Annotated in this window: 56 protein-coding genes (2 of these 56 only partly in view); 33 read left to right on the forward strand and 23 right to left on the reverse strand. The window is 61.5% G+C overall.

Annotated elements, in window-relative coordinates; genetic code table 11:
• Positions 1-537 carry the 5' portion of a ribulose-phosphate 3-epimerase gene (rpe, locus tag Q1A06_RS15925; RefSeq protein ID WP_299565850.1) on the reverse strand. It extends 153 nt beyond the left edge of the window, so only the first 537 of its 690 coding nucleotides appear in the window; the start codon lies at positions 535-537; its stop codon lies off the left edge, out of view.
• A 144-nt stretch (positions 538-681) separates the two neighbouring features.
• On the opposite strand from rpe, the gene Q1A06_RS15930 reads away from it, so the two are divergent.
• The 8 genes from Q1A06_RS15930 to Q1A06_RS15965 all read left to right on the forward strand — a co-directional run bounded on the left by Q1A06_RS15930 (position 682) and on the right by Q1A06_RS15965 (position 7,424).
• The gene (locus Q1A06_RS15930; protein ID WP_299565853.1) at positions 682-1,704 is read left to right on the forward strand and encodes an ABC transporter substrate-binding protein; all 1,023 of its coding nucleotides are present in this window, start codon (positions 682-684) and stop codon (positions 1,702-1,704) included.
• Positions 1,705-1,765: 61 nt separating this feature from the next.
• Positions 1,766-2,530: an ABC transporter ATP-binding protein gene (locus Q1A06_RS15935; protein ID WP_299565856.1), complete on the forward strand. Its 765-nt coding sequence runs from the start codon at positions 1,766-1,768 to the stop codon at positions 2,528-2,530.
• Positions 2,508-3,308 carry an ABC transporter permease gene (locus Q1A06_RS15940; protein ID WP_299565859.1) on the forward strand — a complete coding sequence of 267 codons (801 nt, stop codon included), beginning with the start codon at positions 2,508-2,510 and terminating at the stop codon, positions 3,306-3,308. Before Q1A06_RS15935 ends, Q1A06_RS15940 begins: the two co-directional genes overlap by 23 nt.
• A gap of 54 nt (positions 3,309-3,362) precedes the next feature.
• Positions 3,363-3,575, forward strand: coding sequence for a DUF2945 domain-containing protein (locus Q1A06_RS15945; protein ID WP_299565862.1), 213 nt, complete (start codon positions 3,363-3,365; stop codon positions 3,573-3,575).
• Positions 3,572-4,531 carry a DNA topoisomerase IB gene (locus Q1A06_RS15950; RefSeq protein WP_299565865.1) on the forward strand — a complete coding sequence of 320 codons (960 nt, stop codon included), beginning with the start codon at positions 3,572-3,574 and terminating at the stop codon, positions 4,529-4,531. Before Q1A06_RS15945 ends, Q1A06_RS15950 begins: the two co-directional genes overlap by 4 nt.
• Before the next feature lie 109 nt (positions 4,532-4,640).
• Positions 4,641-5,852: a PLP-dependent aminotransferase family protein gene (locus tag Q1A06_RS15955; RefSeq protein ID WP_299565868.1), complete on the forward strand. Its 1,212-nt coding sequence runs from the start codon at positions 4,641-4,643 to the stop codon at positions 5,850-5,852.
• Positions 5,853-5,892: 40 nt separating this feature from the next.
• On the forward strand, positions 5,893-6,540 hold the full coding sequence (locus Q1A06_RS15960) for a DUF1007 family protein (protein ID WP_299565871.1): 648 nt from the start codon (positions 5,893-5,895) through the stop codon (positions 6,538-6,540).
• Positions 6,525-7,424, forward strand: a complete 900-nt coding sequence (locus Q1A06_RS15965) for a hypothetical protein (RefSeq protein ID WP_299565874.1) — start codon at positions 6,525-6,527, stop codon at positions 7,422-7,424. The genes Q1A06_RS15960 and Q1A06_RS15965 overlap by 16 nt, the downstream gene beginning before the upstream one ends.
• Before the next feature lie 12 nt (positions 7,425-7,436).
• On the opposite strand, the gene Q1A06_RS15970 is transcribed toward Q1A06_RS15965, so the two are convergent.
• The 8 genes from Q1A06_RS15970 to Q1A06_RS16005 all read right to left on the reverse strand — a co-directional run bounded on the left by Q1A06_RS15970 (position 7,437) and on the right by Q1A06_RS16005 (position 15,068).
• The gene (locus Q1A06_RS15970) at positions 7,437-8,417 is read right to left on the reverse strand and encodes a type II secretion system F family protein (RefSeq protein WP_299565877.1); all 981 of its coding nucleotides are present in this window, start codon (positions 8,415-8,417) and stop codon (positions 7,437-7,439) included.
• A gap of 10 nt (positions 8,418-8,427) precedes the next feature.
• Positions 8,428-9,384 carry a type II secretion system F family protein gene (locus tag Q1A06_RS15975; protein ID WP_299565880.1) on the reverse strand — a complete coding sequence of 319 codons (957 nt, stop codon included), beginning with the start codon at positions 9,382-9,384 and terminating at the stop codon, positions 8,428-8,430.
• Complete coding sequence (locus tag Q1A06_RS15980; RefSeq protein ID WP_299565883.1) at positions 9,385-10,809, reverse strand: ATPase, T2SS/T4P/T4SS family; 1,425 nt, start codon at positions 10,807-10,809, stop codon at positions 9,385-9,387.
• A gap of 37 nt (positions 10,810-10,846) precedes the next feature.
• On the reverse strand, positions 10,847-12,175 hold the full coding sequence (locus tag Q1A06_RS15985) for an AAA family ATPase (protein ID WP_299565886.1): 1,329 nt from the start codon (positions 12,173-12,175) through the stop codon (positions 10,847-10,849).
• A 10-nt stretch (positions 12,176-12,185) separates the two neighbouring features.
• The gene (locus tag Q1A06_RS15990) at positions 12,186-12,809 is read right to left on the reverse strand and encodes a TadE/TadG family type IV pilus assembly protein (protein WP_299565889.1); all 624 of its coding nucleotides are present in this window, start codon (positions 12,807-12,809) and stop codon (positions 12,186-12,188) included.
• Entirely contained in the window at positions 12,806-13,294 is a 489-nt protein-coding gene (locus Q1A06_RS15995; protein ID WP_299565892.1) for a TadE/TadG family type IV pilus assembly protein, read from the reverse strand. Before Q1A06_RS15995 ends, Q1A06_RS15990 begins: the two co-directional genes overlap by 4 nt.
• Positions 13,291-14,763, reverse strand: coding sequence for a pilus assembly protein TadG-related protein (locus Q1A06_RS16000; protein WP_299565895.1), 1,473 nt, complete (start codon positions 14,761-14,763; stop codon positions 13,291-13,293). The genes Q1A06_RS15995 and Q1A06_RS16000 overlap by 4 nt, the downstream gene beginning before the upstream one ends.
• Positions 14,764-14,855: 92 nt before the next feature.
• Positions 14,856-15,068: a hypothetical protein gene (locus tag Q1A06_RS16005; RefSeq protein WP_299565898.1), complete on the reverse strand. Its 213-nt coding sequence runs from the start codon at positions 15,066-15,068 to the stop codon at positions 14,856-14,858.
• A 344-nt stretch (positions 15,069-15,412) separates the two neighbouring features.
• Here Q1A06_RS16005 and Q1A06_RS16010 point away from each other — a divergent pair, with 344 nt between their 5' ends.
• The 4 genes from Q1A06_RS16010 (at position 15,413) to Q1A06_RS16025 (ending at position 20,642) form a co-directional block, all read left to right on the forward strand.
• Complete coding sequence (locus Q1A06_RS16010; protein ID WP_299565901.1) at positions 15,413-16,264, forward strand: helix-turn-helix transcriptional regulator; 852 nt, start codon at positions 15,413-15,415, stop codon at positions 16,262-16,264.
• Positions 16,261-16,746 (forward strand): prepilin peptidase, encoded by a 486-nt coding sequence (locus tag Q1A06_RS16015; protein ID WP_299565903.1) that lies wholly within the window; start codon positions 16,261-16,263, stop codon positions 16,744-16,746. The genes Q1A06_RS16010 and Q1A06_RS16015 overlap by 4 nt, the downstream gene beginning before the upstream one ends.
• A gap of 237 nt (positions 16,747-16,983) precedes the next feature.
• Positions 16,984-20,166, forward strand: coding sequence for a CHASE domain-containing protein (locus tag Q1A06_RS16020; RefSeq protein ID WP_299565906.1), 3,183 nt, complete (start codon positions 16,984-16,986; stop codon positions 20,164-20,166).
• Positions 20,167-20,276: 110 nt separating this feature from the next.
• Positions 20,277-20,642, forward strand: a complete 366-nt coding sequence (locus tag Q1A06_RS16025; RefSeq protein WP_299565910.1) for a response regulator — start codon at positions 20,277-20,279, stop codon at positions 20,640-20,642.
• A gap of 194 nt (positions 20,643-20,836) precedes the next feature.
• Here Q1A06_RS16025 and Q1A06_RS16030 read toward each other — a convergent pair whose 3' ends face one another.
• A complete protein-coding gene (locus Q1A06_RS16030) occupies positions 20,837-21,190 on the reverse strand; it encodes an Hpt domain-containing protein (RefSeq protein WP_299565913.1) in 354 nt (117 codons plus the stop codon).
• A complete protein-coding gene (locus Q1A06_RS16035) occupies positions 21,187-22,170 on the reverse strand; it encodes a response regulator (protein ID WP_299565916.1) in 984 nt (327 codons plus the stop codon). Before Q1A06_RS16035 ends, Q1A06_RS16030 begins: the two co-directional genes overlap by 4 nt.
• A gap of 215 nt (positions 22,171-22,385) precedes the next feature.
• Between Q1A06_RS16035 and Q1A06_RS16040 the strand changes: the two genes are divergently transcribed.
• Complete coding sequence (locus Q1A06_RS16040) at positions 22,386-23,324, forward strand: LysR family transcriptional regulator (protein WP_299565919.1); 939 nt, start codon at positions 22,386-22,388, stop codon at positions 23,322-23,324.
• A gap of 354 nt (positions 23,325-23,678) precedes the next feature.
• Here Q1A06_RS16040 and Q1A06_RS16045 read toward each other — a convergent pair whose 3' ends face one another.
• A complete protein-coding gene (locus Q1A06_RS16045; RefSeq protein WP_299565922.1) occupies positions 23,679-25,109 on the reverse strand; it encodes a HAMP domain-containing sensor histidine kinase in 1,431 nt (476 codons plus the stop codon).
• A gap of 201 nt (positions 25,110-25,310) precedes the next feature.
• The gene (locus Q1A06_RS16050) at positions 25,311-26,171 is read right to left on the reverse strand and encodes a VOC family protein (RefSeq protein ID WP_299565925.1); all 861 of its coding nucleotides are present in this window, start codon (positions 26,169-26,171) and stop codon (positions 25,311-25,313) included.
• A 222-nt stretch (positions 26,172-26,393) separates the two neighbouring features.
• Here Q1A06_RS16050 and Q1A06_RS16055 point away from each other — a divergent pair, with 222 nt between their 5' ends.
• The 8 genes from Q1A06_RS16055 to Q1A06_RS16090 all read left to right on the forward strand — a co-directional run bounded on the left by Q1A06_RS16055 (position 26,394) and on the right by Q1A06_RS16090 (position 35,240).
• Positions 26,394-27,983 carry an ABC transporter substrate-binding protein gene (locus Q1A06_RS16055; protein ID WP_299565929.1) on the forward strand — a complete coding sequence of 530 codons (1,590 nt, stop codon included), beginning with the start codon at positions 26,394-26,396 and terminating at the stop codon, positions 27,981-27,983.
• Between the two features lie 111 nt (positions 27,984-28,094).
• Positions 28,095-29,084 carry an ABC transporter permease gene (locus Q1A06_RS16060; protein WP_299565932.1) on the forward strand — a complete coding sequence of 330 codons (990 nt, stop codon included), beginning with the start codon at positions 28,095-28,097 and terminating at the stop codon, positions 29,082-29,084.
• Positions 29,081-29,956, forward strand: a complete 876-nt coding sequence (locus Q1A06_RS16065) for an ABC transporter permease (protein ID WP_299565935.1) — start codon at positions 29,081-29,083, stop codon at positions 29,954-29,956. Before Q1A06_RS16060 ends, Q1A06_RS16065 begins: the two co-directional genes overlap by 4 nt.
• Positions 29,953-31,590, forward strand: coding sequence for an ABC transporter ATP-binding protein (locus tag Q1A06_RS16070; RefSeq protein WP_299565937.1), 1,638 nt, complete (start codon positions 29,953-29,955; stop codon positions 31,588-31,590). The genes Q1A06_RS16065 and Q1A06_RS16070 overlap by 4 nt, the downstream gene beginning before the upstream one ends.
• Positions 31,587-32,888 (forward strand): FAD-binding oxidoreductase, encoded by a 1,302-nt coding sequence (locus Q1A06_RS16075; RefSeq protein WP_299565940.1) that lies wholly within the window; start codon positions 31,587-31,589, stop codon positions 32,886-32,888. Before Q1A06_RS16070 ends, Q1A06_RS16075 begins: the two co-directional genes overlap by 4 nt.
• 11 nt (positions 32,889-32,899) lie before the next feature.
• A complete protein-coding gene (locus Q1A06_RS16080) occupies positions 32,900-33,418 on the forward strand; it encodes an L-2-amino-thiazoline-4-carboxylic acid hydrolase (RefSeq protein ID WP_299565943.1) in 519 nt (172 codons plus the stop codon).
• Between the two features lie 2 nt (positions 33,419-33,420).
• Positions 33,421-34,590, forward strand: a complete 1,170-nt coding sequence (locus Q1A06_RS16085; protein WP_299565946.1) for a M20 aminoacylase family protein — start codon at positions 33,421-33,423, stop codon at positions 34,588-34,590.
• On the forward strand, positions 34,536-35,240 hold the full coding sequence (locus tag Q1A06_RS16090) for an HAD-IA family hydrolase (protein WP_366523537.1): 705 nt from the start codon (positions 34,536-34,538) through the stop codon (positions 35,238-35,240). The genes Q1A06_RS16085 and Q1A06_RS16090 overlap by 55 nt, the downstream gene beginning before the upstream one ends.
• Here Q1A06_RS16090 and Q1A06_RS16095 read toward each other — a convergent pair.
• The 5 genes from Q1A06_RS16095 to Q1A06_RS16115 all read right to left on the reverse strand — a co-directional run bounded on the left by Q1A06_RS16095 (position 35,237) and on the right by Q1A06_RS16115 (position 40,014).
• Positions 35,237-35,548 carry an antibiotic biosynthesis monooxygenase gene (locus tag Q1A06_RS16095; RefSeq protein ID WP_299565949.1) on the reverse strand — a complete coding sequence of 104 codons (312 nt, stop codon included), beginning with the start codon at positions 35,546-35,548 and terminating at the stop codon, positions 35,237-35,239. The two genes, Q1A06_RS16090 and Q1A06_RS16095, sit on opposite strands and share 4 nt — an antisense overlap.
• A gap of 127 nt (positions 35,549-35,675) precedes the next feature.
• Positions 35,676-36,704 (reverse strand): Fe(3+) ABC transporter substrate-binding protein, encoded by a 1,029-nt coding sequence (locus Q1A06_RS16100; protein WP_299565952.1) that lies wholly within the window; start codon positions 36,702-36,704, stop codon positions 35,676-35,678.
• Positions 36,705-37,010: 306 nt separating this feature from the next.
• Entirely contained in the window at positions 37,011-37,859 is an 849-nt protein-coding gene (locus tag Q1A06_RS16105) for a MaoC family dehydratase N-terminal domain-containing protein (RefSeq protein ID WP_299565955.1), read from the reverse strand.
• 621 nt (positions 37,860-38,480) lie between these two features.
• On the reverse strand, positions 38,481-39,245 hold the full coding sequence (locus Q1A06_RS16110) for an amino acid ABC transporter permease (RefSeq protein ID WP_299565958.1): 765 nt from the start codon (positions 39,243-39,245) through the stop codon (positions 38,481-38,483).
• Between the two features lie 10 nt (positions 39,246-39,255).
• Positions 39,256-40,014, reverse strand: a complete 759-nt coding sequence (locus Q1A06_RS16115; RefSeq protein ID WP_299565961.1) for an amino acid ABC transporter ATP-binding protein — start codon at positions 40,012-40,014, stop codon at positions 39,256-39,258.
• A 190-nt stretch (positions 40,015-40,204) separates the two neighbouring features.
• Here Q1A06_RS16115 and Q1A06_RS16120 point away from each other — a divergent pair, with 190 nt between their 5' ends.
• Both Q1A06_RS16120 and Q1A06_RS16125 read left to right on the forward strand, forming a co-directional pair.
• On the forward strand, positions 40,205-40,915 hold the full coding sequence (locus Q1A06_RS16120; protein WP_299566087.1) for a transporter substrate-binding domain-containing protein: 711 nt from the start codon (positions 40,205-40,207) through the stop codon (positions 40,913-40,915).
• An 86-nt stretch (positions 40,916-41,001) separates the two neighbouring features.
• A complete protein-coding gene (locus Q1A06_RS16125) occupies positions 41,002-42,378 on the forward strand; it encodes an MATE family efflux transporter (RefSeq protein WP_299565964.1) in 1,377 nt (458 codons plus the stop codon).
• Between the two features lie 50 nt (positions 42,379-42,428).
• Here Q1A06_RS16125 and Q1A06_RS16130 read toward each other — a convergent pair whose 3' ends face one another.
• The 3 genes from Q1A06_RS16130 to Q1A06_RS16140 form a co-directional block, all read right to left on the reverse strand.
• Positions 42,429-43,736, reverse strand: a complete 1,308-nt coding sequence (locus Q1A06_RS16130) for a TRAP transporter large permease (protein ID WP_299565968.1) — start codon at positions 43,734-43,736, stop codon at positions 42,429-42,431.
• On the reverse strand, positions 43,733-44,281 hold the full coding sequence (locus Q1A06_RS16135; RefSeq protein ID WP_299565971.1) for a TRAP transporter small permease: 549 nt from the start codon (positions 44,279-44,281) through the stop codon (positions 43,733-43,735). The genes Q1A06_RS16130 and Q1A06_RS16135 overlap by 4 nt, the downstream gene beginning before the upstream one ends.
• Before the next feature lie 74 nt (positions 44,282-44,355).
• Complete coding sequence (locus Q1A06_RS16140) at positions 44,356-45,510, reverse strand: C4-dicarboxylate TRAP transporter substrate-binding protein (RefSeq protein ID WP_299565974.1); 1,155 nt, start codon at positions 45,508-45,510, stop codon at positions 44,356-44,358.
• A gap of 346 nt (positions 45,511-45,856) precedes the next feature.
• Between Q1A06_RS16140 and Q1A06_RS16145 the strand changes: the two genes are divergently transcribed.
• The gene (locus Q1A06_RS16145; RefSeq protein WP_299565977.1) at positions 45,857-46,486 is read left to right on the forward strand and encodes a TetR/AcrR family transcriptional regulator; all 630 of its coding nucleotides are present in this window, start codon (positions 45,857-45,859) and stop codon (positions 46,484-46,486) included.
• 8 nt (positions 46,487-46,494) lie between these two features.
• On the opposite strand, the gene Q1A06_RS16150 is transcribed toward Q1A06_RS16145, so the two are convergent.
• On the reverse strand, positions 46,495-46,743 hold the full coding sequence (locus Q1A06_RS16150) for a peptidase (RefSeq protein ID WP_299565980.1): 249 nt from the start codon (positions 46,741-46,743) through the stop codon (positions 46,495-46,497).
• A 467-nt stretch (positions 46,744-47,210) separates the two neighbouring features.
• Between Q1A06_RS16150 and Q1A06_RS16155 the strand changes: the two genes are divergently transcribed.
• On the forward strand, positions 47,211-48,215 hold the full coding sequence (locus tag Q1A06_RS16155) for a Hint domain-containing protein (RefSeq protein ID WP_299565982.1): 1,005 nt from the start codon (positions 47,211-47,213) through the stop codon (positions 48,213-48,215).
• A gap of 375 nt (positions 48,216-48,590) precedes the next feature.
• On the opposite strand, the gene Q1A06_RS16160 is transcribed toward Q1A06_RS16155, so the two are convergent.
• Positions 48,591-50,192 carry a class I adenylate-forming enzyme family protein gene (locus Q1A06_RS16160; protein ID WP_299565985.1) on the reverse strand — a complete coding sequence of 534 codons (1,602 nt, stop codon included), beginning with the start codon at positions 50,190-50,192 and terminating at the stop codon, positions 48,591-48,593.
• Between the two features lie 218 nt (positions 50,193-50,410).
• Between Q1A06_RS16160 and Q1A06_RS16165 the strand changes: the two genes are divergently transcribed.
• The 8 genes from Q1A06_RS16165 to Q1A06_RS16200 all read left to right on the forward strand — a co-directional run.
• Positions 50,411-50,641 carry a hypothetical protein gene (locus tag Q1A06_RS16165; RefSeq protein ID WP_299565988.1) on the forward strand — a complete coding sequence of 77 codons (231 nt, stop codon included), beginning with the start codon at positions 50,411-50,413 and terminating at the stop codon, positions 50,639-50,641.
• 9 nt (positions 50,642-50,650) lie between these two features.
• Positions 50,651-51,064, forward strand: a complete 414-nt coding sequence (locus Q1A06_RS16170; protein ID WP_299565991.1) for a HAMP domain-containing sensor histidine kinase — start codon at positions 50,651-50,653, stop codon at positions 51,062-51,064.
• Complete coding sequence (locus tag Q1A06_RS16175) at positions 51,042-51,485, forward strand: TRAP transporter large permease subunit (RefSeq protein WP_366523538.1); 444 nt, start codon at positions 51,042-51,044, stop codon at positions 51,483-51,485. Before Q1A06_RS16170 ends, Q1A06_RS16175 begins: the two co-directional genes overlap by 23 nt.
• Positions 51,482-52,216 carry a carboxyltransferase domain-containing protein gene (locus tag Q1A06_RS16180; RefSeq protein WP_299565994.1) on the forward strand — a complete coding sequence of 245 codons (735 nt, stop codon included), beginning with the start codon at positions 51,482-51,484 and terminating at the stop codon, positions 52,214-52,216. Before Q1A06_RS16175 ends, Q1A06_RS16180 begins: the two co-directional genes overlap by 4 nt.
• Positions 52,213-53,232 (forward strand): biotin-dependent carboxyltransferase family protein, encoded by a 1,020-nt coding sequence (locus tag Q1A06_RS16185; RefSeq protein ID WP_299565997.1) that lies wholly within the window; start codon positions 52,213-52,215, stop codon positions 53,230-53,232. Before Q1A06_RS16180 ends, Q1A06_RS16185 begins: the two co-directional genes overlap by 4 nt.
• 157 nt (positions 53,233-53,389) lie before the next feature.
• Positions 53,390-54,205: a crotonase/enoyl-CoA hydratase family protein gene (locus tag Q1A06_RS16190; RefSeq protein ID WP_299566000.1), complete on the forward strand. Its 816-nt coding sequence runs from the start codon at positions 53,390-53,392 to the stop codon at positions 54,203-54,205.
• A gap of 409 nt (positions 54,206-54,614) precedes the next feature.
• Positions 54,615-55,394, forward strand: coding sequence for a transglutaminase family protein (locus Q1A06_RS16195; protein WP_299566003.1), 780 nt, complete (start codon positions 54,615-54,617; stop codon positions 55,392-55,394).
• Positions 55,395-55,452: 58 nt separating this feature from the next.
• A protein-coding gene (locus Q1A06_RS16200) for a circularly permuted type 2 ATP-grasp protein (RefSeq protein WP_299566005.1) crosses the window boundary here: on the forward strand, positions 55,453-55,756 show its 5' end (the start). The gene runs 1,124 nt beyond the window's last position; only the first 304 of its 1,428 coding nucleotides appear in the window; the start codon lies at positions 55,453-55,455; its stop codon lies off the right edge, out of view.

The following is a 55,756-nucleotide window of genomic DNA, read 5'->3' on the forward strand; positions in this document are numbered from 1 at the left end:
GACGCCGCCGTCGATTTCGATGTGGACGGGCCTGTCGCCGATCATGCTGCGCAATTCTTGGATCTTGGCGCTCATGTCGATGAATTTCTGGCCGCCGAAGCCGGGGTTGACCGTCATGACGCAGATCAGATCCGTCAGATCCAAGAGATGCGCGACAGCGGACGCCGGGGTGCCGGGGTTGAGCGCGACGCCCGCTTTGCACCCGCTCGCGCGGATCGCCTGCAGGGTGCGGTGGATGTGCGGGCCGGCCTCCACATGGGCGGTCAGGATGTCGGCACCGGCACCGGCGAAAGCGTCGATATAGCTGTCGACGGGCGAGATCATCAGATGCACGTCCATCACACCCTTGATGTGGGGTCGGATCGCGGCGCAGGTTGCGGGGCCGAAGGTGATGTTGGGGACAAAATGACCGTCCATCACATCGACATGGATCCAGTCGGCGCCCTGCGCCTCGACCGCGGCGCATTCCGCGCCGAAGTTGGCAAAGTCGGACGCAAGGATGGACGGGGCGATCTTGATCGAACGGTCGAAACTCATGGGGGCCACCTTTGGCAAAAGCACTGTTGGGGCGGGTCATAGCGGCTGTGCGGGCGGCGTGCAATCGCGGGCCGGCACGGGCGCTTGACTCCGCGCACCCGGAGGGGCCAAGTTTGCGCCAGATATTTCCCGGGAGGAACCACCATGAGCCATTTGACACGTCGCCAGACCCTTGGCGGTCTTGCCGCATCCGCCGCCGCCCTCGGGTTGGCCGCGCCCGCCATAGCGCAGGGGCGCAAGATCACGCTGGGCGCGCTGCCGTTCACCAGTCACGCGGGCACCTTCGTCGCCGCCGAGCGGGGGTATTTCAAAGACGCGGGCCTAGATGTTGATCTGCGGTTTTTCCAGGCGGCGCAGCCGATGGCGGTGGCCATCGCGTCGGGGGATGTGGATTATGCCGTGACGGCGATTTCAGGTGGCCTGGTATCGCTGGCCGACAAGGGCGCGATCAAGGTGATCGGCGGCGCGTTGCAGGAAGAGCCGGGCATTGACGGTCAAAAGTTCCTCGTCTCGGACGCGGCGTTTCAAGCGGGGATCACGGAACCCGGCATGCTGGACGGGAAGTCCTTTGGCGTGACGCAGGCGGGGTCGTCGTTTCATTACATGGGGTCCAAGATGGCGGCGGCGGAAGGCATCAGCCTGTCGTTCAAGCCGCTGCAAAAGGTCGGCGCGATCATCGGTGCACTGAAGTCGGGGCAGATAGACGCGTGGTCCATCGTGCCGCATATCGCCAAACCGCTGTCCGGATCGGGGGCCGTTCACATGATCGGCAACGTGTCGGATTACCTGCCAGATTATCAGGTAACGACGGTGTTCACCTCGACCGTCAACGCGGGCGAGGAAAAACAGATGACGCAGGATTATCTGGCGGCCTATTCCAAGGGGGTGGCCGATTACAACGCCGCGATGATCGCGCGCAGCGGCGGCGAGGAAGGCGTGAACGAGATGGTCGCGCTGCTGCACAAATATGTCTACACCGACCGGCCTCTGGAAAAGGCGGCACCGTCGATCATCAACGGCACCATGCGGATAAACGAGGGGGCGGCGATGAATGTAGCGTCCGTGCGCGACCAGCTTGAGTGGTTCCAGTCCGAGGGGTTGGTGGATGCGGATATCCCGCTCGACGCGCTGATCGACACCTCGTATGTGGAGACAGCAGGCGCGTAAACCGCGCGACAGGCGGGCAGGGGCCGGGCCGCGTGTCCGGCCTTTTTCATGGGAGAGAGCGATGGATCTGAAGCTGCAAGAGGTCACGCACCGCTATGGTGACCGCGACGTTCTGCGCGATGTGACGCTGGATATTCCGACAGGCCGGATCACTTGTATCGTTGGACCATCAGGCTGTGGCAAATCCACGCTGTTGCGGCTGCTTGGCGGGTTGGAGCGGCCCACGCACGGCGACGTCGTGCAGGTTGGAAGCCCGCCCGAAGGGTGCCTGAATGCGCTCACCTACATATTCCAGGACTTCGCACTGCTGCCGTGGCGCACTGTGGCGGGCAATGTGGCGCTGGTGCTGGAGGATCATCGCCTTGGCGCGCGGCAGGCGCAGATCATCGCCGATGTGCTGGAGCGGACGCGGCTGACGGATTTCGCGAGCGCGCTGCCCAAGCAGTTGTCGGGCGGCATGAAACAGCGGGTCGCCATCGCGCGGGCGCTGGCGGTCAATCCGGCGGTAATGCTGATGGACGAGCCGCTGAGCGCGCTCGACAGTCAGACGCGCGAGTTGCTGATGGACGATTTGGTGGGGCTGTGGACGCGGACACCTTTCACCGCTGTCTATGTGACGCACAATCTGGCGGAGGCGGTGCGCCTGGGCCACCGGATCGTGGTGCTGTCGCGCCGGCCGGGGCAGATATCGGAGATCGTCGAGATTGACGCGCCGCTGCCCGAGCGCCGCCACGGCGACGCCGCGCTGGACGCGCAACAGGCGTATCTGTGGGGGTTGATGCGCGACGAGGCGGCGGCGGCAGATGCGGAGCTGGTCCATGTCTGAGCGGGTTCCTTTTCGCGGCGGGGGGTTCGCACCGGTCCGGGTGCGGGGTCTGGGAATCGCGGTGTTCGTCGTGCTGATCGTGTTGGCCGAATGGGGCACGCGCGCGGGCTGGATCTCGTCGCTGACGCTGCCGCGCCCATCGGACGTGCTGGCGACCTTTGGCGAGCTTTGGGACTCGGGGTTGTTGTTCAGGCATCTGCTGCCGTCGCTGTCGCGGCTGGCGGTCGGCGCAATTCTGGGGGCGGCTCTGGGCATCTCCGTGGGGGTGATGATCGGACTGTTCGCCTATGTGCGGGCGGGGCTGGTGCCGTTGGTGGCGGCGCTGTTCCCGATCCCCAAGATCGCGCTGCTGCCGCTCTTTGTGATCTGGTTCGGCATTGACGAAGCGAGCAAATACGCCCTGATCGCGTTTGGCACCTTCACGCCGACGGTGGTGGCGACCTATGCGGCGGTGGACAACGTTGACCGGACGCTGATCCGGATGGGGCAAAGTTTCGGCCTGTCGTGGTGGTCGATCGTGCGCAAGATCGTGCTGCCCGGCGCGATGCCGGGCATCCTGTCTGGTTTGCGCATTTCGCTGACCATCGCCATCATCCTGCTGGTCGCCGCCGAAATGCTGGGCGCGGAATACGGGGTGGGGGCCTACATCCTCGAAGCGGGGAGCCTTTATGATCTGGAGCGGCTGTTCGCCGGTGTGGTGATCCTGTCGGTGATGGGCGTGCTGGTAAGCGGCATCATCGGTGTGCTGGAACGCCGCATCCTGCGCTGGCGGGTTTAAGGGAACCAACCGCTGCACGATTTGGTTTGTCCGCGCACAGGAGGAGAAATCAGTATGGCACATTCCGAAGGCGACAAAGTCGAATGGGACTGGGGCGACGGCACCGCGACAGGCACCGTGCAAAAGACCTATACCCAGAAAATCACGCGCAAGATCAAGGGAACCGAAGTGACCCGCGATGGATCGGGTGACGATCCGGCCCTGTTCATCGAACAGGAAGACGGCGACGAGGTGCTCAAGCTCAGCTCGGAGGTGCGCGCCGCGTGAGCGGGGATCTGATATATTATTCAGACGACCAGCCCGGCATCCGGCGCAAGCGGCACGGGCGCGGGTTCACCTATCTTGGCGTCGACGGGACCACCATCGCGCGCGGTGCCGAGCGGACACGGTTGGAGACTTTGGCCGTACCGCCCGCCTACGAGAACGTGTGGATGTGTCCAGTACCGAACGGTCACCTGCAAGCGACGGGACGTGATGCACGGGCGCGCAAGCAGTACCGGTATCACGATGAATGGGCGGCAGAGCAGGCGCGTACCAAGTTTGACGGGCTTGTCCCTTTTGCACATCTGTTGCCCCGTCTGCGCGCGCGCGTCAGCCGCGATCTGGAAGAGGAGGCGGGCGCGCGGATCTTCGCGTTGGCCGCCGCAGTCACCCTGATCGACCGGACGTCGATGCGGGTGGGCAGCAACGACTACACCCGTGAAAACGGCAGCTACGGCGCGGTCACTTTGCGGCGAAACCATATCACGCTCGACAACGAGGGGATCATGCTGCGCTATACCGCGAAGGGCGGCAAGAAAGTACGCCGCCGTCTGCGCGACCGCACGTTGGGCCGGGTGCTGCACAAGATCGGTGATCTGCCCGGTGCGCAGGTGCTGGCGTGGGTTGACGAGAACGGGGAGCCGCAGTCTCTGGGATCATCCGCGCTTAACACCTATATCGCAGATGCGGTGGGCGAGAGCGGCATCACCGCGAAGACCTTTCGAACCTGGGCCGGGACGGTCGCGGCGTTTGAGGTCGCCGAGAAGGGCGGTGCCACGATCAAGGCTATGGCGGACGCGGCGTCGGCGCGGCTGTCCAACACGGCGACAGTGGCCCGAAACAGCTATATCCATCCGGCCGTGATCGACCTTGCGGGATCCGACCGGTTGGAAGGTCCGGATGCCGGTAAATCGGGTTTGCGGGCATCGGAAAACCGATTGCTGGCCTATCTGGAAACCTGAGAGTCGATGGTTTTCGACAGGTCCGGTTTAGATGTATAGGTAAAAGGCATTGACCTAATTCGCAAATCCATGTTCAGGTTCCGGCGACACGGTGTTCGGGGAGGGACAGATGGATTGGCACGGTATTTTCGCGTCACGCAACGACCGCATGAAGGCGAGCGAAATTCGCGAACTTCTCAAGCTGCTGGACCAGCCCGACATCATTTCGTTCGCCGGTGGTATTCCCGACCCCGATCTGTTCCCGGTGCAGGCGTTTCAGGAGGCCTTTGCGCAGGCGCTGTCGCCAGAGAAACAGGCGACGGCGCTTCAGTATTCGGTGTCCGAAGGATACGGCCCGCTGCGTGACTGGATCGTTACGGAAATGGCGCGGCTGGAAATCCCGTGTACGCGCGACAACGTCCTGATCACCTCCGGGTCGCAACAGGCGCTCGATTACCTGGGCAAGCTGTTGCTGAGCCCCGGCGACACGGCGTTGGTCGGCTGGCCCACCTATCTGGGCGCGTTGGGTGCGTTCAACGCCTACGAGCCGCGCTATGATCGGCTGGACCCCGAAACCAACCGCTCGGCGCAGGATTACGCCGAAGCAGCGGGCGCGGGCCGGGTGAAATTCGCCTATATGTCCGTGGACTTTGCGAACCCGACCGGCAAGACGCTGGGCGCGGGAATGCGCGAGCGGGTCATTGACCTTGCCGATGCGCTGGACATGGCGGTGATCGAGGACGCCGCCTATCAATCGCTGCGCTACGAGGGGGAGCCGCTGGCACCGGTGCTTGCACGCGAAATTGCGCGCAAGGGGGATATCGACGCCTGTCGTACGCTCTATTGCGGGAGCTTTTCCAAAACGCTGGCACCGGGCCTGCGGGTCGGCTGGGTGTGTGGCGCCCGCGAGGTGATCAGCCAGCTTGTGCTGCTCAAACAGGCGGCGGATCTGCACAGCTCAACAATCAACCAGATGGCGATCGCCACGGTGGCGGAGGCGCAGTTCGACGTACATGTGGACAAGATCAAGACCGCCTACCGTGCGCGGCGTGACCGGATGCTGGCCGCCCTTGAGGCGCAAATGCCCGAAGGTGTCAGCTGGACCCGGCCCGAGGGCGGGATGTTCGTGTGGCTCACGCTGCCGGACGGGATACGCGGTGACGATCTTCTGGCGCGCTCTCTCCGGACAGAGCGGGTGGCGTTCGTGCCGGGACATGCGTTTTTCGCGGATGGATCGGGGGCCAACACCATTCGCCTGAGTTTCAGCAGCACCGACGAGGCGACGATCGACGCGGGCATCGCGCGGTTGGGTGCGCTGATTTCTGCCGTAGCGGCTGAGTGAGCGATTGAACGCATGCGCACACGCGCATAAAGTGCGCGCCATGAGATTTCCGCTGGCCCTTGCCTTGATCACCCTTGCGGCCCCGCTGGCTGCGCATCCGCACATTTTCATCAACACCGGACTGAAGGTTCTGATCGACGAACAGAACCGTCTGACCCATGTCGAGGTGACATGGGAATACGACGATCTGTATTCGCTGCTGGTGACCGAGGATCTGGGGATAGATGCGGATTACAACGGTGTTCTGACCGCGGAAGACAAGGCCAGGCTGACCGGTTTCGACATGCAGTGGATCGAGGGATACAACGGGGATCTGGTGGCCGCGCTGAACGGCGCGCGACTGGATCTGTCCGGTCCGTCCGCCCCGACGGCGACGCTGGACGATGGGCGGGTGATCACGACCCATGTCCGCGCGGTCAACGGCGCGCCGGTAATGGATGGCACGCTGAGCCTGCGGCCCTACGACGGCAGCTACTACACCGCCTACGACGTCGAACGCCCTGTAACCGTCGAGGGGCGAACAGGCTGTGATATCCTGCAGGAGATGCCGGACATGGACGGCGCGCTGGCGATGACCAAGGCGGAGCTGAGCCAGATCCCCGAAGATATCGACCTTGCCGATGAAGGCTATGGCGATATCGGTGCGCGGTTTGCCACGGACGTACGGATCACATGCGCCGCGCTCTGAGCATTGCGGTGCTGCTCGCCGTTGTGGCGTTGGGTTGGCTGTGGCTTGGCGGCGGGTTCGATGCGCTGGCGGTCTGGGCTGCCGAGTGGCAACGCGCGTTTCAGAACGGCATCGCGCGGACCCTGCGGGCCCTGCGCGGGGGCGAGCCGGGGGCTTATGCCGCGTTGATGACAAGCTGTTTCGCCTACGGGTTTTTCCACGCCATCGGGCCGGGGCATGGCAAGCTTTTGGTGGGCGGCTACGGCGTGGCGCGGGCGGTGCCGATGCTGCGGCTGTCGCTGATCGCGCTGCTGTCAAGCCTAGGACAGGCGGTCACGGCGGTCGTGCTGGCCTATGCGGGCATCTGGCTGCTGGGGCTGACCCGCGATGCGATGATCGGTGCGGCGGAACGGACACTGGCCCCGCTGAGCTATGCGTTGATCGCGGGTATCGGCGGGTGGCTTTTGCTGCGCGGCGCGCGGCATCTGTGGCAGGCGCGCGCGCCCCATGACCATGCGCATACCGGTGATGGTGCTGCGTGCAGCAGCTGCGGGCACAGCCACGGCCCCTCGCTGGAGGAAGCAGGGGCCGCCACCAGCCTGCGCGAAGCGTTGCTGCTGATCGGGGGCATCGCCGTGCGCCCCTGCACCGGGGCGCTGTTCGTGTTGTTGATCACGTGGCAGATGGGCATTGCGGCGGCGGGCATCGCGGGTGCCTTCGCGATGGCGCTGGGCACCGCGTCTGTCACGGTCGCAGTCGGTATCGCGGCCAGCGGTTTTCGCGGCGGGGTCTTGCGCAGTGTTGCGGGGGCGCGGTCGCTGGTGTGGATCGTGCCGGTGATCGAAATCGCGGCGGGCGCTTTCGTGATCGTGCTGTCCGTGGGATTGCTCGTTCGGGCGTTGTGAAGGCCCGCCCGATCAATAGATCGACATGTAGCGGATGATGATTGGCGTCAGCGTGATCAGGAACAGGGCGGGCAGCATGAGCACCGACATCACACCCGACATCTGCACCGGCAGCTTGTTCGCCTTCTCCTGCGCGTTCAGCTCGCGCAACTGGCGCATTTCAGTGGCGTAGGTCCTGAGCGCACTCGTCAGGCTGGTGCCGAATTGCAGCGACTGCACGATCACGAGGGCAAAGGATTTAGCCTCGTCGATGCCCATCCGGTCTGCCATGTCGAAAAGTGCGGCCTCGCGGTCGCGGCCGGCGCCGATCTCGATCTGTAACAGCACGAATTCATAGGCGATTTCCGGGGCGACCCGACCCAGTTCCTTGCCGACCCGCGTGATCGCCGCATCAAAGCCCAAGCCAGCCTCGACCGAGATCTGTACCAGATCGAGTGCGTTCGGGAACGCTTCGCGGATCTTCTGTTGCCGGGCCTTGATCCGGCTTTTGAGCCAATAGCCCGGCCCGTAGAACCCCACACCCGCGCCGATTGCCGCGATTTGCAGCAGCCGCAAAGGTGCGGTCGTGAGGATCGCGTCCGCCATCCCCGCTGGCAGCAACTGCGCGCGCGCCAAGGCGACACCGGCGAACACGAGCACTGGCGTGGCAAAGGCGAGCAACAGACGGATGAGAAAGAACAGCTCGACCACGTCCGGGCGTTCGAACCCCAGTTTGCCAAGCTGGAACCGGATCTGCATCCGCTCCGAGGGATCTTCGGGGATTAATGCTTTCTTCCAGCCGGTGGGCGCGCGCTCGTCGCCCTTGGTCAGGGTCGGCTGATCGGCGTCGCGGTTGTTCATGGAGGCGGACACCCGGCGGATCCGGGCGGCCGTCGTGTCGCGCATTGCGTAGAGACCGGCGGCACCCATCAACAAGAGCACCGTGGCGATCGCCGCGAAGGAAAGCATCAGCATCTCGGAGGAGGCAACGCGGGAAAGTGGGATATCGAACATCTGCGCGCTCCTAGATCCTGAAACTGACGAGCTTGCGCAGCGCAAGGAAGTTGCCGATGACGAGCGCCACGATGATCCACGCGATGGGCGCGTAGAGCGGATCGTCGCTGACGTCGCCGTAGTATTCGGGCGAGGTGAGCGATGTGGCGAGGTAGATCAGAACCGGGAGTCCCGACAGCACATAGGCCGACATGCGCCCCTCGGACGAGATTGCCCTGACCTTGCGGCGCATGATGATGCGGTCGCGCACGACTCTCGACAGGGTGCCCAGCATATCGGCAAGATTGCCGCCGGTGCCGTGCTGGATCGAGATCGAGACGAACAGGTATTCGACGTCCTCCTGCCCGGTCCGTTCAGCGAAATCGCGAAACGCGTCCGCGAGGTAGTCTCCGTGGCTGATCTGATCGGACAGAAGGCGAAACTCGGAGCCGACGGGATCAGCCATCGTGCGCCCGACGTTGGCGATGGTGGCATTGACCGGATGGCCCACGCGCAGGCCGCGCATCATCAGGTCCAGCGCATCGGGAAGCTGCGCGGTCAGCAGCTCCATCCGTTTGGCGTGCCGGCGTTTGATGATCCACAGCACAATCGCAGCGGAGGTCACGAGGCCAGCGGGCAGGGCAAGAGGGAGGGGCAGGATCAGCGTTGCACCGGCGGCGAGAACCACGCCGCCAACCCCTGCCGCGAGCGCAAGCACCATTCCGCGTCCCTCCAGATTGGCGCGGCGCAGCAATAGCGGCAGATCCCCGACGATGGGCAGGATTCTTCCGCTTGACGTACGCGCGCTGGATTTGACGATTGCAGCGGCCTCGGCACCGGCCCCTTCGGGGCGCAGCGCGCGTAATCGTGCCGCACGCTTGCGGTCCTGTACCGTTTCGGGCGCAAAGATCAGCCGCGCGGCAACAACCGCCAGAAGCAGACATCCCAGCAGGCCGAACAGCACCATCAACATGAGCGTCGCGTCCATCTATGCCGCCTTTTCACCGGGAGCGAAGGCATCGGCGGCCAGCGGTACGCCGGACGCCATTAGCGCCTCGAAGCATTTCGGCCGCACGCCGGTGGCCATCATGCGCCCCCGCACGCGGCCTTCGTCGTCCACGCCCATTTTCTTGAAAACAAAGATATCCTGCATCATGATCACATCGCCTTCGATCCCGACGATCTCGGAAATGCTCATCACCCGGCGGCTGCCGTCGGACAGGCGGTTGAGTTGCAGTACGATCTGGAGACCGGCGGCGATCTGGTAACGGACCGCCTGCATCGGGAAATCATTGCCGACCATGGTGACCATCTGCTCAAGGCGGCTGACCGCGTCGCGGGCGGTGTTGGCGTGAATCGTGGTCATCGAGCCGTCGTGGCCAGTGTTCATCGCCTGCAACATGTCGAAGGCCTCGGCGCCGCGCACCTCTCCGACCATGATCCGGTCGGGTCGCATCCGCAGCGCGTTTACCAGAAGATCGCGCTGGGTGATCGCGCCCTTTCCTTCGGCGTTGGAGGGGCGCGTTTCCAATCGCACGACATGGTCTTGCTGCAACTGCAACTCGGCGGCGTCTTCGATGGTGACCATGCGCTGGCGCGGGTCGATGAAGGCCGACATCGCGTTGAGCATCGTCGTCTTGCCCGATCCTGTGCCGCCAGAAATCAGACAGTTCATCCGCCCCTTCACGGCGGCCTCGAGAAACAGCGCCGCCGGACGGCTGAGCGCGCCGTGCTCTAGCAGTTTGTCCATGCGCAGCGGTGTTTTCGAGAATTTGCGGATCGACAGGCTGGGCCCGTCGATGGCGCAGGGGCGGATGATCGCGTTCACACGGCTGCCGTCCTCAAGCCGTGCGTCGACCCAGGGTTGGCTTTCGTCGATCCGCCGACCGACGGAGGATACGATCTTGTCGATGATCCGCAACAGGTGGCGTTCGTCGCGGAACGAGATATCGGCGCGTTCCAGCAGACCCGCGCGTTCAACAAAGACGGTATCGGTACCGTTGACCAGAATGTCGCTGACCGAAGGGTCGGCGAGCAGCGGTTCCAGCGGGCCTAGGCCCAGAACCTCGTGGAGCAGCTCGTCGATCAATTGCTTGAAAGCCGGTCCGGGCATCAGCTGGTTTTGGGATTTGAGGTGGTCCGCCGCGAGGTTCGCAATTTCGCGGCGCAGGTCATCGCGGCTGACCTTGTCGAGCACGGTTAGGTTGAGCTTGTCGAGCACCAGTTCATGCAGTGCGCTTTTCAGCGCGGTCTGCGATCCGGCGGGACGCGCGAGCGGGTTGTGCGGGGGTGCGGGTGTTGGCGCGACCGGTTTCCGCGCAGGTTCCGCCGTTGTCGGCGGCGGAACGGATGGCGCAGCAGGCCGGGCTTGCGTGGGCGCATCGGGGCGGGATTGATTGAACGCTTTGAACATCTCGGGTCTCCTTTGGCCGGGTGCGCGCACGGGGCTGTCAGCTGGCCCGCGGTGCGGAAAAGATCGTTTCGCTCAACCGTGCAATGGCACGCGCCATGCCAGAGCGTTTCGCGCATTGTTGCAACGGGACGCCTAGATCGGAGGCGCGGCGGGCGGTTTTTGCGTCCATGGGGATCCAGTGCGTGAAAGGTCGCCCGATCAGCGTTTCGCATTCGCGCAGGGCAGCACTCATGAACATCGGCTTTTTCTGCTGATTGACGGCAACATCCACGGGCAGAGTCATGTGTTCTTCGGCGATCAGATCCATCAGGCGGCGCGTGCGTTTGACTGCCGGAAGGCTGGTGTCGGTAACGATCAGAACGCGGTCTGCTTTGTCGAGGACGGGGGTGATCCACGCGTCTATCGCCTGTGGCATGTCGAGGACGATATGGTCGTATCGGGCTTTGAGCGCGTCGATGAGTGCCGCAAGAGATATCGCATTCAAAGCGCCGAGCGGGGCGAAGATGTCGGGGGCGGTCAATACGTCGACGCCGCTTTGGTGTGGAACCATCGCCGTGTCGAGAAAGTCGCGCGACGCGGTTTTGGCGCCTTTGAGAAACGCGCTGGCCTCGGCGCTGTCGGGCAGATCCATGCACATCGCCACGGCACCGCTTTGAATGTCGAGATCGACAAGGGCGGTGGTTCCTTCGGGCGCGCGGCCTGCCTGCGCCACGGCAAGGTTGACCGCAAGAGTGGTCGCCCCGGCGCCCCCGCGCGCGCGCATTACAACCGTGATCTGACCCTGCGCAGCTGTCGTGCGGCCGCGTGCGGTGCGCGCATCTGTCGGGACCGGTGCGCCGTTGGACGGCGCGTCCGCGTGTGACGGGGCGGGCAGATCGGAGGCTTGCGTTTCGGGGGGATCGGCGAACATGTTTTCGGCATCGGCATCGGCATCGGCATCGGCATCGGCATCGGCATCGGCATCGGCATCGGCATCGGGTACGGTAAGGATGTCGGCGACGCCCGCTTCTCTAAACCGGTCCGCCCATGCGTCGGAAAGCTGTTTGGACGACACTGCCACGCAGTGCAGCGTCGCGTCCTGGCGCGCGAGAAGTTCGGTGACTGCGTCCAGATCGGTTGTGGGGCTTTCGCTGATCTCGAACACGACAAAATCAAGCGTGGACCAGTCGTAGCGATTGCGCACAAGCGCCTCCGCGAGGGTAGCGTTTTCCGATAGGCCGCAGACGCCAGTGTCCTGCGCCATCTCCTGTGTCATCGCGCGCGCGATGGCCGGGTTGGTCGCGACGACAAGCACGCGGGCCATCTGCCCGCAGCCGGGCACGGCATCGGCAACCTGGCGCTCGATATCATGGTGGGCAAGTGTCATAGCGGATCTCCTAGTGGATAGTCTCGGACGGGAGCGAAGCGCTCATCGAGGCGAAAGCAAAGCTGTTTCCGAGGCGGCCGCCCGCGCCACCGGCAGCGCGGGCAAGGCCGCCGAGCGGCGAGACGAAATCAAAGCGGACGTTGGTCAGCTCGACCGTGACGATAGGTGCGTAGGGCGCCCCGACCCGGTTGAGCGCGGGATCGTAGCTGTACGAGAACCGCAGATTTTCCGGCCCTGTCCCGTGCGGCATGATTGGCGCCACCCGTGCCCAGATCGCGGCGGACGTCGGGTGATCAAGAGAGCCTGTGCAGCTGACGGTATCTGGCGCATGGCACAGGCCGCTGCGGTCGGTACAGCGGGTGCCGTTGGGGATGTCGATTGACAGCGTTCCGATCAGACCGCGCCTGTTCACGCGCGGCACATCCGGACAAACGGCAGGGCGTACCGTCGCCATGCGCACGGCCTGTTCGGTCGCCTTCTCCGCCCAGACGGCTGAGAAACCGAGGCGCGCGAAATCAATGACACCGAACAGCAGCAGGAAGAACAGCGCCGCCACGATGGCAAATTCCACCAGTGCCGCGCCCGCTTCGTTGCGGACGAAAGGGGACAACCAGGGGCCTAGGGCGCGCATCATCCGATGATCCGCGTGCTGTCTGAGACCGTCGTGGTCACCGTGTCGACGTCGATCCCGCCCAGCCGCATCAGACCGCTGAACGGGTAGCGGATGCGCAGGGTCGCCGTCACCGTCGCCACGGGGGCCGCGCCGCCACGGTATGCGCCGCCGATGCAATCGAGAGAGGAGGTAACGCTGTCGATGTCGACAGCGGCGGGCAGCAGCGTGTCGCCGTCGAGATCGGTGCGCACGATCTGCGCAAGCCTGGTATCCCAACGGGTCGTGGAAGCGCCAGTGGTACAGGCGTCGCTTTCGACGACCCGGCCCAGATAACGTGTGGCGTCGCGCACGCCGGTGATTGTGGTCTGGTATGCCCAAAAGGTGCGTCCGCCCTCGACCGCGAGGCCGATGAACAACATGAAGATCGGCAGCAACAGCGCGAATTCGACCAGCGCCGCGCCATCTTCGGCGCGGTGAAAGCGAGAGAGGCGGGGCGCGGTTCTCATTCGACCAGCCGCACGACATCGCGCACCACGGTATCGAGGGCGCCGCGCCCGTCGCCGGTGCGACAGCCACTGCCGAGACAGGCGGTCACTTCGACATTCAGCTTGCCATCGGCGGCGGGGCCGAGGGCGAAGGCCTCGAAATACTGGATGACGGGGGCGCTGACACCAGCCTGTACGTCGACGTTCAGACAATCAATGGCGGCGATCACCATCAGCCGGCGTTCCGGGTCGAGTGCCGCGCCCGCGCCCAAACCGGATAGAGGTGCGCACAGGCGTCCTGTAAGCTGGTTCACCGTGTCCGTTACGGTGCCCAGAAGCCCACCGATCAAGCCGTCGCCGCCACCGCTGCCGGTGCTGATCTCGCCGCTGGCGGCCAGCTCGGCGCGATAGAAGTCAAAACGTGTCCGTGCTTCGGGGAAAGGATCAGTGCCGTCGAAATGGGCGTTGATGTAGGCAAGTCGTCCGGTTTCCCAGTCGCCGTTTCCCTGCACCGTGCAACCGCCGCCGTCAAAGCAATCGTCGGAGGGCAGGGCTACGGGACCGCCTGCGTCTGGTTGGCACAGGCCCGCGCCGTCAAGGCGCCCGGCAAAGATCGAGGGGGCCGCGGCGAAGGCGTCGCCGACAAGGCCAGAAGCAGCACCGACAGCTTCGCCAAAGCGGGTGTTGACCGCCTGCATCACGCCGTCACCGTCGAGCCCAACGGAAATTTCAAGACCCCCGCGCCCGGTACAGGCGGTTTCGGGGGTGCGCGACGCGATCAGGCAGGCATTGAGTGCATCGCCCAGAAGCCCGGCGCAGATGCTGAGCCCGTCGAGCGCATCCGTCAGATTGTTCACGACGCTAATGTTGCCGGGCAGCAGGTTGTTCACATTGACCGAGGCATCGAGTTGCAGCGTACTGCCGATGGCGGCATCCGCATCGAGGCCAATGGTCGGCGCACACATTGCGACCGGCGCGACGTTGCAGGCTTCAAGCTCGAACGTCCCGGTGGCGCGGGCCGAGGCGCGCGTGTTGATGTCCGCGTCGCGGAAGATCGCGCCGAAGCCCAAAGGTACGTGGCTGTCCACAACGGCCACATCGACGAAACGCGCCGCGCGCGGCTGGGTGGTTCGGAGGGCGGGGGTGCGAAGAAATCGGCCTTCGGCATTCGGGCGGTAGAACGTCAGGGTCACGTCGGCCCCGGTCAGCGTCTTTGACCTGGTTGTAAAAGTCTGGCTGTCGGTGATGAGAAGGCGTGCGGCGTTTTGTGCGCGGTCGATGGCATCGGTGCGGCCGTCCAGTTCCGCAGCGGATGCGAGGGCCACGCTGTCGGCGAAGGATTGCAGCTCCGATTGCGTAGTGCCGAGCCGTCCGACATCGAAAATTAGGGCCATCAGGCCCAGAAACGCCACCAGCGAGAATGCCCAGAACACCAGCATGCTGCCGCGCTCGTCGCGGGTGTAGCCGTTGAGATGTTCGGAAGGCGTCATTCTGAGGCGAACCTTTACAAGTAGGAACCAAGAACCCCGCCGCACCGTAGCGATGCGCGGCGGGGTTCATTCGTGCGGTAGTGATTTGGAGCTCAGGTGCCGGAATCCTCGGTGTCGTTGCCTTCGCCGATCGAGTCGAATACCGCGTTCGCATCGCCCATCGTGCTGTTGACGTTTCCGCCCATGGTCAGCAACGCGCCTGCGCCGACGGTAACCGCTATGCCGAGCGCGATGCCGTATTCCACAAGGGTCGCGCCTTCTTCGCTGCTGCACAGGCGGGCGAATGTTCTTTTGATCAGTGTCATTTCAGGTGTTCCTTGAACTGCGTATTGGAAGCGCGTACCGCGCCATTTGATTACATGGCGCCCGTTCGAAGAGCCGCCGATACGTTCAATTTATTATTCATTCGACCAATCCACATCGTTCAGTTGAATGAGCCAATGGGACCATTTCGGGGCATCGTGCGGGCGGAATCGCCACAAACAGGGGGATCGGCGGCTGGTTTGGGGTTGCACCCTGTTGATAGATCAACGTATTTTTGTCGCAGCCATCACCCGAATTGCACCGCTCTCAACCTGCGGCGCGACACCGCATAACGGTCTGCTAATAATTTTGCCTCACAAGATGTTACTTAGGAGTACTTGCTCAAATGCGTTCACACGCTTTGGATCGTTCACAGGTTCTGCCCTTTTCGGGTGCCAGCGACCTTCAGCACCGGATCGCGCGCAGTTTCGCGTTGATCACGGATTGGAACGCGGCCCTGCACGGGCGTTTTGCGTTGGACGATGTCGTAAAGGTGTTGATGCGTCAGACCCAGGCCGCGTACGTCGGAGTGTCGCGGCTCAGCCAGGACCGTGTCCAAACCGTTGCGAGTGCTACGCATCCTCTGGCCCACAGCACCGATATGAGGATCAGCGGTGCCACACTGCGCTATTTGCGCGATACACGTGATCTATCCGAATTACTGCCAGGATCAATTTGGCGGTTCTCCGAATTAAAGCATGACGTCGGTTTTGATCGCTCGCAGGTGGCAGAACAGATGCGGCGCGAACCTGCAGTAATTACGGTTGTTACCGTCATTCTCGAAGCCGGTGAGGATCGGATCGACGGGTTCGACATGCTTTTCGAGATTGCTCCGAAGGTCCATCCGGAATTACCGGTCAATATCATTACACAGGCGCTCGCGGATGCATGGGGGGTACGAAGCCCCGGGCTTGTATCGGGTCTGATTGGCGCGCAGTCGCGCTCTCGCGCGCGCCGGATCGACGGGCCGCGCACCGGTATTCTGGGCGAACAGAACCCGTGCCGATTGAGCCGTGCGGAGCAGCGCCTTTGTCATTTGCTGCTGGCGGGCGAGAAGGCCAAGAGCATCGCGGAGATCCTTGGGATCTCGATGGCCACGGTCCGCAGTCATCTGAGCAACATCTATTCCAAGACGCAAACGAGCGGGCAGGTCGAATTGATCGCCACAATCAACGCGGAAAGGGGAGCCGCCGCGTGAACATACCGCCCCTGCTGGCGCTGTTGCCTGCGGCGGTGCTGCTCTACATCGTTTACAGTGATCTGCGAGATCTGCGCATTCCTGACTGGAGTGTCGGACTGCTGTTTCTTTTGTTTGCGGTCGGGCAGGCGCCGGATCTGTGGGCCGTACCGCTAGCGTGGCGGGTGGTGGTTGCATTGGCGGTTTTCGGTATTTGCTTTGTACTGTTCGCGGCGCATCTGCTGGGCGGCGGCGACGTCAAGCTTTTGCCGGTGGTGCTGCTTTATGTTCCCGCAGAACGGTTGTCGTGGTACTTTCTGACATTGTCGGTCTGCGTGATCGTCACATTTTCGGTGATCCGGCTCGTCCGCCGGGCGGACCTGAACTGGCGATGGCGGGGTCTGTCGGATGACGCCCGATATCCGCTGGGACCGGCGATTGCGCTTGCGGCGCTGGTGTATACGTTCCTTGGTCAGACTGTAGAGACAATTTTAGCCGGATGAATCGACGGTATTTATTGTTTGTTATCAAGCTGGGTTTAATCGGATCGCAGTATCTGTGCTTTGCATGCAATAGTTTTGTTTCTGGCAGTAATTCAACTTAGACGTCACAGACCGGAGGGTATACAAGGTAAAGGTGTTAGGCGACATATTCTGGGTTATTGGTTTCCCGCATTGCGTGGCCCGATGCGCGGTGAACGGGTACATAAAAGGCTGAATTGAGTGTCTCGGAAAATCGGAATGTTACTTGTTCTGACAAGCCTGCTCATGAGTATGGCGCTGTTTCACTACGTCCGCAAATTTCAGAACCTGAATGCGCAATCCGAATTCAACGAGATCACCGCCGACGGCATCGACAATATCGAAGCCCGAATTAACAGCTATTCGCAGGTCCTGACCGGGATCGCGGCGCATATCGCGGTAACGGGAGCCATCTCGCGTTCGCAGTATGTCGAGTATATGGCAAGCCTTGATCTGGCGCGGGAATTTCCCGGTTTGCTGGCGGTGAATTTCATCAGCTCCGTCCTGCCGGATGAGGTGCCCGCGGTCGAGGCGGCGCTGTCGCGTGAATACGGACGCGCGGTTACGACAAAGCCTGCGACGGAAACAGCCGAGAAGATGATCGTAACACGTATTGCCCCCGAACAGGGCAACGAGGGTGTTATCGGTCTCGATACGTCGTTCGAGCCCGGACGCCGCACCGCGTTGAACCGTGCCCGCGATACGCGCGATTTTGCGCTGTCCCCGCGGATCTTTCTGGTTCAGGATGATACCCGCCAACCCGGTTTCCTGCTGTCGCGGGCGGTTTACGCCGATGCAGGCAACGGTGCGTTTATGGGCTGGGTCGTAGCACCATTCATCGGCGCGGCGGTACTGAAAGATGCCAGCGCCCAACTTGGGCAAAGCTATGATCTCATGGTATTCGATGCAGAATTCGCGGATCCGCAAGCGGTGGTCTACGCCAGCGCGACCGAAGCCGGCGGACGCATAGAGCGTAACTATAACCTGGCGCTGAACGGGCAGCTTTGGCATCTGAAATTTGTCAGCACGCCAGCGTTCGACGCGCGGTTCAACGCCTTTCTCCCGCTGGCGGCGATGGCCATCGGTCTCATGTTGACCGCACTGCTCGCTATGGCGCTCAAGTACAGTGATCTGCGCAGCCGCGCGTTGGCGCAGGTGGCCGAGCAGCGCGCGCGCCAGTTGGGGGCGCGCGAGGAAGAGAACCGAACTCTGCTCGACAGCACGGTTTCGGTGGTCATGGGGCTTGATGCCAGCGGACGGATCACCTTTGCGAACGCGGCGGCGGCGCGCTTGTTCCAGCGCGATGCCTGCGATTTCGAAGGCCGCGATTTCGATGATTTCGTTGTTCTCAAACCGGGGCGCAGCGCGGACGGATACAATGCCGAAGGATTTGCGAATAACGGCCAGACGTTGCTGCTGGATGTCGAAACGAACGGCTGGACCTCTGCGGACGGCGCGGAACAGACCACTGCGATCCTGCGCGATGTGACTGGGCAGATCACGGCGCGGCGCGAGGTTGAAACCGTGCGCAGCCGCTTTGACGTGGCGCTTGCGGGTGCCGAAATCGGCATTTTCGAGCTTGATCTCGAAACCGGCAAATCCATCGTGTCGGACACGTGGCACAAGATCATGGGCACGACCGACCTCGCTGCGGATTTCGACACGCAGGAGCATTTTCTGAATCGGGTACACCCGGATGATCTGCCGACGCTGATGGAGGCGGACCGCCGTTGCATCGACGGACACAGCAACCGCACGATCGCCCAGTACCGCGTGCGTTTCGATACGGAATGGCGGTGGATGTGTTCGGACGCGGTTGCGGTGGAACGAAACGGTGCCGGACAGGCGACCCGCCTTGTCGGAACGCAGTCGGATGTCACGGCGCTGCACCACGCGCGCAATGCGCTTGAAACGAGCGAAGCCCGGTTCCGGATGGTGGTGGAGGAAGCGCCGGTGGGCATGGCGCTGATGAACGGGCAGGGCCGTTTCAGCGGCGTCAACGTCGCGTTGGAAAAGTTCAGCGGGTATTCGGCGACCATGTTGACGGACCGCATGGGTATGTCGGACTTGTTGAGCCGCGAAGATTTCATCTGCATGTCGTCGGATGTGCGCGATATTCTTGCGACCGGATCTGGCACGACCACCTATCAGAACCAATTCCGCATTCAGACCCGCGACGAAGAAGAGCGGTGGGGCCTGTTCAACGTAAGCTGGACCTACGACAAGAACGCCGACGAGAACGTCTATATCGCACAGATCGTCGATATTACCGACCAGAAAAAAGTAGAGCAGATCAAAAGCGAATTCGTCGCGACGGTCAGTCACGAATTGCGCACGCCACTCACCTCGATCAAGGGGGCGCTGGGGCTGTTGGGGGCCACGGACGCAAAGACGATGACGGCGGGTGCGCAGCGATTGCTAGAAATTGCGCGCGTCAACGCCGACAGGCTGACCGCAATCGTGAACGATATCCTCGATCTGGAGAAGATCTCTTCGGGCGAGGTGGTTTTCGAAAGCGAAAACGTCTGCCTGAACGATCTTGTCACGGCATCTGTCAACGAGATGGGGCCCTTCGCCCAGCAGCACAACAACACGCTTGAAACCGTGGACGCCGGGAATGACATGGTCGTGCGTATCGATGCCGGCCGAACGCGGCAGGTTCTGGCGAACCTGATTTCCAATGCATGCAAATATTCAGACCCCGACACCCCGGTTACTGTCCGCTACGAGCGTTTGGGGGAGCAGGCGATCATCTTTGTTCAGAACTTTGGACCGGGGGTGCCTGAAAGTTTCCGGTCGCAGATCTTCGATGCGTTTACGCAAGCCGACGGGTCCGACACGCGGTCGAAGGGGGGAACCGGGCTTGGCCTGAACATTACGCGGCAGATCGTGGCGCGGCAGGGCGGGCGCGTAGGGTTCGAAAGCAAGAAAGACGCGGTGACCGTATTCTGGTTCACCTGCCCCCTGGTGAAGGTCGATGCCCTGGTGCCGCGCCGGCAGAAAGCGAAAGTACAAAGACCCTATACGGAAAGGTTGCGTATTCTGCACGTCGAGGACGATCACGACTTTGCCGATGTGATCAAGGCGGGTTTTGGGCCGACGATCGATTTTGTGCATGCTGAGAGCATTTCGCAGGCCCGCCCCCTGATAGAGTTGAGCCATTGGGATGTGGTGCTGGTCGACTGGACGTTGCCCGATGGCAATGCTTGCGAACTTCTCGCCGCAGTGGCTGAGCATCAGCCGCAGGCGAAGGTCGTGGGACTGTCGGCGCACACTGCGCCGTTCGAGGATGCGCGTGTGGTGTTGAACATGACGAAATCTCAAGTCGAAATTGACGTGATCGTGAAGCAGGTGAGAGACCTTGTGACAAACAGCACTGGGCCGGCGGAAAAAAAGCGATAGATAGAAGATCGGTGCCTCAGAATAGACGTTTTGATAGCCGATACGGTGGCGAGCACCGCGCGCCACCCGTTCTGCGCGCGCCTTGGAATTGACGGTAAAGGGAGGCCGGCATGTTGAAATTGCTGCACGTTGAGGATGATCCGGATATTCGTGAGATCGCAAAGCTCTCGCTTGAGTTGTCTGGCGAGTTTGAGGTGATCCAGTGCGAATCCGGTCCCGATGCGCTTCGGACCGTTGAAGGATACACTCCAGATGTTTTGCTTCTGGATATGATGATGCCGGGAATGACCGGTCAGGAAACGCTGGAACGTATGCGCGCGGTACCGCATCTTGCTAACATTCCCGCGATATTCATGACGGCGCGCGCGCAGGAAGTCGAGCACGAGGCGCTGCGTGCCATCGGGGCCGCGGAGGTGATCAGCAAGCCGTTTGATCCGATGTCATTGCCTGACCAGATCAAGGCGGCGCTGAAATAACCCACGTGCGCAGGGGCAGTCAGTTTGCACCTTGCGCCAGAGGCCCGGTGCAGGAGGAATCTCGTATCGCGCCGCGCGGTTGAACGCATAAAGGCTTCCGAAACCACGTCCGGAAGCCTTTATGAGTCTGAGTTTGCGCGGATCCGTTCGGTGCGCTTTTGATCTAATTAACTTCGGTTCGTCTCCGTCCGTCTTCAGGACGAGATTTCATTGCAACTGGCTACGAACGTATCGATTCGCCAGATTATCTCTCCGGGGCAGACGGCCAGGTCGGCGTATGGCCCTTCGAGGTGATTAATGATTTCCTGTTCGCACTGTTGTGCATTGTGCCCGAGTTCTGAAAACCCGACGGTGCCCGCCGTGCCCGCGATCAGATGCAGTGTCGCCTTTGCAGCCGTAAGATTATCGGTGATCTCCTGCGCCGTTTCTCCGTCCCACGCCGCAAGCGCGTGACGGGCGATGTCCGTCTTGCGGGCATCCAGCATATCGACAAAGCGGTCGCGGATCTTTTCCAGCCCCGGAAGCTCCAGTTTTGCCATGGCGTTCATGCGGTTCTCCCGAATTGAAAGAAGTCTGTCTTGAGGCGCTCATGCTCTTGCGCGGCTTCCTCGGCTGAGGATTGCGCCTGTCCCAGCGCATTGAGGATCTGGTCGCCGGATTTCCAGACCAGCCGGATCGCCGCGCCGGTGCTGACGCGCGGGTGCAATTCCTGACCGGTATTCGACATGATATGCGCACGGTTGAGGTACAGGTTGACCTGATCGGTAAGCCGCTCCATTTCCGGACGCCAGCCGCTTTCGGTGATGCAGACATAGGTACCGTTGCCGGCATAAGTCATGAGGAACTGGCGACCGGTCAGCGTGTCCGAGATGATCTCGGCCACGTCCTCGATCAGGAATTTGAACTCCGCGGCACTGAGCGTGCTGTGGAAGCCTTCGATCTTGCGGATCGAAAACGCGAAGACGGTCGAACCGAACAGCGAGCTGCGCGACAACTGCGCGACGTAGTTCTCCATCGCTCTGCATTCGATGACGTTATCGACGTCATGCAGGCTGATCGGGGCGTGCAATTCGACGTTTTCCATGTCCCGGTCCGGCTGTGCGCGCAGCGTCTCGGCGACGAACACTTTGGTGCCTTTCGGTTTGCGGTTGCGCACCAGGCGGTCGATCACCTCTATCCGGGTCTGCAATTCCGGCACGTCGAATGGTTTCGTCACGTAATCGGTCGCCCCGGCACCGAATGCACCGTCGATATAGCGTTTCTCCGACATCGCGGTCAGCATGACAATTGGCGTTTCCACATGGTCGGGCATCGCGCGGATCTGGCGCGCAAGCTCCATACCGTCCATCCCGGGCATCTGGATATCGAGCATGAAACAGTCGAACCCTGCCTTTGTATCCGATGCCAGCAGATCGAGCGCCTCGTTGCCCGAGCCAGCCGTCACCAGCGCGTGCTTGCCAAAGCTGGCTACAAACTGAGTCAACAACTCCAAAATGATGGGATCGTCGTCTACTGCGAGAATTTTCATGGGTATCTCCAAATTCGGCAAACTTGTTGCGCTTTGAGTGCAACCTGCTGGGGAATCGTGGCGAAAGTAGGACGTATTCCGCGCCAATAAGAGGCGATACGAAGGATTGTCTTCGGATTGGAATCGAATTTTCGGGAACCGCGTATCGGTGTGCGGTCAGGTACAGCGGTGGATGGTGTCTGGCGCTTGCCGCTGCCATGGCGCAGGATAGCGGCATGGATATCACATTGATCAAGACGTTTCTGGAAGTTTCTGCATCTGGATCCTTCGTTGCTGCGTCAGACCGGCTTTTCGTCACGCAGTCTGCCGTCAGTCTGCGCATCCAGCGTCTGGAGGACAGTCTTGGTCACGCCCTTTTCACACGCTCCAAGGCGGGCGCTTTACTGACGTCGGCGGGCAAAGAGTTCGAAATATATGCGCTGAGCCTGCTGAAGCTGTGGGAGGAGGCCCGCCAGCAGATCGCGATTCCGGACGGATTTTCCAGGGCTTTCACACTGGGTGCGCAATATTCGCTGTGGCCACGGCTCGGTTTTCGGTTGATCGACGAAATGCAGAAGCGCCTGCCGGATCTGAGCGTTCGCGCCGAAGTCGGTATGCCTGACCGGCTGACCCGGTTCTTGATCGAAGGAGTGATTCAGGCGGCTCTGACCTATACGCCGCAGCTGCGTCCGGGGTTGAAAGTGGAAGCGGTGATGGATGATGAATTGGTGCTTGTGGCGTCATGGCCTGCGACATGTCTGGATCTGGACGGCCGCTATATCTTTATCGACTGGGGGCCGGAGTTCACCCACGCTCATGCAATCTGCCTGCCGGATCTTGCCAATAGCGGCCTGACGATGGTGTTGGGTGCCCTTGGTGCGGAATACATCGTGAACCGGCGCGCTGCGGCGTATCTGCCCGCGCGTAGCGTCAAGCGGTATCTGGATGCGGGCCACTTGCATCTGGTGCCGGATGCGCCGCGATTTCCCTACCCGATCTGGGCGGTTTGGCGCGAGGATCTCGATCCGCTGGTGCTCAGGACGGGACGGGACAGTATCGCGCAGATTGTCGAGATTGCGGAGGAAGATCAGGAGCCGATGGTGGCGCACCTTGTCGAAATGGGTGGCGGGTACGACAGCGCACCGCCAGACGATAGATTTTCATCCGAGCAATAGTTTCTTCAAGAGATTGGTTTAACTTTCCCCGGTGTTACGTCGTCCGCTAAACAGGATGCAGGCAAATTCGCCGTCCGTTCGCGGGAAAGGGCCGGATTTGGTTGGCATTGAAACACAGCCTGATACGGCGCTGGCGTGCAAAATCGTGGACGCTGGGATGGGTGCGGGGCCAGATGATTATGCTTGCCGGGCTGCGGCGCATACTTGCAGTGTCGCCGAAGGGTATTGGTCACCCCTGCGTCTGATGCAAAGGCGTGGCATGATCGAAGGGTGTGGTGTGCCGCGCAGAGCACACGAACCGGCGGTATCTCGCAATGCTCCTATCTAGTCGCGTGCTTGCCATGCGGCTTTGCGTCAGACTTCGCGGACCGAGCTGAGCGGCGGTGCCGCGCGCGTTTGTTCCCGGGCAGGGGCACGCGCCGATTCCGCGATCCGGTCAAGGTCGACGAAAAAGGTGGTGCCGCGGTCCGCGTTGGGGGTGAAATCGATTTGCCCGCCGTGCGCTTCTATAATCCGCTTGGAAATGCTCAGGCCAAGACCCGTTCCGCCGGCCTTGCGGGTCGCCGAGGAATCGATCTGGCTGAAACTCTGGAACACCTTCCCACGGTCGGCTTGCGCGATGCCCGCGCCCTCGTCGCGCACCGTGATGCGGACGCGGCCGCCCAATGCATCCGCGCCGATCCGGACCTCGCAGCCCGCGTCCGAGAACTTTGCCGCGTTCGAGATCAGGTTCGTCAGCACTTGCTCCAGCCGCATACGATCGGCCCTGACGTAGAGATCGGTATCGACGGGGTGCATCGACAGGGTGACATTCAGTGAGCTGGCGTAGGGTTTGTTGTCGGCCACGGTATCGACAATCAGCGCGGCGACCTGCACGCGTTCGAAATCAAAGCGCATTTTGCCGGCCTCGATCTTTTGCATATCCAGAAGTTCATTGATCAGAACGCCCAACCGCGCCGCATTGCGCTGTGCGATACTCAACACATCGCCGGACCTGTCGGGCAGCGGGCCAAAAGCGCCCGCCACCGTCATGTCGAGAGCCGCACGGACCGAGGTAAGCGGGGTGCGCAGTTCGTGGCTGATGGTCGACAGGAATTCCGTCTTGGCCAGCAGCGCAGCCTTCGCGCGCTCGTTCTCGATCTTGAGTTGTTCCAGGTGGCACTTGCTGATGCGGTAGTAGCGCAAGGCCGCCAATGCGCTATCGACGACGAAATAAAGCACAAGAAGGCTGGTCAGGAAGGTGAACCACATTTCGGGTGCGAAGGAGGCACCGCCGAGTGCGAGACCACGCAGTGGGATCAGCAAGAACACCGCCCCGTAGACCGCGAGGCGGATCACGAGCACCGAGACGATCTGATGGCTGTTCATCGTCGCGAAGATGGCGGCGGTAAGCAGGTACAGCAGAAGCACGAATTCGCTGATCTGGCTTTGCAGAAGGGTGAGGGAGGCGGCGAAATACCCGATAATGCCGGCGCTGTAGACCGTTCCCAGGTGAATGCGGCGCAGCGTCGCGCGCACCTGGGCGGCGCAGTCGGGGTCCATGCGCCGTACGTGCGCAAATGTGGCGCGGTCGTACATTTCGGCAACAATAACCAGCACGGCCGAGATTGCCGCATGGATGATGCCGATAAACATCGCCTGCATCAGCAGTCCTGAGGTGTAGATGATCATTCTTTGGGGCATCGACGTCCGGCCCACGTCCGCGTAATCGCGGATCTGCGTGGCGCGCTGGCGTGGGTCGTCGGTGGCGGTCGCGGTGCGCCTGTGCCTCATGCGGGTGATCATAGCGGTGTCCTGCCCCTGACCGGTTTCATCGCGAGGCTGCTACCGCACCATTTCTGCCCGAATGAGGCGGATCGGTGTCGAAATCGGGCATGTACCATGCCGAAGGGCGGGCATAGGCACCTGCGGGCAACCCGGCAAAGGCCTTTGAGGCAGAGAGAGCCAAATGCGTCAGATTTTAGACAACCGCCTTCTCAAGCGATGTCAGGCCGGGACGAATTCCAGCACCGTACCGCTGGTATGCTCCGGCGCGATGGCGATGCCGGTGCTTGTCGGGACGGGGGTAATTCCCGCAGCACGGGCACAGGCGGTTGCCGCGTCCATGTCGGTCGTCTTGAGCCGCAGCGCCGTGAAAGCGCCCTGGGCGGTGCGCGACAGATCTATGCCTGGATAGCTTTGCGCCATTTGCGCAGGAGTCATCAGGATCAGCGGCGCCGACCCTTCGCCGGTGTCGATACGGGTGCCTTGCGCACCGGCATCGACACTTCCCCGTGCCCATAGCCGCGCGAAGCGGGGGGCGTCCCGTTCGGGGTCGGCGCTGAGCGCGAGGATCGCCGAGAGACCGCAGGCGCCATTTTCATGGGTCAGCAGTTCGGACAGCCAGACCGTCTCAGGGGTGCGGTGTTCACACATGAAGACGATACCCTCGGGCACCTCGTCGGGGGCGTATGACAGGGTGGCAAAGGCGGCGCGACCGGTGCTGCCGTCAGGCAGCGGCACGGGACGTTCGAAGCTGTTGAGCCCGTACGTCTCGATCCCCAGATCGGCCAGTGCCTGCGCCGCCGCTTCGGCATTGCGGATCCGGCAGGCGATCGCGTGAAGGCCCTCGCCGCTGCGCGCCAGCATCTCGCGCCGTGGCGCATTCAGCGGAGTTGCCTTGATCACGCCCAAAAGCTCGAAATAGTCGTCGGGAAACATGATCGTGTAGTTGGCAGATCCCTTTGCTTCGGAATGCACCCCCTTGGGGGAAAGGGTAAACCCGAGATCCTTGAACTGCGCGGCGGCGTGGTCGAGGTCATTCACGAGGGCGAAGCAATGGTCGATTCCAAGGGTGGGATGTGTCATTGGCGTCTCCTGTTGGTATCTGCGACAAATTTGGGCACCTGGCGGGTCGAGGCAAAGCCGTGGAAACAGGTGCATTCCGGTGTCCATGCGAAGCCTTTGCAACATGGGGTTGAAGGGCGGCATGCGCGCGGCTTGTACGCCGAAAGATTGCCCCATATGCTCTGGCTGATGCTACTTTCGATCAAGCAGTCAATATTTGCAATCCACCAGGGGGACTGAACAATGAAGACGGGGCTGAAGAAGATGAGCCTGGCGCTGGCCGGTGTCGCGGCGATGGGCGCGGGTGCAGCGGTTGAAGCGCAAGAGGTCAAAAAGGGCGGTACCGCAATCATCCACATGATTTCGGAGCAGCGTACGTTGAACCCGGCCTTGCGTGCCTCCACCGGCGTTTACAATATTTCGGGCAAGATCGTGGAGCCGCTGATCGACCGCAGCTACGAGGGCTACGAGCCGGTACTGGCGACCGAATGGTCCACCTCCGAAGACGGGTTGGCGATCACCATCAAGCTGCGCGAAGGCGTGAACTGGCACGACGGCGAGGCGTTCGCTTGCGACGACGTTGCCTTTACTGCGATGGAGATGTGGAAACCGCTGCTCAACTATTCTTCGGCGCTTCAATCGAACCTCGAAAGCGTCGATTGCACGGATGATCATACGGCCGTGTTCAACTATTCCAAACCGATGCCGCTGGCATTGTTCGTCGCCGCGATGCCCGATCTGGGCCACCCGATGCCCAAGCATCTGTATGAAGGCACCGACATCCTCAACAACCCGTACAACACTGCACCTGTCGGCACCGGACCGTTCAAGTTCGTCGAGTACGAGCGCGGCCAGTATGTGATGGCGGTCAAGAACGAGGACTATTGGCGCGAGGGGTTCCCGTACCTCGACCGGATCGTCTGGCGCTTTATCAAGGATAAATCCGCCGCCGCCGCCGCGTTGGAAGCGGGCGAGGTTCACGAGAGCGGATTCATCGGCGTGTCGATGGCGGATGTGGAGCGTCTGTCGCGCGACGACCGCTTTGACGTGGGCACGAAAGGCTATGAGAACAACGTCGCCCACTCGACCGTTGAGTTCAATCACCGCAATCCGATCCTTGCCGATGTGAAGGTGCGCCAGGCGATGGCTCACGGGCTTAACATCGACTACGCGATCGAGACGATCATGCGCGGGTTTGCGGAGCCGGGCCGGGGGCCCGTGCCGAAGGCGGGCGGGATGAACTATACCGACGACGTGCGGATGTATGAATACGACGTCGAAAAGGCGAAGGCGATGCTGGACGAGGCGGGATACCCCGCAGGCGACGATGGCATCCGGTTCAAGCTGCGCCACCGGCCCGCGCCCTGGGGCGAGTATACCCAGCTTTGGGGTGAGTATTTCGCACAGGCGATGAAGGAGATCGGCATCGACGTGGAGATCCTGACCAACGACGCGCCCGGTTTTCTCAACGGCGTGTACCGCGACCATGATTTCGATACGGCGAACGGCTGGCATCAGTTCCGGTCCGACCCGGCGGTATCCACGATGGTCTGGTTGCGTTCGGGTCAACCCGAGGGCACGCCCTGGACCAACCAGTTCGGCTGGGTCAACGAGGAAATCGACCAGATGATCGACGATGCGGCGTCAGAGCTGGACCCGGACAAGCGCGCGGCGATGTATCACGAGATCCAGCGGAAAAATCAGGAGATCCTGCCGGTGATGTTCGCGATCGAGCACCCGTTCATTTCGGTAACCAACAAAAAGTTGATGAACCACCACAACACGCCGCGCTGGAACTCCTCTAGCTGGTATGATCTGTGGCTCGACGAGTGATCTGATCCGTGACAGTGCGGTCCCGATCCGGGGCTGCCTTTTCCGTACCGGCCTAAAACTATCTGGAGGGTGCGTCCCGAGGCGGGGTGGCCCGAAAATGAAAGCTGCCTGATGCGTTTGCCGTTGCCGCCCATTGTGATCTATGCCCTGCGCCGCTTGTTGCAGGCGGTGCCGGTGATCATCCTGATCATGATCGGGACGTTTCTGCTGCTCAAGCTGGCACCCGGTGACACGGTCGATGCGCTGGTGGGGGATATGGGCGGTGCCGATGCTGATTTCATCGCGCGGCTGCGGCAGGAATACGGGCTGGATCAGCCTGTCTACGTACAGCTTTGGGTCTATATGACCAAGCTGGCAACGTTCGATTTCGGCTGGTCGTTCGTCTATGAACAACCCGTCGCCACAGTCCTGTGGGACCGGTTGGGCACCACGCTTTTGCTGATGGCCACATCGCTGAGCCTCGCGTTCACCATCGGCATCGCACTGGGCGCCATTGCCGCGCGACGTGCCTATTCTCTGACCGACAATGTGATCTCGACGCTCGGCCTTGTTTTTTATGCTACACCTTCGTTCTTCTTGTCGCTGATGATGATGCTTCTGTTCTCGGTCAAGCTGGGCTGGCTGCCCGTTGGCGGGATCAAGACGATCGCGGGTTTCTACACCGGTTGGGATCATGTCGTTGACGTGGCGCGGCATCTGGTGATGCCGACGGCGGCGTTGTCGCTGATCTATCTCAGCTTCTATTTGCGCCTGATGCGCGCCAGCGTGATGGAGGTGGCGGACCTTGATTATGTGCGCACCGCGCGGGCCAAGGGCGCATCGGAAAGCCGGCTGATGATCCACCACATCATGCGCAACGCGCTGCTGCCGGTGATCACGCTGCTGGGCCTGCAATTCTCGACCGTTCTTGGCGGGTCCGTCGTGGTCGAGACGATATTTACCCTGCCGGGACTGGGGTCGCTCGCTTATCAGTCGGTGGTGCAACGCGACATGAACACGTTGATGGGGATCATCTTTCTATGCTCGATCATCGTGGTGGTGGTGAACTTTCTCACGGACCTTCTGTATGCCCGTCTCGACAGCCGGATTGAACTGACATGAGCCTGACCGATACCGAACTCGCAGCACCGGAGCCGTCGCGTCCTGTCGTTTTCTGGCGCCGCTACCGCCGCAACCGCGCGGCGCTGTTGGGGCTGGCAATCTTTACGGTTGTTGTGTTGATGGCGCTGACGGCGGGGATCGTGGCGCCGGGCGATCCTTTGTCGCGTGCGGGTGCGCCGTTGACGTCGCCCTTCGTCGATATGTCGGTGCCGTTGGGCACCGACCAGTTGGGCCGCGATATTCTGGCGGGTATCTTCTATGGCGCGCGGATTTCGCTGCTTGTCGGCGTTGTCGCCACCTTGGTCGCCATAGCTATCGGCGTGGTGATCGGGGCGTTGTCGGGGTATTTCGGCGGTTGGGTCGATGATGTGCTGATGCGCGTGACCGAGGCGTTCCAGACGATCCCGAACTTTGTGCTGCTGCTCACGCTGGTGGCTATTCTGGGGTCCAAGATCGAATGGATTACGCTCGCCATCGGTATTGTCAGCTGGACCGCTCCCGCGCGGATGGTGCGCGCCGAATTCATGTCGCTGCGGAATCGCGAATTCGTCGATGCGGCGCGCAATCTGGGAGTGTCGAACACGGCGTTGATCTTCAAGGAGATCCTGCCCAACGCATTGCCGCCGATCATCGTCTATGCCTCCGTGATCATGGCGTTGTCGATCCTTCTGGAAAGCGCGCTGGCGTTTTTGGGGCTGGGCGATCCGAACTATGCCAGCTGGGGCAACATGATCGGGCAAGGCCGCGCTGTGCTGCGCGAGGATTGGTACTGCGCTGCAATTCCGGGCGTTGCCATCGTGCTGACGGTGCTGTCGTTCTCGCTGGTGGGCGAAGGGATGAACGATGCCCTCAACCCGAGGCAGAAGCAATGAGCGGCAAGACTGTCCTTGAGATCGAGGGGCTGAAGGTTGCGCTGCCCAAGGGGGCGGACCGGCCTCTGGCGCTCGACGGGCTGAGCCTGTCGGTGAAGGCGGGTGAGGTGGTGTGTCTGGTAGGCGAAAGCGGGTCGGGCAAATCGCTGACAGCGGGGGCGGTGATGCGCCTGCTGCCCGAGCCGCATGTGCACGTGTCGGGGGGCAGCATCCGCTTTGGTGACACCGACATCCTTGCGCAGACCGAAACGCAGATGAAGGCGATCCGCGGCAAGGAAATCTCGATGATTTTCCAGGAGCCGATGACCGCGCTGAACCCGCAGAAAACGGTGGGCTGGCAGCTCGACGAGATGCTGCGGCTGCACATGAAGAAGTCGGACCGCAAGGCGCGTCGCGCGCATGCAATCGAGATGCTGCACCGCACGCATATCCCCGATCCCGAGGGCGCCTATAACGCTTATCCGCACCAGATTTCCGGCGGCCAGCGCCAGCGCGTGATGATCGCGATGGCGCTTGCGTTGTCTCCGCGCCTGATCATCGCGGACGAGCCGACGACCGCGCTGGATGTGACGACGCAATTGCAGATACTCAAGCTGATCCGTGATCTGCAGGAGGAGGAAGGCGCGGGCGTTCTGTTCATCACCCATGATTTCGGGGTGGTGGCCGAGATCGCGGACCATGTCGTTGTGCTGCGCCAGGGAGAGATGGTTGAGAGCGGTCCCGCAAAGCAGGTGCTCAACGCGCCGCAGCACCCCTATACCAAAGCCCTGATCGCGTCCGTGCCGGACCTCAAACCGCCGATGCCCAAGGTGGGCAAGGACGCGCCGGTTGTGCTGACCGGCGCGCATCTGATGAAGACGTTCAAGGCGCGCGGCGGGTTCCTGACCGGCAAGCGCAAGGCAGTCGTGGCGGTCAAGGACCTGTCGTTCGAATTGCGCCGGGGCGAGACGCTGGGCGTGGTGGGCGAAAGCGGGTCGGGCAAAACCACGGTGTCGCGCATCGTGACGCGCCTGCTGGAAGCGGATTCAGGCTCCGTGCAGGTAGGCGACACCGATCTGCTGTCATGCAGTCCATCGGAGTTGCGCAGTATGCGCAAGCATATCCAGATGGTGTTTCAGGATCCGATGGCCTCGCTCAATCCGCGCAAGCGGGTGGTGGACCTGATCGCGCAAGGGCCGATCGTGCACGGGGAGACGCGCGAAAAGGCCCGCGCCCGCGCGCGTGATCTGCTGGAACTGGTGGAGCTGTCGCCCGCCGCCGCCAACCGGTTTCCGCATGAGTTTTCAGGCGGGCAGCGTCAGCGCATCGGCATTGCCCGCGCGTTGGCGCTTGAGCCGAAGGTGATCGTCGCGGACGAGCCCGTGTCGGCGCTTGATGTGTCGGTGCAGGCGCAGGTGCTCAAGCTGCTGGCCGATCTGCGCGCGCGGATGTCGCTGTCGCTGCTGTTCGTAACGCACGATCTGCGCGTTGCCGCGCAACTGTGTGACCGGATCATCGTGATGCAGCGCGGGGAGATCGTGGAAAGCGGTTTGACCTCCGAGGTATTCGCCAATCCGCAACACGAATACACCCGGACTCTGATGACCTCGATTCCCGGGCGCGACTGGACGCCGCCAAAGGATGTGACCCTATGAGCAAGGTCAAGCACGAGCCGTCGATCTGGGCTGCGACAGCACCCTACCGCGCGCCGCGCCCGGCCTTGACCGGCGCGGCAGAGACGGATGTGGCAGTCATCGGCGGCGGGTTCACTGGCCTGTCGGCAGCGTTGGAGGCCGCACGGCGGGGCCATGCGGTGACGCTGCTCGAAGGCGAAGCGGTCGGTTGGGGCGCGTCGGGGCGCAACAACGGGCAAGTCATCCCGATCCTCACCAGTGCGGAGCCGGACGCTTGGGTCGCGCGCTATGGTGATGCGGGGCAGCGGATGGTGAATCTGATCGGGAATTCCGCCGATACCCTGTTCGGCCTCGCGCGCGAATTTGGCATGGACGCAGAGGCCGAGCAGGCGGGCTGGATGCAGCCCGCCCATTCTCCCGGCCGCGTGCGGCTGATAGAAAAGCGGGTGGAGGCATGGCAGCGGTATGGCTTCCCTGCCGAAATGAAAACGCGGGAGGAGACGGCAGACCTGTTGGGGTCGGACTTCTGGCACGGGGCGATGTACAACCCCACTGGCGGGCACATCAATCCGCTGGCCTTTGCGCGCGGTCTTGCGAAGGCGGCCGAGGGGCTGGGCGCGGTGATCCACGAGAACGCGACCGTCACAAGCTATGCCCGAGAGGGCACGGAGTGGGTGATCAACACAGGGCAGGGTACGCTCAAGGCACGCGCGCTGATCCTCGCTACCAACGCTTACACCGGTGAATTGGCCCCGTCGCTGGCGCCGCGCCTCGCGCGCTCGCTGATTCCTGTGCTGAGCTGGCAGATGGCGACGGAGCCTGTGGGCGACAATCTGCGGGCGCGGATCCTGCCGGGGCGGCAGGCGGTTTCGGACACGCGCGGCGATCTGCGCTTTTTCCGCTATGACGCGCGCAACCGTCTGATCACCGGCGGGGCCGTTATGGGCAACCGCGACGTGGCCAACCGGGTGCGCCGCAAGGCTGCGAAGAACATGGCGCAGGCCTTTCCCGAATTGGGCGTGCCGGAGATGACGCACGTCTGGTCGGGCTATGTCGGCATGAACTGGGATCGGTTTCCACGGGTTCACAAAATCGGGCCGGACGCCTATGCGTGGATGGCCTGCAACGGGCGCGGCGTGGCGCTTGGCACGGCGCTGGGCCGCGATCTGGCGCGCGCCGTTACCGGCGTGAACGAGAACGAACTGGCGCTGCCGCTGACCGAGCCGGAGCCATTTCCCGTGCAGGGTCTGTTGCGTAGGGTTGCACCGACCTATCTGGCCTGGCTCAAGCGGCAGGACAACGTCGAGCCGAAACTTTGAAGGAGACAGAGATGACCGAAACCGCAAACGTCGAATTCGCCGAAGTGGACCTGCACAATATCCCGATCCTCTTGCGCCGCAAGATCGAGGCGATGCTGCTGGCGCATGTGCTTGAGGTCGTCACGGAACGCTCGGACCGCGAAGAAGCAGAGGCCGTGATCGGGGAGGCGTGCTCGCGTTCTGCCATCGAGCAGGGCAAGGCGTTGCGCGAAAAGAACATCGAGGAAAAGGGCCGGGTGCCGAATTTCCATGATTTCGAGGACATCATGCCGCAATGGCGCGCCAGCGGTGCCCTGGAGATCGAGCCGATTGCGACCACCGACGAGCGGATGGATTTCAACATGACTCGCTGCAAATATGCCGAGATGTACCAGGAGATGGGGCTGGGTGATATCGGGCATCTGTTGTCGTGCAACCGCGATGGGGATTTCTGTGTAGGCTACAACCCCGACATGGAGCTGACCCGTACCCAGACGATCATGAAGGGCGCACCCTATTGCGACTTTCGCTACCGCATGAAGGAGAAATAGAGATGGCCGTTGAAAACTGGGTCGCCAAGGAAATTGACGCGCTGACGGAGTTTCGCCGCGATCTGCATCGCAATCCCGAACTGCTTTATGACGTGACGCGCACCGCCGCAAGCGTGGCCGAAAAACTCCGCAGCTATGGCTGTGACGAGGTGGTCGAAGGCATCGGGCGCACCGGGGTCGTGGGCGTGATCGTGGGGCAGAGCAACACTTCGGGCCGTACCATCGGTCTGCGGGCGGATATGGATGCGCTGCCCATCGAGGAAGAAACGCAGGCCGACTGGGCCAGCACCGTGCCTGGCAAGATGCACGCCTGCGGGCACGACGGGCACACCACCATGCTGTTGGGCGCGGCCAAGCAACTGGCCGAAAGCCGCGCCTTTGACGGGCGCGTTCTGGTGATTTTCCAACCCGCCGAAGAGGGCGGCGCGGGAGCGCAGGCGATGATCGAGGACGGCATGTTCACCCGCTGGCCCTGTGACGAGGTGTACGGGATGCACAACCGGCCCAATCTTCCGGTGGGGGAGTTCACCATCAGTGAGGGACCGATCATGGGGTCGGTGGACGAGATCCGCATCACTGTCGAAGGGCGCGGCGGTCACGCGGCGATGCCGCACACCACCGTTGACCCGATGCCGATCACCGCGGCACTCATTCAGTCGGTGCAGGGGATGACGGCGCGCACGCTCGACCCGATGGACAACGCCGTGGTGTCGATCTGCACCATCGAGGCTGGCAACGCGTTCAACGTGGTGCCACAGAAGGTGGCGATGACCGGCACCGTGCGCACCCTGCGCGAAGAGGTCCGCACCCACATCGAAGAGCGCCTGCGCGCGCTGGTCGAAAGCATCTGTGCGGCGCATGGGGCGATAGGCCATCTGGAGTATATCCGCATGTATCCCGTCACCATCAACGGTGCCGAAGGCACCCGGCGTGCCGCGCGCGCGGCGCAGGAGGTCGCGGGCGAGGACCGTGTGCATCTCGACATGCCCGCAAGCCTTGGCGGCGAGGATTTTTCGTTTATGCTCAACGCGGTGCAGGGTGCGATGATCAACGTCGGAAACGGGCCATCGGCGGGGCTTCACCATCCGCAGTACGATTTCAACGATGACGTTATCGCGTGGGGTTGTTCGTACTGGACGACATTGGTGCGGCAGCGCCTGCCGCTGGCCTGATGGCGCGCATCGTCTTCGATCTGGACGGCACGCTGATCGACAGCGCGCCGGACATCTGCGCGATCGCGAACGGGGTTTTGGCACCGCACGGTGCCCGGATCACTTTGGCGCAGACACATGCGTTCATCGGCCATGGCGTGGATACGTTCGTGGCGCAGATGCGTGCGGCGACTGGCCTTTCGGGTGCGCTGCATGAGGAAATGGTCGCGGCGTTCAAGCGCGGATATCTCACGTCATTCACGCGGACCGAGATCTACGATGGTGTCGTTCCCGTGTTGGGTGCGCTGGCGCAGGCGGGGCACCGGTTGGGGATTTGCACCAACAAACCGCTGGCGCCGTGCCATGCGGTATTGGATCATCTGGATCTGCGGCGTCATTTCGGACAGATCACTGGCGGTGACAGCCTGCCCGTGAACAAACCCGATCCTGCCCCGCTGGATGCCACGTTCGCCGGACTGGGCGACGGGGCGCGATTGTATGTCGGGGACAGCGAGGTGGACGCGCAGACCGCGCAGCGCGCGGGCGTTCCGTTTCTCCTGTTCACCCGAGGCTATCGCAAAAAGCCGATCGCGCAGGTCCCGTACGACCGCAGCTTTGACGATTTCGCCATGCTGCCGGCACTGGTCGCGGACTTGCTCGGCGCGCGTTAGGAAATCTGCTGGATTGCCGTGAAGCCTTCGAAGACCGGCGTTCCCTCGTGCAGCTTCGCCGTGCCCTTTGCGCCCTTGTGCGACGCACGGAAGGCGTCGCTCTTCGTCCAGTTGAGGAAGGCATCCTCCGATGCCCAGACGGTATGGGACGCATAGAGAATGGTGCCGTCAACCTCGGGACCTTTGAGCATATGGAACTCGACGAACCCGTCCAGATCCTTGAGACGGCTTTCGCGGCCCAGCCAAAGCGTCTCGAACGCGGGTGCGTTTTCGATTGTGACGGTAAAGCGGTTCATGGCGAGATACATACGCAGTCTCCTTCGATCAGTGTTCCTTGCACCATAGGGCAGAGACCGGCCCGCGACCACACCGGCAAGAGACGAAAACACCGGCCACTGGGGCCGGTGTCATCATATGCAATGTACGCAGCGCGGGTTATTTCCAGCCGACGTCGTTGAAGATCCGCTGTGCGGCGGGCAGGTTTTCGGCAACGGAGGACAGGTTCACGTCGTCCGCCTTGAATTCACCCAGCTTTGCGACAGTTTCGCTCAGCGGGACGCCTTCCACAGTCGGAAATTCGTCATTCCCGTTCGAGAAATACTGCTGCGCCTGATCCGAGGAAAGATATTCGAGAAAGGCGACCGCATTCTCGCGGTTCGGCGCGTTCGCGGCCACACCGCCCCCGGACAGGTTCATGTGGGCGCCCTCGGCCTCTTGGGCGGGAAAGATCCAGCCGATGCGGTCGATCTCTTCGGAGAGGCCGGTCACATCGGTGCGCAGCGCGCGGGCGAAATAATAGGAGTTCGCGATGGAGATTTCACATTCGCCCGAAATCAATGCGCGCAACTGATCGGTATCGCCGCCCTGCGGATCACGGGCGAAATTGTCGACCATGCCTTGTGCCCACGCACGCGCAGCCTCTTCCCCATGATTTTCGATGACGGAGGCCAGCAAGGTTTGCGAATAGGTGTTGGACGACGAGCGGTGGCACACCATCCCTTTGTACTCCGGATCGGCGAGTGAGAGGTAATCCATCGGGGGATCCTGCACATCGGCCTTGTCGTAGAAGATGATCCGCGCGCGCTGGGAGAAACCGAACCACTGGTTGTCGTCGTCCTGAAGGTTGGCGGGAATGCGCTGTTCCAGAACGTCGCTGTCGATGGATTGCAGGACGCCCGAGTCCTTGGCCCGTGTGAGTCGCGACGTATCGACGGTCAACAGAACATCTGCGGGAGAGTTCGCGCCTTCGGCCTGCATCCGCGCAATCAGTTCATCTGCCTTGCCTTCGATGCGGTTGATCGTGATGCCGGTGGCATCCGTGAAATCGGAATAGAGGCGCTCATCGGTATCGTAGTGCCTTGAGGAATAGAGGTTCACTTCTCCGTCGGCAAAAGCGGCGGCAGTGCCGGCGGCAAGGGTCGCGCCCGCGAGGGCCAGCGAGGTGAAGGTGGAGGTAAATGCCATGTGTTATTCCCTTCGGCTGATAGTTGATTAATTTAGTCAATTATCAGATTCGAGGCGGATTGCAATATAGTTGATAATTTATGTCGGAATAATTCCGCCGCCTTGGAACCGGGCATACGGTGCCGCCGCTTTTGCTTGGACGCGCGATCCCGCTATGGTGGCTAGAACGGCGTGCCGTTCATTTCCGCCCCCTTGGTGCAGGGATCGCTGTGCCCAAGTCAGACAGGCCGGGATCGCGCGGGGTGCCATGGATCAGGATCAAGCTGCGGCACACCGCAGCGGGCGGTGTTTCGCCGGACAGTACGCTCAGAACGTGGCGACCGCCTGCATGGCGAGCTGCCCACCCGGCGTCGCAGCGGCAAGTGTTATGGTATCGCCGTTGCGCCGTGCGTGGAGCGTGAAGGGGGCGGTGTCGAACAGGGGGCTGTGCGCGCGGAACGTGAAGCTGCGCGGGGCCGCGCCGTCGCTGGTGCGCTGGGCGAGATCGACCAGAAGGGTCGCCAGCAAGGGACCGTGCACCACCAGCCCTGCGTGCCCTTCGACGTCACGCGCATACGCGCGGTCATAGTGGATGCGGTGCCCGTTGAAGGTGAGCGCGGAGTAGCGGAAGAGCAAGACTTCGGACGGGGTGATACGCTCGGTCACGTCCCAGTCAGTGTCGACAGGCCCTGTGGGCACCGGTGTCTCGCCCTGCGCAGGATCTTCACGGTAGACGATGTCATGCTCTTCCCAGAACGCTGCAGTGCCGTCCACGTCAAACGCGTGGTGGACCGTCACGAAGCACAGCGCGCCGCTGCGCCCTTGCTTGAGCGTGACATCCTTTATCGTCGATGTCCTTGTGGCAATGTCGCCGATGCGCAGAGGCGTCGCAAAGCCGAACCTGCTGCCCGCCCACATCCGGCGGGGCAGCGCAACGGGCGGCAGAAAGCCCCCGCGCGCAGGGTGTCCGTCGCGGCCAAGGTTGCCGATACGGGCCGTCTGGAGAAAATAGAGCCAATGCCATAGCGGCGGCAGCGCGTCGCCTTGCGCAAGCACCGGGTCGCGGTCCAGCGTCATTTCCATCCTGCTGGTCGGGCCAAGAGCCACGGTGTCGCGGTGGGTTTCGCGGCGGCCGATCCATTCGCGCAGGATGGACCTGTCTTGCGTGGGCTGCATGTGGATCTCCTCTGGCGCGGTTTGAAGGGCACAGTTGAGCGGCAGATGCGGCGGGTCAAGCCGTCGCACGCAGGAATTCGTCGTCCTCGATGTGAAAAGGTCTCTCTACCGCAGGGATGCCGAGACGCGCGATGACGCACGGAGCCTATGACCATATTTCACCAGACCGATCCGATCGACGCTGTCATCACCTGAGTAGACGGCGCACCCCCCGTACACCGCGCGAACAGGGCCCGGTTCATTGCGCAAACCGCTGTGCCGTTGCTTGAGAATGCGCGCACCTCGCACCGCTGGGCGTCGCGTGACAAGATCTATTTTTGTTTGCAGTCGTTCCACAACAACGCGTCCTGGGTGCGCAGGATCTGGATACTCGTGGATACGGATGCGCCTGATCTTTCGCGTCTTGCGCCGATGCTGCGGGCGAGGGTCGAAATTGTCTACCACCGAGCGGGCTATCGGTGGGTTCGGCTGAACTGCCGTCGCTGCTTCGGGATGCGTCGAATTCGGGAAAGATGCCATAGTCTGCATATCCGATCACGATGATTTCGGCCTGAACCTTGGCGATGCAGACCATCTAATCACGCCGAAAGCCGGTCCGGTTTGCATCTTTTATCGCCCGTTTCAGCGGCTCTCGTCTGCGTCCATCCTGCGTTCCAGCCAGCGCACGCAAAAGCTGATGATCAGCACGAGCACAAGGTATTCCAGGATCAGCAGCGTGTAAATTTCAAGCGGGCGGTATTCCGTCACCACAAGTTCGTTGGCGCGACGGGTGAGTTCCTGCATCCCGATGACGGAGGCGAAGGCGGACATCTTGACGATATAGATGAACTGGTTCGCCAAGGGGGGCAGGATGCGCCGGATCGCCTGCGGCAGGATCACATAGCGCATGGTTTGGGTGTAGGTCAGGCCGATGGTTTTCGCAGCCTCCGTTTGCCCCTTGGCGATGGACTGGATACCGGAGCGGTAAATCTCTGCCGTGAAGGCGGAATCCGAGATCGCGAGTGTGATGATCGCGCCCCAGAAGGCGTCGATGCTGACCGAGATGCCGATGGATTTCAAAACCACGGGCAGACCGTAGAATACCCAGAACAGCATCGGCAGCAGTGGGATGGCACGGATGAATTCGATGTAGACGCGGCTGGGCAGCCGCAGCCAGCGGTTCGACGACATTCCCGGCAGTGCCACCAGCAGACCAATCACCATCGACAGCACGGCGGCGATGACCGACAACAGGATCGTAGCCCCGAAACCGTCGAGCAGGAAGGTGATATTCGACCAGCCGTTCGGCGTTGTCGGGTCGATCACGTACCAGCCCCAGTTACCGGCCGCACCGCAGCCCGGCAGCATGACGAGCGCCCCGAGCGCTACGAGCGTTGAACGTTTCATGCGGTGCCCTTCAATGCTTGAGGATCTGCCGGAGGAACGTCCTGCACCGCGCCGTCTGCGGACGTTCGAAGAAATCCTCCGGCGTGCCGGTCTCGATGATCCGGCCCCGGTCCATGAATACCATTCTGTCTGCGGCGCGTCGGGCAAAGCCCATCTCGTGGGTGACCACGATCATCGTCATGCCGCTGTCGGCGAGATCGACGATCACGTCGAGCACCTCAGATATCATTTCGGGGTCGAGCGCCGAGGTCGGTTCGTCGAACAGCATGATTTTGGGCTCCATGCACAGGGAGCGTGCAATTGCGACGCGCTGTTGCTGACCTCCCGACAGGGCTGCGGGCCTTTTGTGCGCCTGTTCGGGGATCCGCACTTTCTCGAGGTACTTCATCGCGCGCGCCTCGGCGTCCTTGCGCGACAGGCCGCGCGCTTTCATCGGGCCAAGGGTGAGGTTCTGCAGGATGCTCAGATGGGGAAACAGATTGAACTGCTGAAATACCATACCGACCTCGGACCTGATCGCATCGACGGAAGAAGCATCCTGCATCAGGGTGCCGTCCACGACGATGCGTCCACCGTCGTGCGTCTCGAGCGAGTTGATACAGCGGATCAAGGTCGATTTGCCCGACCCCGACGGGCCGCACACGACGATCCGCTCGCCGTGGGCCACCGTCAGGTCGATATCGCAAAGGGCATGGTAGGTATCGTACCATTTGTTCAGACCCGAAACCTCGATGGCATTTGCCGCGCGGGGGCGTGGTGTGTCGGACATGACCCCTCCCTTTTGACATGTATTGCACCGGCGGCAGTTGCTCTGCGCTATCCGGGCATTAGGTTCGAGTTCAAGACAGCCTGGTCGCCTGTGCGACCCCTATCGAATCCGCGAAGGAATATACATGAATTTGCTGAAAAAATTTGGCCTCGCCGTGGGCCTTGCCACTTCTTTGCTGGCACCCCCTGTGATGGCACAATCCGCGCTGAACGATGTTCTGTCTTCCGGGACGCTGAAAGTCGGCACGACGGGCGACTGGAACCCGATGTCGGTGCGCGATCCTGCAACGAATTCCTACGTGGGCTATGACATCGACATCATGACGCAGCTTGCGACCGATATGGGGGTCGCGCTCGAGATGGTGCCGACGGATTGGAAAACGCTGGTGAACGGCGTTGTATCGGGCAATTACCACATGACCGGATCCGCCTCGATCAGCCCCGCGCGGCTGAAAGCGGCCGGATACTCGCACAGCTACATCGCGGTCGAGATGTTTCCATTCACCACCGAAGACAAGTCGAGCAATTTCAGCGGATGGGACAGCATCAACAGGCCAGAGGTGAAGGTCGCCACCACGTTGGGCACTTCGTTCGAGAAGATGGTCAAGGAATGGTTCCCCGAAGCGGAGATCATCGTAGTCGAAGCGCCCGCGCGCGGGTTTCAGGAAGTTCTGTCGGGCCGTGCGGATGTTTTCGTGACATCCAACATCGAAGGGTCGACCCTGTTGCAGAAGTTCCCGAACGTGCGCCAGATCGAAGTGTCGCAGGCCCGTGCGCCTACGCCCATCGCAATGCTGCTGCCGCAGACAGATCAGGTCTGGATCAACTACATCAACAGCTGGATCGAGTTGAAGAAAACCGAAGGCTTCTTCGAGGAAGTCGCCTATAAATGGGGTCTGTAACGACAGATCAATAGAAACAGGAGAGGGCGCCTTGACCATGGGGGCGCCCTTTTTATGCGTTGAATTCCCCCCACGAAAGCACTGCGATGATCGACGAAGACCTCACCCGCGGACCGGTCCCCGGCCATTTTCGCCGTCTGGCGCTGCCCGCTGCCGTGGGCATGTTGTTCAGCACGCTCTATAATGTCGTCGATACGTTCTATGCGGGGTTCTTTGGCACTCAGGCACAGGCGGGGCTGGCCGTGGGGTTTCAGGCGTTTTTCATCCTCGTCGCCATCGGTTTCGGAACCGGCGCTGCGTTGAGCGCGCTGGTGGGCAACGCCAAGGGCCGCAGGGATGTGGCCGATGCGCGGTTCCTCGCGGCGCAGGGCATCGGGTTTGCGGTGCTGGGCACGCTTGCAATGATCGGCGTGGCGCTGCTGACGGGGCCGTCTTTGATTGCGCTGGTGTCGGAGCCGGGCGGTTACCGCGAGGCGGGACTCGCCTATTTCACTTGGCTGATCCTCGCGCTGCCCGCGTTCATCATAGGCTACGGCGGTAACGGGATCTTGCAGGCACGCGGCGATACCCGGTCGATGCAGCGTGCGCTGACGGTGGCGTTCTTCGTTAATGTCGGTCTTAATCCGTTGTTGATGTACGGTATTCCAGGAGTCGTACCCGGCATGGGCTTCAACGGCATCGCGCTTGCGACAGTGATCAGCCAGTCCGGAGTCGCGATCTTTATCCTCAGCCGTATTTTCGGACGCGCCGTCATGGCCGACCTGCGGCTGCACGAGTTCATTCCGTCGCCCGCAAAATACTATGAAATTGGCGCGCAGGCGTTTCCGTCCGCGTTTGCGCTTCTGGTGACTTTTTCCAGTGCCTTCATCGTGCAGTACGCTTTGAAAGAATATGGCGCGGCGGCACTTGCGGCCTATGGCATCACCATGCGCATCGAGCAGTTGTTCCTGCTGCCGGCGCTGGGCGTCGCCATCGCGCTGGTCCCCATCGCAGCGCAGAATTTCGGTGCCGGAGAGTACGACCGCGTGCGCGCTGCGTTCCACCGCTGCTGGATCATGGGTGTCATGGGCACGACCTGCGCGTTTCCGTTTCTGTGGTTCGGCGGTGGTCTGGCGGCGTCGCTTTTCTCGGACGATCCGGAAGTCATCAGAATATGTGCCCTGTTCCTCAAGGTAGAGGCGGTTATTCTGCCGGTTTACGTCGTGCTTTTCTCGATCAATTCCCTGCTGCAGGCACTAAAGAAAGCGCATTTGACCATGTGGATCGGGATCTATCGCCAGTGGATCGGCATCGCCGCGTTCATCTGGCTGTTCACGCAAGTAGTCGACTGGGGGCTGACGGGCGTCCGCATCGGGATCGCAGCCGGCGTCGGGACCGGAATGCTGGTGTCTCTTGTCATCGTTGCCCGCGTCGCAGGGGCGCGTATCGGCGGCCTTGGTCAGTCTGTCGTGCAGACGACTTAGCGGCGCGCCCGACCGTTAAAGCCGCGCGCGCCGTCAGAGTGCAGAGCGCGTCAACCAGCCCATTCGGGCAGGAAAAGCACGATCTGCGGGAAGGCAACGAGCCCCGCGATGATGACCAGATCGATGATTACGAACCAGAACACCCCGCGGAAGATGCTCGATAGTGATGCGATGTTGCCGACGACGCCCTTGATGACGAACACGTTCATCCCCATGGGCGGCGTTATCATCCCGATCTCCAGCAGTTTGACCAGAACGACACCGAACCACAGCAGGCTATAGCCCGTCTCGTCCACCAGCGGCAGAACGATCGGCAGGGTCAAGAGCATCGCGCCTACCGGTTCCAGCATCATGCCGAGCAGCAGATAGACAACGACAATGCCGAAGATGATCAGGATAGGCGAGGCACCGAACGACAGGATCGCGTCCGACATCGCGTCACCGATGCCCGAGAGCGCCAGAAAGCGGGTCAGCAGGCTGGCCCCGACTGCGATGATCAGAAGGGCCGCGGTAGTGGTCAGCGTTTCCGTGACGGCCATGCGCAGCGCCTTGAACGTCAGCGTGCGGTAGATCAGGGCCACCAAGGTGGACAGGAACGCGCCGATGGCACCTGCTTCGGTGGGGGTGAAGGCGCCGCCGAAAAGACCCGCAAAGACACCGATCACGATCAGCAGAACCGGCCATGTCTGGCCCAGCGCACGGATCTTCTCGGCCGCTGTTGCCTTGCTTTCGACCGGAGGGGCCAGCTTGGGGTTCAGCCAGACGCGCACCATGATCAACACGATATAGGCCAAAAGCGTGATCACCCCGACGACGAGGCCACCGAGGAAAAGCTGGCTGACCGACTGGCGCGCGATGATGCCGTAAAGGATCATCAGGATCGAGGGTGGAATGAGCGCGCCGATGGTGCCCGCAGCGGCGACCGTCCCGGTGGCAAGCTCACCGCTGTATTTGTGGCGCATCATTTCTGGGACCGCAATCTTGCCCATGGCGGCCGAGCACGCGACCGACGATCCGGTGACGGCGGCAAACCCCGCACAGCCGAATACGGACGCGATGGCAAGCCCGCCCGGAAGGCCCGACAGCCAGATCTGTGCCGCGCTGAACAGCCCTTGGGTAAGCCGTGTGTGATAGCAGATGAACCCCATGAACAGGAATGCCGGGATCGAACTGAGCACCCATGAATTTGCGAAATTGTAGGGTACGATGCCCAGGCTGCCCCAGGCGATGTTCCAGTTGAACATCGACCACAACCCGCCGAACGAGACCGCGATCAGCGCGACGCCGATCGGGATCCGCATCAGGATCAGAAAGAAGAGAATGCCGACAAAGATGGCGGCGATCTGGAGTTCGGTCATATCACTTCCTCGTCGGACAGATAGGGATCTTCGATGGTGAGGCTGCTCAGACCCGTTTCCCGGCCGGTGACCATGCCGTAGATTTTCCACAGCGCCACAAGTGCCATCAGGCCAAAGCCGAGAGGCAGCACGAAGTAGGTGGGCCAGGTGATGATCTTGCCGCCAGCCTCGATCGAGTAGGAGCCGGTGGCGTATTTCGCCATCGCTTCCTGCCCGGTGCGGACCGCAACGGTTGCGGTAACGATGAACGTGATCAGTGACGCGAAAACCGCGATCACCGACTGCACCTTGGTGGGGAACCGTTCGACCAGCAGTTCAACAGCGATATGGCTGTCCTTTTCCTCGACCGCCGCGAGCGGCAGGAAGGCGATGGCGACCATGTAGAATGCCGAAACATACAGGATCGTCGCGTTCAGCGGCGTCTCGAATACGAACCGCATCGCGACGTCGATTGTGACATGGCAAACCAGCAGCACCACCATGATGCCCGCGACCGAGGAAAGGCCGGTGATCAGCCATGAAATAGCCTTGCCGATAGCTTTCATGGGTCAATTCCAGATTGTTGGGGAAGGGAAAACGGGCGCCCGAAAAGGGCGCCCGTCGTTACACGCTTTCAGGCTTACTGGCCGTATGTCGCGGGGTCGACCTTGGACAGAACTTCGTCCCAGTACAGTTGCTGCAACGCCTCGTTGCTGTCGACGTCCGCAACCAGACCGTTCCACTTTTCGAGCAGCGCTGGGAACGCGTCAGCGATCTCTCCGGCGCGTGCGACGTCGTAGGTGTCCTTGAAAAGGGCCGATACGGTTTCGAGATCCTGCTTCACGAACTCCTGTACGGCTGCGGTCAGTTCCGGCTCTGCCTGGTGGATGTTGATGCCCTTGTCCCGCGCGTTCTGGATCGCGGTCGCGTCATCTGTGTAGAAGTTCCAGGTGGTGTTCGCTGTCATGTGGCTGCCGCCCCACAAAAGCACTTCGCGCGAAGCGTCGTCCATGCCCTTCCAGCGATCAAGGTTGATGTTGGCGCTTGCGACACCGGCGAAAGCACCGCCCGGCACGCCCAGTGTGATGTCGGTGACGACCTCATGCAGGTTGTAGTTGGTAAGCTCGGGCGCGCTGAGCATGGCGCAGTCGAGAATGCCCTGATCGAGCGCCTCATAGACTTCGCTGACTGGCAAGCGTACGCCCTGAGCGCCGAAATGTTCGGCAAAGCGGACGAACCCGGCACCACCGGCACGCAGCCGCTTACCCTTGAGATCTTCGATCGACGTGACTTTTACATCTTTGCACAGCATGTTGTAGAGCGGCGTCACACCGGCACCGGTCCAGACCTGATTTTGCGCCTTGAACTCTTCGAGGCATTCGGGACAATCGTTCAACGTGTATTCCAGCATCGCACCGGTAAACGCGAGCGGCTCCTTGCCGTTGGGATTCTCGACAAGGTTGATGAGCAGGTTCATCTCGTGCAGGAACAGGTTGGTCGGGTATTCTGCGGCGAAATACGGGGTCAGCACAAAACCTACGTCGGCCAAGCCATCACGCACACCCGCGCTGGTTTCCGAAAGGCTCAGCAGCGACATCGGAAAACCGGTGGCCGTCACTTCGCCGTCCGAACGCTCTTCGATTGCTGCGGCGTAATTGTCGACCGCCTGACCCACGGCTGAGGTGTTCGGATAGCCGTAGGCAAAGTTGAGCCGTTCTTTCGCCACGGCCTGTCCGGCAACTGCGGATGCGACGAGCGTCGCGGCAAGCGTCAGGTTGATTTTGGGTGTTTTCATGGTGCTCCTCCAAGCGTATGCAGTTTTGTCCGGCACGCGATGTGCCGGATGCAGGGATCATTTTTTGTTTTGCTCCGCGACCCACTCTTCTTGGGTCGCGGTGGGTGATATCCCGGTTTGGGCTGGCAGACCAACATTCCCGGTAGTATGCTAACCTCTACATGCCGCGCGCGGGTGTCAATACGAATATCCGTGATGCGCCCGTCCGGCGCGGGATGTAGGAGGAATTGCAGATGTGCATGCGCGTTGCCCCGACTTGAGGAGGTAGGGGGGAACGCGCCACTGTCCACGGGAAAATTATGGAACAGTCACATCGCAGGAGAGGAAAAACGGGGGGAGACAGCTTGTGAACAAGCATCAGGCGCTATCGGCTGGCAAGGCGGAGAGCCTTCAGCAAATCACCGACGCGGCAGCGCAATGTTTCATGGCGAAGGGGCTGGAAAAAGCGACAATCGACGATATCGCGGACGTGCTCGGCGCGACCAAGGGGCGGGTGTATCATCACTTCCGCTCCAAGAACGCGATCTATTTCGCGGTGCACCGACAGGCGATGCAATATTGTTTCGACGCGGTCGAGCCGGTCCTGAAACAGGACATCCCAGCCGACGAAAAGCTGTTTCGGATGGCGGTTGCCCATGCGCATGTGATGATGGACACCTTACCATATCAGCGCAGTATTCGTCTTGGCGTGGACATCTATCTGCGCGGTCCGACCACGCAGGCCGAGCGGGAGGTGCTGACAGAACTGATCGAGCAGCGCAACGGCTATGAAAACCTGTTCCGCGACGTGCTCCGGTCGGGCAAGGCCGCCGGAACGCTTGACGTACCCAATGTGGACCTTGCCGGCCGCGCGGTGATGGGTGCGCTCAACGGTCTGGTCGACTGGTACCGGATTCGCCCCGATCAAAGTGCCGCAGACCGGGCTGCCATCGCGGATGGCCTCGCGCATACGATCATTTACGGCATCAAGGCGTAGCCTGCGTGTTATGCAGCGAGCACGAGATACCGTGCGATCCCATAGAGGTAGAGGGCCGAGAAGACGATATTGATGTACTTCAGCTGCGGCTCGGCGCGCAGCCAGCCGCAGTACACCCAGATCAGACAGAACGGCAACCCCAGCAACATCGCTGCCAGCTGCCAATTCTGAACGATCGAAATTGTGCTGCACAGGCCAAGCGTAAACGCCAGCCATTTCAGGTGCTGCTCGTACCGAGCCAGGTTCGCATACGTCATTTTCAGAGAATCCAGATCACCAGCGCCGTGAACCCGGCGTTCTGGTGCGCCAATACTAGCGGCATCGGGCGTTTCGCGCAATATCGCGCGGGCCGGATGTGACAGGGGGAGGGTATGATGCCGCGTGAAAATCAGGTTCGCCCGGGCGTTCGGTTTACGGTCGTATAAACCTTGTCTGGTTCGTAGGGAATACCGCACATTTGGTGCCGTCGCGCACCCCAGAGGATCCGACACATCAGTGCAATCTGGCCCTCTGCGCAAAACTGGCGATCTGACAGGGTGCTGGAGTGATCTGAGACCGAACAGCTGTCTCCGGCGTATTTGGAGAGCATTTGATGCGAATGGCTCGGGGGGCTTTGGGGATTGTTTACGAACCGCCTTTACAAGCGGCGGCGAGTGTTGCGCCGAAAGTGACCCTCTTTTGTGCGCGGTTTCGTTCCCCGCACTGGTTGAAACGGGGACGCGCCATGGCGACAGTTTTTGATTTTCTTGAACTTACAGACATCAGCGAGAATACCACGTATTCTCACGCTGCGGGAAACCTCCTGAGTGTCGTGGATCAGGTAAGCTCCTCGGATTTGAATGACAATGAGTTCGATGAGGGTGACGATATTCTGATCGGCGGTGTTTCCTACAACATCGATCTGATTCAGAAACCGTCTTCTGGCGGCAAGTTCACTCTCGGGGATGGAAGCCAGCAGACCTTTGGTTCCGGCATGGAAATCAATCTTGATGTGGTCTTTCTGACTGTTTCAAACGGCGGTGATGTCAGACATTTTGCCATACCCAACGACAGCTATGGCGACATGAATGTGCAGTCGATTCAGATTGGTGAACTCAGACACAGCAGATTCAATGACGTTAAACTGATATCGACATCGAACAATGAGGTGAATGCAGTCTGTTTCGCAGATGGTACCATGATCAAAACCCCGAACGGTGAGACCGCCGTTGAAAAAATTGAGATCGGCAACCTCGTTCTGACACGCGATAACGGCGTGCAACCCGTCCGGGCAATACTGGTTCGAAAACTGGATTTCAGAACTGCACCGGAACGGTTGAAGCCAATCGCATTTTCAAAGGATTCCCTTGGTCCGAGCCGTCCGCACAGCAAGCTTTGCGTATCTCCACAGCACCGTATGCTGGTGGTGGACCCGTCGGGGAACATGGTCCTGGTGCCTGCCAAAGCGCTGCTTCCAAGGCGAGGAGTTCGCGTGGCACACGGCAGACGTCAGGTGACCTATATCCATCTCGTTTTCTCTGCGCATCAGATTATCTACGCAAATGGCACCCCGACAGAGAGCTTCTTTCCGGGCCGTATGGCGATGGAGGCGATCCCGGAGACCTGCCGTGCCGAAATTCAGGATTTATTCGGCGAAGATGTGGCAAGTGACACGGGCAACCACAGGAAGGCCGCTGCCCCGGTATTGCGTGTTCAGGAAGCACAGCGTCGAATGTCGAGCTTTCCCTAACAGCCGCCCAGCGAAGATGACACGGTTCGAGAAATTTATAAGCCTCGCATTTTCCAGTACCGGCTGCGCGCAATAGGATTGGTGGTTTCACAGGACTAAATGGAAACAGCCGGCTACAAGACTTGGTGCCGCCTGAGTTCTTCTTGGCGCGTTGGGCGAAGCCATCAATTCCCGGCAGATGATAATCAGTAGAGTAAGCGTATCGAGATCGAACCCGTAGAACAGCCGAGCATTGCCTTTTGCCTACCGAGCACCTCGCCCCCTGATTGCCGTAACCCGAAGGGAACAGCGGCATCTGCTGTGATCAAGCACAGGATTTTAACGGTATCGGCTCAAAACAGATCCACGAAACCTGTCATGGCGGTCGCTCGGGCTTTAATCCGGCAAGCGCGCGCGCAGCGTGTTCTTGACGATCTTGCCGTTGGCATTGCGCGGCAGCGGTTCGGGATCGAAGGTCACGAAATCAGGGGCTTTGTAATCAGCCAGTTTTGATCTTACGAAAGCTCTGACCGCATCCGTATCAAGCGCGGTATCGTTGGTGTGCACAAAGACGTGCATCTTTTCGCCAAGCACCGGATCCGCCCGCCCGATGGCGGCGCATTCGATCACGCTGGGATGGGCGGTCAGGGCATTCTCGACCTCGACGCTGTAGATGTTGTAGCCGCCTCGGATGATCATATCCTTGCGCCGATCGTGCAGACGGATAAAGCCCTGCGCATCACGCGATCCCATGTCGCCGCTCTTCCAGTAACCATCGTGAAACTCGCTGCGGGACCGTTCGGGGTTGTTCCAATAGCCGGGAACCGTCATCGGCCCTTTGATCCACAACTCGCCATGTTCGCCGTCGGGCACATCCTGGCCGGACGTGTCCACCAGCCGGATATCCGCGCAGGGCACCGAGATGCCGATGCTGTCTGAGCGTTCCACGCCATAGCCGATGGGCAGGATCGTGACCGCCGAGGTCAGCTCGGTCGCGCCATAGGCGTTCATCACGCACAGGTTCGGCAGCTTTTCCGACAGTTCCTGCACCGTCGATTGCGGCATCGGCGCGCCACCGTAGCCGCCGATACGCCAGTGCGACAGATCGTAGTCCGCAACGGTGCAGCGCAGCAGGAAGAGGTTGTACATCGCAGGCACCATCAGCGTTTGCGTTACCTTTTCCTGCTCTACCAGAGCCAGAAAATCATGCGCTGCAAAAGTCTCCATCATCACGGTGCAGCCGGCGGTTTGCAGCATCGTGAAGATCGTGGCGACCAGACCTGTTACATGGCTTGCGGGGACGCAGAGCAATGACCGCTCGTCCGCGCCCAATTCCATGCACAGCTCGAAATGCATGGCGGAGTGAACGATGTTGAGATGGGTCAGCGTGGCCCCCTTCGGCTTTCCCGTCGTGCCGGAGGTATAGAGGATCACGGCAATGTCTTCCTCATCAACATTCGCGGCCTGGGTCAGCGGGGCATCGGCAACCAGCGTCGCGAACGGCTCTGATCCTTCGACATTGCCGCCGACGCAAAACAGATGCGCCACTTCCGGTACGGCGCTACGATCAGGCAGCCTGTCCGCCACCGCCGTACCGTGCACGACGATACGTGCGCCGCATTGGTTGAGGATGAATTCCAGTTCCTCCGCCCCTTCGCGGATGTTGATCGGTACGGCGATGGCCCCCAGCCGCAGGCAGGCCATCATCACGGTCAGAAATTCGGCCCGGTTGCTGAGCAACAGCGCGACGCGGTCTCCCTTGCCGATTCCGTACTCCTGCAACCCCGCGGCAAGGCAGCCGATCTGTCGGTCAAACGCTGTATAGGTCAGGCGGGTGTCGCCGCTTATCAAAGCTTCGCCGTCCGGCGTGCGTGCGCATGCGGCGGCCAGCATCGCGTTCAGATTCGCCGGCCGGTCCCTGAAACACTTCATCTCCCGACCGTCGTAATGAATCTCCGTCCGGATGCGATCCGTGATCGCTTGTGACCATTGCGGCATCTGTAATCCCCCCGGTTTTAGCCGACTTTACGCAATCCGCGCGCGACTGCAACCGCCGGGCACACCCTGCCAGCGGACCGGGTCGCAATTAACCGTGATTTCATCCTGTGGGCCTATTGGTTTTGCCAGGCAGGCAGCGAGTGACAGGGTCAAGATGGTTGTAGTTGTAGGCGTCCGCTTTTGGGACTCATCTTGCGCTGTGCTGTCTGGGAAGCCAGATGGCACCTGCGCGAAATTCGGTCCGACCGGTCCTGCGCGCCACCTACGCCCACTTCTATCCCGACAGTTTCACCGGCGCTGGCGGGCAGGCAGAAGGGTACATCATCGATGTGATCAACACTCTCGCAGTGCAGGATATGATGTCCGCTTTCCCGTCTCCCGGAATACGCCTGCATTTCCTGATCTTCTCGCCGTGGGCAAGATCGACATCATGCCGTTTCTCTGCCTGACACCCGAGCGTGTGGGGACCGGGTTGGCCACGTCCGCTCTGGGCACCTATAAGGTGCATATCTTCATGCGTCGCCAACACGGTCAAGTATCACGACCGGGCGGATGGAAACATCACCGTGCGCGCCCGCACCACCGCTACGCAAACCGTGTTCGAGGTAGAAGACGATGACCCCGGCATTCCCAAGTCCGAGCACGTCCGGATCTTCGATCCGTTCGCGCGACTGACGAAAGTGCAGGACACCGGACTTGACCTTGCGTTCATCCACAGGACGGTAAGGGGATGGGGCGGCGATGTGACGGTAGCAGATGCGCCCGGACGCGGTACGGCCTTTAGCGCCGCTTTTGTGATGGCGTTCAGGGGCGAACTCAACCGGACGGATGAGGCGATCGGCTGGTTCGATGAAGCGGATGGCGCGATATGATTTCCCTTGTGTCTATCGGGATCCGGGGCCCGTTTGCCCTTTCGATCCCGGTGGGCATCCTCCTTTCCCGCTTGGCTTCATGTTTGTTGTCGACTGCACCTATTTCGTGCTCGGATTCTACATCGAAACGCCGTCTTTGACGGTCATCACCATCCCGATCATCGATCCCTTGGTGATCCGGCAGGGATATGATCCGATCTGGTTCGGCATCTTGATGATTGTGCTGTCGGAAATGGCGTTAACCACACTGCGCGTGCGTCTGAACCGCTATATGGTGCAAGGCGTGCGCAAGAGCGGCAAGATGATTGATGTAATGATCGGAGCCGTTCCTTGTGCCGCCGCGATGCTGATGATGGTTGCGGCGGTCTTCGCCTTCCCGCAGATTGCGCTCATGCTGCCGAATATGTTGCAACGACCATGACACAGGATTGGCCACAGATCCGAACCGCCGGGTTCGACGGTTTTCTGGTAAGCTTCGGCGACAGCCTGAGCGAGCCGGCGAACCGCGCGGCTCTCGCGTTCCGCGCAGCCGTCGCGCGGGCGGGGTGGGACGGGATCCTCGATACCTCGACCTCGCTTGTCTCCGCCTATCTGCAATTTGATCCGCATTGGCGCGACCACGCGGCGATGCGCGCGGCCCTTGAGACGCTGCTGGGCGAGCGGGACTGGTACGCCGCCGATCTGCCCGAAGGCCGCAGCCTGTGGCGGGTGCCGACCGTCTATGGCACAGACATTGCTCCGCAACTCGCTGAGGCGGCAGCGGCGGCGGGGATGAGCGTTCAGGAGGCGATCACTTCAATCAGCGAAACGCGGGTGCGGGTTCAGACCATTGGTTTCGCTCCGGGTCAGCCCTATCTGGGCACGCTGTCGTCTGCGTGGGACATCCCGCGCCAGACCGCATTGACCGATAAAGTGCCAGAGGGCGCGCTGACTGTGGCGATCCGACAGCTTGTGCTGTTCTCGGTTTCCACACCGACCGGCTGGCGACACATCGGCCAGACCGCGTTCAGACTTTTCCGACCCGATGCCGAAGTACCGTTCGTTCTGCGCCCCGGTGACGAAGTGCTGTTCGAGCCGACGGATGCCGAGACGCTGCACAACATGCGCGCCGCCGGCCCCGATGGCGGTGCCGTCCGGGAAGACATCGCATGAGCCGTCTGCTGACGATCCGCCGGGCGGGCCCAGGCATGACTGTGCAGGACATGGGGCGCGAGGGCTATCTATCCTTTGGCCTGTCCCGGGGTGGCGCGGCAGACCGGCAGGCGCTTTACGAGGGGGCCGCACTGCTGGCGCAGGATCCAGCAATGGCTGCGATTGAGATGGCGGGGATGGGCGGCGAATTCGAGGCGGACACGGATCTGCGTATTGCGCTGACCGGTGCGCCTATGCGCGCGGGCATCGACGGAACGGCAATTGCATGGAATGCCAGTCACTTCTTGCCAAAGGGGGCGCGTCTGAGCATCGGCGCGGCGGATGAGGGTGTGTACGGCTATCTGCACGTGGGCGGCGGGATCGCCACGCCAGAGCGGCTGGGCGGGCGGAGCGCGCATTTGGCGGCGGGGCTGGGGAACGCGCTTGGCGCCGGTGACACGCTCGAGATCGGGGCCGACCGAAATGCGGAGGCCCCCAGCATGTGCCTGCCGCCAGATCCGCGCTTTGATGGCGGACCGGTGCGGCTGGTGCCAAGCCTACAGACCTCGTTTTTCGCGCAGGCGGAACTGGACCGGTTCGAGACAACCACGTTTCAACGCGACGCGCGGGGCAACCGCATGGGCGTGCGCATTCTGCCCGAGGGCGATGGTTTTCATTCCGAAGCGGGGCTGAGCGTGTTGTCCGAAGTCATCGTGCCGGGGGATGTGCAAATCACCGGCGACGGCACTCCGTTCGTGCTGCTGGCCGAGTGTCAGACAACCGGCGGCTATCCGCGTATAGGTGCCGTTTTGCCTGCCGATCTGCCACGCGTGGCGCAGGCGCGGCCCGGTGTCGCACTTCGGTTCAGCTTTGTCACGCTGGAAGAGGCTGTAGCGATTGATGCCAGGTTGCGCGCGCATCTGATAAATCTGTCTGCCGCCGTAAGGCCGTTGACGCGCGATCCCGCTGATATCCGCAATCTGCTGTCCTACCAGCTGATCAGTGGCGTTACAGCAGGCGACGATCTGGAACTCTGACCATGGATCGGCGGGGTGTGCCAAGCAGAATGCGGGCAGGAATTGAGCAACGGCGCGCGTTTTTCTTGCACGGACCGGTCGGTGCTGTATCACCTGCGGGGCAGAGCCCGTTTGCCGCAGGCTTGGGCCCATTAAATTCGACTTGAAGGAACTGAACATGACGCTCCATATCGACCCCGCCCGTTACACCAATCTTGCCCTCGAAGCGCATGACGACGGGGTCTGGATCGTGACACTGAACCGACCCTCCAAACGCAACGCGCTTGATCTTGCGACCATCGACGAGCTGGTGGATTTCTTTTCCGCAGCACCGCGTGCGGGCGTGCGTGCCGTTGTCCTTGCGGGGGCGGGGGATCATTTCTGCGCAGGCCTTGACCTGATCGAACATCACGACGAGGACCGCAGCGCGGCCGATTTCATGCATGTCTGCCTGCGCTGGCACGAGGCGTTCAACAAGATGGAATACGGCGGTGTGCCGATCATCGCTGCGTTGCAGGGGGCGGTTGTGGGCGGCGGGCTTGAACTGGCCAGCTCGGCACACATCCGGGTGATGGACCACAGCGCCTATTTCGCTTTGCCGGAAGGTCAGCGGGGGCTGTTCACCGGCGGCGGTGCCACGATCCGCGTGACCGATCTGGTCGGTAAATCACGGATGATCGACATGATGCTGACGGGCCGCGTCTATCAGGGGCAGGAGGCCGTGGATCTGGGGCTTGCGCAGTATATTACCGACGGGTCCAGCTTTGACGCGGCGCTGGAGCTTGCGCGCAAGACGGCGCAGAATCTGCCGCTGTCGAATTTCGCGATCTGTTCTGCGGTAAGCCATATGCAGAACATGTCGGCGATGGACGCCGCCTATGCCGAAGCGGTCGTTGCGGGCGTGGTCAACACCCAGCCGGATGCGCGCGCGCGGCTTGCAGCTTTTGCCGACAAGAGCGCGGCACGGGTACGTCCGAACGCGCAAAAGGCATAAGCTGCGTGAAGATGGGCGGATGATCAAAGGGCACCAGATGGAATGGTTCTGGCGCCAGCCGCCCGGTTATGTTCCATCTCCAGGTTGCGCCTCGCCGTGCAGTCGTCACAGACTGCCGTCTGCCCTGCCTTCGCATCGTTTTTCTGTAAAGAAGGCACAGGATCGGTACTGATCCAGGTGCGGGCGGGATGTCTCAGGCAACGCAGTGGCTCGCTGATCCGGCGCAGACCGCCGAATGGCACGGCGGACTGCTGCGTTTGCGTGCAACGGACTGCGTGCGCGTGCAGGTCATTCTGCCGGACGAGCTATTTTCGGAATCGGACTGCAGGGTGCCACGTCAAGCATCGACAGGGGCGGCGCTAGATGCCATGATGCACGACCCTGCTGCCCTTCATTGTCGGAAAACCACATGCTCATTTCCATTCGGACGCACCTTGTCTACACGGCTGAAAACCCGTGTGACGTCTTGTTACAGATCGAGGCGGCGCGCGAGCCGGTACAATCGTGTCACGCGTCGACACTGACGCTGAACGCCGACGGCGAAAGCCGGGTCATTGGCGACGACGAAGACATCGGTACCCGCCGGTGGTTGCGGGCACCCAAGCGTTTTGAATGTGAGTACACCGCACAGATCGAGGTCACGCGGACCGCGCACGATCTCGCGGCGCTTCAAGCCAGCCCTTTGATCGAAACCCCCGGCGATGTGACGAAATATTTGATGCCGTCGCGGTACTGCCATCCCGAAGCCTTCTTTGAATTCGTGCCGCAGACGTTCGGCGATCTGACCGGGGGCGCGCTCGTTTCGGCGCTGAATGACTGGATCAATGCCAACTTCACATATGACAACGGGATCAGCGATGCGGCGACCACGGCGACCGACAGTTTTAACAACCGCGCGGGCGTCTGTCGCGATTACGCCCACGTTCTGATTGGGATGGCCCGCGCCGCAGGTTTGCCCGCGCGATTTGTCAGCGGCTACGGCCCAGAGGTCACGCCGCAGGATTTCCATGCGGTGGCAGAGGTCTATCTGGAAGGGGCGTGGCACTTGATTGATTCCACCGGCATGTCGCAGCCCTCCAATTTCGTGCGTGTCGCGGTCGGGCGGGATGCGGCGGATGTGTCGTTCATGACGTCCTATGGTGTGATGGAGCTTAAAAAACAGACGGTAGAGGTCGCGAAGACCGTGTAATTCAGGGCGTTTTCTGTCTGCGTGTTGTAGTGATCAAAAATCGGGCTATCTTTTCGATATGAATACAAAACACCCCCATTTCGATGAAATGCTCGCAAGTGATTCAAGTGTCCGCGCGCCCTATAGTGGCTATAACACCTGGTTCTCGGAGCAGGATCCGGCGCGGCTGAGCAAGAAATCCAAGGAAGCCGAAGCGTTCTTCCTGCGGACGGGTATTACGTTCAACGTATACGGCCAAGCCGCCGCTCAAGAGCGGCTGATCCCCTTCGATCTAATCCCGCGGATCATTGCGAATGCGGAGTGGACGCGCTTGTCACGTGGGATCGAGCAACGGGTGCGCGCCATCAACGCGTTTCTGCACG

The organism is uncultured Sulfitobacter sp., assembly GCF_947497275.1.
Classification (GTDB): Bacteria; Pseudomonadota; Alphaproteobacteria; order Rhodobacterales; family Rhodobacteraceae; genus Sulfitobacter.

What these genes read in the sequence shown, in the direction of transcription:
- Q1A06_RS16175 (WP_366523538.1), top strand. Translation starts at nt 51,042, where the DNA reads ATGAAGCGGATGGCGCGATATGATTTCCCTTGTGTCTATCGGGATCCG.
- Q1A06_RS16030 (WP_299565913.1), bottom strand. Translation starts at nt 21,190, where the DNA reads ATGAACGCCATGGCAAAACTGGAGCTTCCGGGGCTGGAAAAGATCCGC.
- Q1A06_RS15965 (WP_299565874.1), top strand. Translation starts at nt 6,525, where the DNA reads ATGCGCCGCGCTCTGAGCATTGCGGTGCTGCTCGCCGTTGTGGCGTTG.
- Q1A06_RS15975 (WP_299565880.1), bottom strand. Translation starts at nt 9,384, where the DNA reads ATGGACGCGACGCTCATGTTGATGGTGCTGTTCGGCCTGCTGGGATGT.
- Q1A06_RS16165 (WP_299565988.1), top strand. Translation starts at nt 50,411, where the DNA reads ATGGCACCTGCGCGAAATTCGGTCCGACCGGTCCTGCGCGCCACCTAC.
- Q1A06_RS16115 (WP_299565961.1), bottom strand. Translation starts at nt 40,014, where the DNA reads ATGTCCGACACACCACGCCCCCGCGCGGCAAATGCCATCGAGGTTTCG.
- Q1A06_RS16000 (WP_299565895.1), bottom strand. Translation starts at nt 14,763, where the DNA reads ATGACGCCTTCCGAACATCTCAACGGCTACACCCGCGACGAGCGCGGC.
- Q1A06_RS16070 (WP_299565937.1), top strand. Translation starts at nt 29,953, where the DNA reads ATGAGCGGCAAGACTGTCCTTGAGATCGAGGGGCTGAAGGTTGCGCTG.
- Q1A06_RS16130 (WP_299565968.1), bottom strand. Translation starts at nt 43,736, where the DNA reads ATGACCGAACTCCAGATCGCCGCCATCTTTGTCGGCATTCTCTTCTTT.
- Q1A06_RS15970 (WP_299565877.1), bottom strand. Translation starts at nt 8,417, where the DNA reads ATGTTCGATATCCCACTTTCCCGCGTTGCCTCCTCCGAGATGCTGATG.
- Q1A06_RS16180 (WP_299565994.1), top strand. Translation starts at nt 51,482, where the DNA reads ATGACACAGGATTGGCCACAGATCCGAACCGCCGGGTTCGACGGTTTT.
- Q1A06_RS16055 (WP_299565929.1), top strand. Translation starts at nt 26,394, where the DNA reads ATGAAGACGGGGCTGAAGAAGATGAGCCTGGCGCTGGCCGGTGTCGCG.
- Q1A06_RS16075 (WP_299565940.1), top strand. Translation starts at nt 31,587, where the DNA reads ATGAGCAAGGTCAAGCACGAGCCGTCGATCTGGGCTGCGACAGCACCC.
- Q1A06_RS16125 (WP_299565964.1), top strand. Translation starts at nt 41,002, where the DNA reads ATGATCGACGAAGACCTCACCCGCGGACCGGTCCCCGGCCATTTTCGC.
- Q1A06_RS16100 (WP_299565952.1), bottom strand. Translation starts at nt 36,704, where the DNA reads ATGGCATTTACCTCCACCTTCACCTCGCTGGCCCTCGCGGGCGCGACC.
- Q1A06_RS16190 (WP_299566000.1), top strand. Translation starts at nt 53,390, where the DNA reads ATGACGCTCCATATCGACCCCGCCCGTTACACCAATCTTGCCCTCGAA.
- Q1A06_RS16195 (WP_299566003.1), top strand. Translation starts at nt 54,615, where the DNA reads ATGCTCATTTCCATTCGGACGCACCTTGTCTACACGGCTGAAAACCCG.
- Q1A06_RS16040 (WP_299565919.1), top strand. Translation starts at nt 22,386, where the DNA reads ATGGATATCACATTGATCAAGACGTTTCTGGAAGTTTCTGCATCTGGA.
- Q1A06_RS16120 (WP_299566087.1), top strand. Translation starts at nt 40,205, where the DNA reads ATGGCACAATCCGCGCTGAACGATGTTCTGTCTTCCGGGACGCTGAAA.
- Q1A06_RS15985 (WP_299565886.1), bottom strand. Translation starts at nt 12,175, where the DNA reads ATGACACTTGCCCACCATGATATCGAGCGCCAGGTTGCCGATGCCGTG.
- Q1A06_RS15935 (WP_299565856.1), top strand. Translation starts at nt 1,766, where the DNA reads ATGGATCTGAAGCTGCAAGAGGTCACGCACCGCTATGGTGACCGCGAC.
- Q1A06_RS16065 (WP_299565935.1), top strand. Translation starts at nt 29,081, where the DNA reads ATGAGCCTGACCGATACCGAACTCGCAGCACCGGAGCCGTCGCGTCCT.
- Q1A06_RS16025 (WP_299565910.1), top strand. Translation starts at nt 20,277, where the DNA reads ATGTTGAAATTGCTGCACGTTGAGGATGATCCGGATATTCGTGAGATC.
- Q1A06_RS16150 (WP_299565980.1), bottom strand. Translation starts at nt 46,743, where the DNA reads ATGACGTATGCGAACCTGGCTCGGTACGAGCAGCACCTGAAATGGCTG.
- Q1A06_RS15955 (WP_299565868.1), top strand. Translation starts at nt 4,641, where the DNA reads ATGGATTGGCACGGTATTTTCGCGTCACGCAACGACCGCATGAAGGCG.
- Q1A06_RS15945 (WP_299565862.1), top strand. Translation starts at nt 3,363, where the DNA reads ATGGCACATTCCGAAGGCGACAAAGTCGAATGGGACTGGGGCGACGGC.
- Q1A06_RS16140 (WP_299565974.1), bottom strand. Translation starts at nt 45,510, where the DNA reads ATGAAAACACCCAAAATCAACCTGACGCTTGCCGCGACGCTCGTCGCA.
- Q1A06_RS16155 (WP_299565982.1), top strand. Translation starts at nt 47,211, where the DNA reads ATGGCGACAGTTTTTGATTTTCTTGAACTTACAGACATCAGCGAGAAT.
- Q1A06_RS16050 (WP_299565925.1), bottom strand. Translation starts at nt 26,171, where the DNA reads ATGACACATCCCACCCTTGGAATCGACCATTGCTTCGCCCTCGTGAAT.
- Q1A06_RS16105 (WP_299565955.1), bottom strand. Translation starts at nt 37,859, where the DNA reads ATGCAGCCCACGCAAGACAGGTCCATCCTGCGCGAATGGATCGGCCGC.
- Q1A06_RS16160 (WP_299565985.1), bottom strand. Translation starts at nt 50,192, where the DNA reads ATGCCGCAATGGTCACAAGCGATCACGGATCGCATCCGGACGGAGATT.
- Q1A06_RS15940 (WP_299565859.1), top strand. Translation starts at nt 2,508, where the DNA reads ATGCGGAGCTGGTCCATGTCTGAGCGGGTTCCTTTTCGCGGCGGGGGG.
- Q1A06_RS16010 (WP_299565901.1), top strand. Translation starts at nt 15,413, where the DNA reads ATGCGTTCACACGCTTTGGATCGTTCACAGGTTCTGCCCTTTTCGGGT.
- Q1A06_RS16060 (WP_299565932.1), top strand. Translation starts at nt 28,095, where the DNA reads ATGCGTTTGCCGTTGCCGCCCATTGTGATCTATGCCCTGCGCCGCTTG.
- Q1A06_RS16080 (WP_299565943.1), top strand. Translation starts at nt 32,900, where the DNA reads ATGACCGAAACCGCAAACGTCGAATTCGCCGAAGTGGACCTGCACAAT.
- Q1A06_RS16095 (WP_299565949.1), bottom strand. Translation starts at nt 35,548, where the DNA reads ATGTATCTCGCCATGAACCGCTTTACCGTCACAATCGAAAACGCACCC.
- Q1A06_RS15930 (WP_299565853.1), top strand. Translation starts at nt 682, where the DNA reads ATGAGCCATTTGACACGTCGCCAGACCCTTGGCGGTCTTGCCGCATCC.
- Q1A06_RS16110 (WP_299565958.1), bottom strand. Translation starts at nt 39,245, where the DNA reads ATGAAACGTTCAACGCTCGTAGCGCTCGGGGCGCTCGTCATGCTGCCG.
- Q1A06_RS16085 (WP_299565946.1), top strand. Translation starts at nt 33,421, where the DNA reads ATGGCCGTTGAAAACTGGGTCGCCAAGGAAATTGACGCGCTGACGGAG.
- Q1A06_RS16185 (WP_299565997.1), top strand. Translation starts at nt 52,213, where the DNA reads ATGAGCCGTCTGCTGACGATCCGCCGGGCGGGCCCAGGCATGACTGTG.
- Q1A06_RS16045 (WP_299565922.1), bottom strand. Translation starts at nt 25,109, where the DNA reads ATGATCACCCGCATGAGGCACAGGCGCACCGCGACCGCCACCGACGAC.
- Q1A06_RS15960 (WP_299565871.1), top strand. Translation starts at nt 5,893, where the DNA reads ATGAGATTTCCGCTGGCCCTTGCCTTGATCACCCTTGCGGCCCCGCTG.
- Q1A06_RS15990 (WP_299565889.1), bottom strand. Translation starts at nt 12,809, where the DNA reads ATGATGCGCGCCCTAGGCCCCTGGTTGTCCCCTTTCGTCCGCAACGAA.
- Q1A06_RS15995 (WP_299565892.1), bottom strand. Translation starts at nt 13,294, where the DNA reads ATGAGAACCGCGCCCCGCCTCTCTCGCTTTCACCGCGCCGAAGATGGC.
- Q1A06_RS15980 (WP_299565883.1), bottom strand. Translation starts at nt 10,809, where the DNA reads ATGTTCAAAGCGTTCAATCAATCCCGCCCCGATGCGCCCACGCAAGCC.
- Q1A06_RS16135 (WP_299565971.1), bottom strand. Translation starts at nt 44,281, where the DNA reads ATGAAAGCTATCGGCAAGGCTATTTCATGGCTGATCACCGGCCTTTCC.
- Q1A06_RS16020 (WP_299565906.1), top strand. Translation starts at nt 16,984, where the DNA reads ATGTTACTTGTTCTGACAAGCCTGCTCATGAGTATGGCGCTGTTTCAC.
- Q1A06_RS16035 (WP_299565916.1), bottom strand. Translation starts at nt 22,170, where the DNA reads ATGAAAATTCTCGCAGTAGACGACGATCCCATCATTTTGGAGTTGTTG.
- Q1A06_RS16005 (WP_299565898.1), bottom strand. Translation starts at nt 15,068, where the DNA reads ATGACACTGATCAAAAGAACATTCGCCCGCCTGTGCAGCAGCGAAGAA.